General features: G+C 67.5%; 58 protein-coding genes and 3 tRNA genes (2 of these 61 cut by a window edge). 29 read left to right on the top strand and 32 right to left on the bottom strand.

Translation table 11 applies throughout. The features are described 5' to 3' along the window. Positions 1-1267: the 3' portion of an acyltransferase family protein gene (locus DD542_RS10355; RefSeq protein ID WP_127805573.1), read on the top strand. The gene continues 629 nt to the left of window position 1, outside the view; 1267 of the gene's 1896 nt are visible here — the last part of the coding sequence; the start codon falls outside the window, past its left edge; the stop codon is at positions 1265-1267. Positions 1268-1273: 6 nt separating this feature from the next. Here DD542_RS10355 and DD542_RS10350 read toward each other — a convergent pair whose 3' ends face one another. Next, entirely contained in the window at positions 1274-2998 is a 1725-nt protein-coding gene (locus DD542_RS10350) for a DEAD/DEAH box helicase (protein ID WP_127805571.1), read from the bottom strand. A 436-nt stretch (positions 2999-3434) separates the two neighbouring features. On the opposite strand from DD542_RS10350, the gene DD542_RS10345 reads away from it, so the two are divergent. Both DD542_RS10345 and DD542_RS10340 read left to right on the top strand, forming a co-directional pair. Continuing rightward, on the top strand, positions 3435-4082 hold the full coding sequence (locus tag DD542_RS10345; protein ID WP_066158130.1) for a DUF47 domain-containing protein: 648 nt from the start codon (positions 3435-3437) through the stop codon (positions 4080-4082). Positions 4083-4098: 16 nt separating this feature from the next. Beyond that, a complete protein-coding gene (locus DD542_RS10340) occupies positions 4099-5109 on the top strand; it encodes an inorganic phosphate transporter (protein WP_066158128.1) in 1011 nt (336 codons plus the stop codon). Positions 5110-5177: 68 nt separating this feature from the next. On the opposite strand, the gene orn is transcribed toward DD542_RS10340, so the two are convergent. Next, positions 5178-5783 (bottom strand): oligoribonuclease, encoded by a 606-nt coding sequence (orn, locus tag DD542_RS10335; protein ID WP_127805569.1) that lies wholly within the window; start codon positions 5781-5783, stop codon positions 5178-5180. A 71-nt stretch (positions 5784-5854) separates the two neighbouring features. Between orn and DD542_RS10330 the strand changes: the two genes are divergently transcribed. Then, positions 5855-7123, top strand: coding sequence for a M48 family metallopeptidase (locus tag DD542_RS10330; RefSeq protein ID WP_127805567.1), 1269 nt, complete (start codon positions 5855-5857; stop codon positions 7121-7123). Then, positions 7120-8103, top strand: a complete 984-nt coding sequence (rsgA, locus tag DD542_RS10325) for a ribosome small subunit-dependent GTPase A (RefSeq protein ID WP_127805565.1) — start codon at positions 7120-7122, stop codon at positions 8101-8103. Before DD542_RS10330 ends, rsgA begins: the two co-directional genes overlap by 4 nt. 2 nt (positions 8104-8105) lie before the next feature. Here rsgA and DD542_RS10320 read toward each other — a convergent pair whose 3' ends face one another. The 6 genes from DD542_RS10320 to rpsP all read right to left on the bottom strand — a co-directional run bounded on the left by DD542_RS10320 (position 8106) and on the right by rpsP (position 11989). Continuing rightward, the gene (locus DD542_RS10320; protein ID WP_127805563.1) at positions 8106-9035 is read right to left on the bottom strand and encodes a CobD/CbiB family protein; all 930 of its coding nucleotides are present in this window, start codon (positions 9033-9035) and stop codon (positions 8106-8108) included. 37 nt (positions 9036-9072) lie between these two features. Continuing rightward, a complete protein-coding gene (locus tag DD542_RS10315) occupies positions 9073-9765 on the bottom strand; it encodes a CoA pyrophosphatase (protein WP_066158122.1) in 693 nt (230 codons plus the stop codon). 98 nt (positions 9766-9863) lie between these two features. Beyond that, positions 9864-10220, bottom strand: a complete 357-nt coding sequence (gene rplS / locus DD542_RS10310; RefSeq protein ID WP_066158120.1) for a 50S ribosomal protein L19 — start codon at positions 10218-10220, stop codon at positions 9864-9866. 112 nt (positions 10221-10332) lie between these two features. Beyond that, the gene (trmD, locus tag DD542_RS10305) at positions 10333-11109 is read right to left on the bottom strand and encodes a tRNA (guanosine(37)-N1)-methyltransferase TrmD (RefSeq protein WP_066158118.1); all 777 of its coding nucleotides are present in this window, start codon (positions 11107-11109) and stop codon (positions 10333-10335) included. A 12-nt stretch (positions 11110-11121) separates the two neighbouring features. Next, positions 11122-11718, bottom strand: coding sequence for a ribosome maturation factor RimM (gene rimM, locus DD542_RS10300; protein WP_066158116.1), 597 nt, complete (start codon positions 11716-11718; stop codon positions 11122-11124). Positions 11719-11734: 16 nt separating this feature from the next. Continuing rightward, on the bottom strand, positions 11735-11989 hold the full coding sequence (gene rpsP, locus DD542_RS10295) for a 30S ribosomal protein S16 (RefSeq protein ID WP_066158114.1): 255 nt from the start codon (positions 11987-11989) through the stop codon (positions 11735-11737). A 162-nt stretch (positions 11990-12151) separates the two neighbouring features. On the opposite strand from rpsP, the gene DD542_RS10290 reads away from it, so the two are divergent. Together DD542_RS10290 and DD542_RS10285 are read left to right on the top strand one after the other, a co-directional pair. Continuing rightward, the gene (locus DD542_RS10290) at positions 12152-12682 is read left to right on the top strand and encodes a GNAT family N-acetyltransferase (RefSeq protein ID WP_066158112.1); all 531 of its coding nucleotides are present in this window, start codon (positions 12152-12154) and stop codon (positions 12680-12682) included. Beyond that, complete coding sequence (locus DD542_RS10285) at positions 12679-13134, top strand: TM2 domain-containing protein (protein ID WP_066158110.1); 456 nt, start codon at positions 12679-12681, stop codon at positions 13132-13134. The genes DD542_RS10290 and DD542_RS10285 overlap by 4 nt, the downstream gene beginning before the upstream one ends. Positions 13135-13141: 7 nt before the next feature. Here the strand turns inward: DD542_RS10285 and DD542_RS10280 are convergent, their stop codons facing one another. The 6 genes from DD542_RS10280 to DD542_RS10255 all read right to left on the bottom strand — a co-directional run bounded on the left by DD542_RS10280 (position 13142) and on the right by DD542_RS10255 (position 17405). Beyond that, entirely contained in the window at positions 13142-14098 is a 957-nt protein-coding gene (locus DD542_RS10280; protein ID WP_127805561.1) for an AEC family transporter, read from the bottom strand. 22 nt (positions 14099-14120) lie between these two features. Continuing rightward, entirely contained in the window at positions 14121-14552 is a 432-nt protein-coding gene (locus tag DD542_RS10275; protein ID WP_241559744.1) for a DUF3299 domain-containing protein, read from the bottom strand. Positions 14553-14786: 234 nt separating this feature from the next. Next, entirely contained in the window at positions 14787-15029 is a 243-nt protein-coding gene (locus tag DD542_RS10270; RefSeq protein WP_066158104.1) for a hypothetical protein, read from the bottom strand. Between the two features lie 5 nt (positions 15030-15034). Next, positions 15035-16246, bottom strand: coding sequence for an ABC transporter permease (locus DD542_RS10265; protein WP_127805559.1), 1212 nt, complete (start codon positions 16244-16246; stop codon positions 15035-15037). Then, the gene (locus tag DD542_RS10260; protein WP_127805557.1) at positions 16243-16893 is read right to left on the bottom strand and encodes an ATP-binding cassette domain-containing protein; all 651 of its coding nucleotides are present in this window, start codon (positions 16891-16893) and stop codon (positions 16243-16245) included. Before DD542_RS10260 ends, DD542_RS10265 begins: the two co-directional genes overlap by 4 nt. After that, on the bottom strand, positions 16890-17405 hold the full coding sequence (locus DD542_RS10255) for a Fur family transcriptional regulator (protein ID WP_127805554.1): 516 nt from the start codon (positions 17403-17405) through the stop codon (positions 16890-16892). Before DD542_RS10255 ends, DD542_RS10260 begins: the two co-directional genes overlap by 4 nt. Positions 17406-17491: 86 nt before the next feature. On the opposite strand from DD542_RS10255, the gene aztA reads away from it, so the two are divergent. The 4 genes from aztA to DD542_RS10235 all read left to right on the top strand — a co-directional run bounded on the left by aztA (position 17492) and on the right by DD542_RS10235 (position 21136). Beyond that, positions 17492-18301, top strand: coding sequence for a zinc ABC transporter ATP-binding protein AztA (aztA, locus tag DD542_RS10250; protein WP_127805552.1), 810 nt, complete (start codon positions 17492-17494; stop codon positions 18299-18301). Beyond that, positions 18298-19170 carry a metal ABC transporter permease gene (locus DD542_RS10245; RefSeq protein ID WP_127805550.1) on the top strand — a complete coding sequence of 291 codons (873 nt, stop codon included), beginning with the start codon at positions 18298-18300 and terminating at the stop codon, positions 19168-19170. The genes aztA and DD542_RS10245 overlap by 4 nt, the downstream gene beginning before the upstream one ends. 37 nt (positions 19171-19207) lie before the next feature. Next, a complete protein-coding gene (locus DD542_RS10240; protein WP_127805548.1) occupies positions 19208-20158 on the top strand; it encodes a metal ABC transporter substrate-binding protein in 951 nt (316 codons plus the stop codon). A gap of 99 nt (positions 20159-20257) precedes the next feature. After that, positions 20258-21136, top strand: coding sequence for an EamA family transporter (locus DD542_RS10235; RefSeq protein WP_206610793.1), 879 nt, complete (start codon positions 20258-20260; stop codon positions 21134-21136). Between the two features lie 3 nt (positions 21137-21139). Here the strand turns inward: DD542_RS10235 and msrA are convergent, their stop codons facing one another. Both msrA and DD542_RS10225 read right to left on the bottom strand, forming a co-directional pair. After that, complete coding sequence (msrA, locus tag DD542_RS10230; RefSeq protein ID WP_127805544.1) at positions 21140-21667, bottom strand: peptide-methionine (S)-S-oxide reductase MsrA; 528 nt, start codon at positions 21665-21667, stop codon at positions 21140-21142. Positions 21668-21761: 94 nt separating this feature from the next. Then, the gene (locus tag DD542_RS10225; RefSeq protein WP_127805542.1) at positions 21762-22649 is read right to left on the bottom strand and encodes a LysR family transcriptional regulator; all 888 of its coding nucleotides are present in this window, start codon (positions 22647-22649) and stop codon (positions 21762-21764) included. Positions 22650-22762: 113 nt separating this feature from the next. Between DD542_RS10225 and DD542_RS10220 the strand changes: the two genes are divergently transcribed. Next, entirely contained in the window at positions 22763-23950 is a 1188-nt protein-coding gene (locus tag DD542_RS10220) for an acyl-CoA dehydrogenase (RefSeq protein WP_127805540.1), read from the top strand. Positions 23951-24031: 81 nt separating this feature from the next. On the opposite strand, the gene DD542_RS10215 is transcribed toward DD542_RS10220, so the two are convergent. Continuing rightward, positions 24032-24697, bottom strand: coding sequence for a hypothetical protein (locus DD542_RS10215; RefSeq protein WP_127805538.1), 666 nt, complete (start codon positions 24695-24697; stop codon positions 24032-24034). A 281-nt stretch (positions 24698-24978) separates the two neighbouring features. Next, positions 24979-25209 (bottom strand): hypothetical protein, encoded by a 231-nt coding sequence (locus DD542_RS10210; RefSeq protein WP_127805536.1) that lies wholly within the window; start codon positions 25207-25209, stop codon positions 24979-24981. A 271-nt stretch (positions 25210-25480) separates the two neighbouring features. Here DD542_RS10210 and DD542_RS10205 point away from each other — a divergent pair, with 271 nt between their 5' ends. Together DD542_RS10205 and DD542_RS10200 are read left to right on the top strand one after the other, a co-directional pair. Then, positions 25481-25732 (top strand): type II toxin-antitoxin system Phd/YefM family antitoxin, encoded by a 252-nt coding sequence (locus DD542_RS10205; protein WP_127805534.1) that lies wholly within the window; start codon positions 25481-25483, stop codon positions 25730-25732. Continuing rightward, entirely contained in the window at positions 25722-26162 is a 441-nt protein-coding gene (locus DD542_RS10200; protein ID WP_127805532.1) for a putative toxin-antitoxin system toxin component, PIN family, read from the top strand. Before DD542_RS10205 ends, DD542_RS10200 begins: the two co-directional genes overlap by 11 nt. Positions 26163-26216: 54 nt before the next feature. Here the strand turns inward: DD542_RS10200 and DD542_RS10195 are convergent, their stop codons facing one another. From DD542_RS10195 to DD542_RS10185, 3 genes are read right to left on the bottom strand one after another with little or no spacing between them, the layout of a single operon-like run. Further along, positions 26217-26723: a GNAT family N-acetyltransferase gene (locus tag DD542_RS10195; RefSeq protein WP_127805530.1), complete on the bottom strand. Its 507-nt coding sequence runs from the start codon at positions 26721-26723 to the stop codon at positions 26217-26219. Next, positions 26720-27151 (bottom strand): DUF2267 domain-containing protein, encoded by a 432-nt coding sequence (locus tag DD542_RS10190; protein WP_127805528.1) that lies wholly within the window; start codon positions 27149-27151, stop codon positions 26720-26722. Before DD542_RS10190 ends, DD542_RS10195 begins: the two co-directional genes overlap by 4 nt. Then, positions 27148-27936 carry a class I SAM-dependent methyltransferase gene (locus DD542_RS10185; protein WP_127805526.1) on the bottom strand — a complete coding sequence of 263 codons (789 nt, stop codon included), beginning with the start codon at positions 27934-27936 and terminating at the stop codon, positions 27148-27150. Before DD542_RS10185 ends, DD542_RS10190 begins: the two co-directional genes overlap by 4 nt. A gap of 153 nt (positions 27937-28089) precedes the next feature. On the opposite strand from DD542_RS10185, the gene DD542_RS10180 reads away from it, so the two are divergent. Beyond that, positions 28090-28473 carry a VOC family protein gene (locus DD542_RS10180; RefSeq protein ID WP_127805524.1) on the top strand — a complete coding sequence of 128 codons (384 nt, stop codon included), beginning with the start codon at positions 28090-28092 and terminating at the stop codon, positions 28471-28473. 42 nt (positions 28474-28515) lie between these two features. On the opposite strand, the gene DD542_RS10175 is transcribed toward DD542_RS10180, so the two are convergent. Then, positions 28516-28923: an MAPEG family protein gene (locus DD542_RS10175; protein ID WP_127805522.1), complete on the bottom strand. Its 408-nt coding sequence runs from the start codon at positions 28921-28923 to the stop codon at positions 28516-28518. A gap of 112 nt (positions 28924-29035) precedes the next feature. On the opposite strand from DD542_RS10175, the gene DD542_RS10170 reads away from it, so the two are divergent. Continuing rightward, entirely contained in the window at positions 29036-30517 is a 1482-nt protein-coding gene (locus tag DD542_RS10170) for a potassium/proton antiporter (protein WP_079365379.1), read from the top strand. 19 nt (positions 30518-30536) lie between these two features. On the opposite strand, the gene DD542_RS10165 is transcribed toward DD542_RS10170, so the two are convergent. Further along, the gene (locus DD542_RS10165) at positions 30537-31019 is read right to left on the bottom strand and encodes an Lrp/AsnC family transcriptional regulator (protein ID WP_127805520.1); all 483 of its coding nucleotides are present in this window, start codon (positions 31017-31019) and stop codon (positions 30537-30539) included. A gap of 101 nt (positions 31020-31120) precedes the next feature. Between DD542_RS10165 and mdeB the strand changes: the two genes are divergently transcribed. From mdeB to DD542_RS10115, 10 genes are all read left to right on the top strand, one after another. After that, positions 31121-33700, top strand: coding sequence for an alpha-ketoglutarate dehydrogenase (gene mdeB, locus DD542_RS10160; protein WP_127807357.1), 2580 nt, complete (start codon positions 31121-31123; stop codon positions 33698-33700). A 75-nt stretch (positions 33701-33775) separates the two neighbouring features. Beyond that, the gene (locus DD542_RS10155; protein ID WP_127805518.1) at positions 33776-34387 is read left to right on the top strand and encodes a DUF2239 family protein; all 612 of its coding nucleotides are present in this window, start codon (positions 33776-33778) and stop codon (positions 34385-34387) included. A 26-nt stretch (positions 34388-34413) separates the two neighbouring features. Continuing rightward, positions 34414-35055, top strand: coding sequence for a TetR/AcrR family transcriptional regulator (locus tag DD542_RS10150; protein ID WP_066158054.1), 642 nt, complete (start codon positions 34414-34416; stop codon positions 35053-35055). 25 nt (positions 35056-35080) lie between these two features. Beyond that, positions 35081-36268 (top strand): efflux RND transporter periplasmic adaptor subunit, encoded by a 1188-nt coding sequence (locus tag DD542_RS10145; protein WP_127805516.1) that lies wholly within the window; start codon positions 35081-35083, stop codon positions 36266-36268. Between the two features lie 10 nt (positions 36269-36278). Beyond that, positions 36279-39446, top strand: a complete 3168-nt coding sequence (locus DD542_RS10140; RefSeq protein ID WP_127805514.1) for an efflux RND transporter permease subunit — start codon at positions 36279-36281, stop codon at positions 39444-39446. Positions 39447-39502: 56 nt separating this feature from the next. Beyond that, positions 39503-40192, top strand: coding sequence for a protein-L-isoaspartate O-methyltransferase (locus DD542_RS10135; RefSeq protein WP_127805512.1), 690 nt, complete (start codon positions 39503-39505; stop codon positions 40190-40192). Between the two features lie 11 nt (positions 40193-40203). After that, complete coding sequence (locus DD542_RS10130; protein ID WP_066158042.1) at positions 40204-40551, top strand: rhodanese-like domain-containing protein; 348 nt, start codon at positions 40204-40206, stop codon at positions 40549-40551. Positions 40552-40583: 32 nt separating this feature from the next. After that, positions 40584-41930, top strand: coding sequence for a TolC family outer membrane protein (locus DD542_RS10125; protein WP_127805510.1), 1347 nt, complete (start codon positions 40584-40586; stop codon positions 41928-41930). Positions 41931-42018: 88 nt separating this feature from the next. Continuing rightward, entirely contained in the window at positions 42019-42759 is a 741-nt protein-coding gene (locus tag DD542_RS10120; RefSeq protein WP_127805508.1) for a glycosyltransferase, read from the top strand. Continuing rightward, positions 42750-44753 carry a 3-deoxy-D-manno-octulosonic acid kinase gene (locus DD542_RS10115; protein WP_127805506.1) on the top strand — a complete coding sequence of 668 codons (2004 nt, stop codon included), beginning with the start codon at positions 42750-42752 and terminating at the stop codon, positions 44751-44753. The genes DD542_RS10120 and DD542_RS10115 overlap by 10 nt, the downstream gene beginning before the upstream one ends. Here DD542_RS10115 and DD542_RS10110 read toward each other — a convergent pair. From DD542_RS10110 to DD542_RS10095, 4 genes are read right to left on the bottom strand one after another with little or no spacing between them, the layout of a single operon-like run. Continuing rightward, the gene (locus DD542_RS10110; RefSeq protein WP_127805504.1) at positions 44735-45982 is read right to left on the bottom strand and encodes an O-antigen ligase family protein; all 1248 of its coding nucleotides are present in this window, start codon (positions 45980-45982) and stop codon (positions 44735-44737) included. The two genes, DD542_RS10115 and DD542_RS10110, sit on opposite strands and share 19 nt — an antisense overlap. Positions 45983-46030: 48 nt before the next feature. Continuing rightward, positions 46031-46825 (bottom strand): glycosyltransferase family 2 protein, encoded by a 795-nt coding sequence (locus tag DD542_RS10105; RefSeq protein WP_127805502.1) that lies wholly within the window; start codon positions 46823-46825, stop codon positions 46031-46033. Continuing rightward, on the bottom strand, positions 46818-47720 hold the full coding sequence (locus DD542_RS10100; protein ID WP_241559743.1) for a glycosyltransferase family 2 protein: 903 nt from the start codon (positions 47718-47720) through the stop codon (positions 46818-46820). The genes DD542_RS10105 and DD542_RS10100 overlap by 8 nt, the downstream gene beginning before the upstream one ends. Positions 47721-47730: 10 nt before the next feature. After that, positions 47731-49113, bottom strand: a complete 1383-nt coding sequence (locus tag DD542_RS10095; protein ID WP_127805500.1) for a phosphomannomutase/phosphoglucomutase — start codon at positions 49111-49113, stop codon at positions 47731-47733. A 107-nt stretch (positions 49114-49220) separates the two neighbouring features. On the opposite strand from DD542_RS10095, the gene DD542_RS10090 reads away from it, so the two are divergent. The 3 genes from DD542_RS10090 (at position 49221) to DD542_RS10080 (ending at position 52252) form a co-directional block, all read left to right on the top strand. Next, the gene (locus tag DD542_RS10090) at positions 49221-50774 is read left to right on the top strand and encodes a DNA-3-methyladenine glycosylase 2 family protein (RefSeq protein WP_127805498.1); all 1554 of its coding nucleotides are present in this window, start codon (positions 49221-49223) and stop codon (positions 50772-50774) included. Then, positions 50758-51285, top strand: a complete 528-nt coding sequence (locus DD542_RS10085; RefSeq protein WP_127805496.1) for a methylated-DNA--[protein]-cysteine S-methyltransferase — start codon at positions 50758-50760, stop codon at positions 51283-51285. The genes DD542_RS10090 and DD542_RS10085 overlap by 17 nt, the downstream gene beginning before the upstream one ends. Positions 51286-51346: 61 nt before the next feature. Next, positions 51347-52252 (top strand): DMT family transporter, encoded by a 906-nt coding sequence (locus DD542_RS10080; protein WP_127805494.1) that lies wholly within the window; start codon positions 51347-51349, stop codon positions 52250-52252. A 76-nt stretch (positions 52253-52328) separates the two neighbouring features. On the opposite strand, the gene DD542_RS10075 is transcribed toward DD542_RS10080, so the two are convergent. From DD542_RS10075 to DD542_RS10055, 5 genes are all read right to left on the bottom strand, one after another. After that, a tRNA-Asp gene (locus tag DD542_RS10075) sits at positions 52329-52405 on the bottom strand. Positions 52406-52459: 54 nt separating this feature from the next. Then, a tRNA-Glu gene (locus DD542_RS10070) sits at positions 52460-52535 on the bottom strand. 60 nt (positions 52536-52595) lie between these two features. Then, positions 52596-52671 (bottom strand) — tRNA-Ala (locus DD542_RS10065). Positions 52672-52756: 85 nt separating this feature from the next. Next, positions 52757-54139 (bottom strand): glutamate--tRNA ligase, encoded by a 1383-nt coding sequence (gene gltX / locus DD542_RS10060; protein WP_066158017.1) that lies wholly within the window; start codon positions 54137-54139, stop codon positions 52757-52759. 17 nt (positions 54140-54156) lie between these two features. Next, positions 54157-54655, bottom strand: the 3' end of a protein-coding gene (locus tag DD542_RS10055; RefSeq protein ID WP_127805492.1) for an O-succinylhomoserine sulfhydrylase. Its footprint extends 716 nt past the window's final position; only the last 499 of its 1215 coding nucleotides appear in the window; its start codon lies beyond the right edge, outside the window; the stop codon is at positions 54157-54159.

The raw sequence follows: 54655 nt of genomic DNA, 5'->3' as shown, positions 1-54655 counted from the left end.
GCATGCAAACGTGGCTGTCGGGCACCCGAATGCGCTCGCCTGGATCGGAGCGACCCTGCTGACGCTGGCGCTGATGAACATCGCGCCAGAGACGGCACCTGCCGGCTGGCGGGCGCTGCTGCCCACCCTCGGAACAGCACTGCTGATCGCAGCGGGCCCCTCGGGCTGGCTCAACCGGGTCGTGCTGTCGAGCAAGCCCTTGGTGGGGATCGGCCTCATCAGCTACCCGCTATACCTGTGGCACTGGCCGCTGCAGTCCTTTTCCCACCTCAAATCCATGGGCGAGCCAGGCTGGGAGCGGCCGCTGGCGTGGATGGCGCTGGCCTTTGTCCTGGCGTGGGCGACCCACCGGTTCATCGAGAAGCCGACCCGCATCGGGCGCATGAATGGAACGGTGGTCATCACCGCCCTCTGCGTGGGCCTGTGCCTGGTTGCGGTCGCCGGCTTCGCCATCCACCGCAACAACGGGTTCGAGCAGCGCATTCCCGAGCTGGTGCGCCACCTCATGTCCACAGGCGGCCGGTCGGCCGTGGTCGATGGATGGCGGGACAAGGACTGCATGCTGGACTACCGCCTGCCTCCGTCTCACTACAAGCCTTTCTGCATCGAACAGAAACGGCCGCTGGTCTTCCTCTGGGGGGATTCACACGCGGGATCACTGTACCCGGGCTTCAAGGCGCTGAAGGAATCAGGTCGCTACGAATTCGGTCTGGCGGAACGCACCGCCGCCATCTGTCCGTCGGTGCTGGGCATCGAGCCCCGGCCGCTGTGCAGAAGCATCAACGATGCCAACATCCAGGCGATCCGGGACACCAAGCCCGACATCGTGATCCTCTACTCGTGGTGGCACAACAAGCGCTACGACCTGCGCAACCTCGAAGCCACAGTGGAGCAGATTCAACAGGCGGGTGTGCCCCGCATCATCTTGCTGGGCGCCGTCCCCTACTGGAGGAAGCACCTGCCTCAGATCCTGCTGGAGGAATGGAAAAAAGGACTTGTGCAAGCCCGTCCACCCCTGCGACTGGATGAGGCCTTTCTGGACCCGGAGGTGCGCAGGGCGACCGAGATCATGCGCGAGCGTGCCCGAAAGATGGGCATCGAATTCATCTCGGGAATGGACTTCTTCTGCAACGCCCAGGGATGCCTGACCCGTCTGTCAGAAGACGCCACGCAGCCACTCTCCTACGACTACGGACACCTGTCCACAGGTGCCGCAGCGTTCTACATCGAGCGGCTGGCGCCGCTGATGTTCAAGAAGACGCACTGACCGAGCTCAGCGCGGCTGGCGGCGCGGGCCGGCCGGACGGGACGCACCGGCGTCACCGCGCCCCCAGTTGCCTGCTCCACCCTGGGGCTTGCCGAAGCCGCGCGCGGGCGCGTGATCGCGGCGCTGGTCCGGACGGCTGTCGAAACGCACATCGCCGCGCGGCGCGGTGTCGCGGCCTTCGAAGCGCGGCGCGTCGAAGCGCCCTTCGACGCGGGGGCCACGCGGCGCCGGACGGCGGTCGCCGCCGAAACGGTCACCACCAAAGCGGTCGCCGGAGGGGCGCTGGAAACGGTCGTTGCCCGGACGGCCACCACCTGGGCGACCGCGGCCATTGAACTCGGGTTGCGGCGGGCGCTGGCGCGGCTCCAAACCGGGCACCACCTCCACAGCGATGCGCTGGCGGGTGTAGGCCTCGATGTCGCCGATCTTGCGGCGGTCGCGGAATTCGGCGAACGTCACGGCCAGACCATCGCGCCCGGCGCGGCCGGTACGGCCGATGCGGTGGGTGTAGTCCTCTGCCTTCATGGGCAGGCCGAAGTTGAAGACGTGCGTGATGGTCGGCACATCGATGCCGCGAGCGGCGACGTCGGTTGCCACCAGGATCTGGACCTGTCCGCTGCGCAGCGCCATCAGGCGCCGGTTGCGCAGCCCCTGGCTCAGGGCACCGTGCAGGGCCACGGCATGGAAGCCGGTCTGCTGGAGGTCGGTGGCCAGGCCATCGCACTCCACCTGGGTGCTGCAGAACACCACAGCCTGGTTGATCGATGCGTCGCGCAGCCAGTGGTCCAGCAGCTTGCGCTTGTGCTCGGCGTTGTCGGCCCAGAACAGAACCTGCTTGATGTTGGCGTGCTTTTCCTGCGGGCTGTCGATCTGCACCTTCTGCACGTGCTTGCCGCCATCGTGCATCACACGCAGCGCCAGCTGCTGGATGCGCGGCGCGAAGGTGGCCGAGAACATCATGGTCTGGTCGCGCTGGCTGGTGAGCTGGTTGACTTCGGCCAGGTCGTCCGAGAAACCCAGGTCCAGCATGCGGTCGGCTTCGTCGACCACCAGGAACTGCACCTGGTCCAGCTTGAGCTGCTGCGATCGCTGCAGGTCCAGCAGACGGCCCGGCGTGGCGACCACGAGGTCGGCGTTCTGCAGCCTGGCGATCTGAAGCTGGTACGGCATGCCGCCGACCACGTTGGCGATGCGCAGGCCACGGCAGTGGCGCACCAGGTCGATGGCATCGTGCGCCACCTGCTGCGCGAGCTCGCGGGTCGGGCACAGCACGAGCGCGCCGGGCGTGGCGGCCTTGAAGTTGCGGGGGTTGGTCGGGTCCTTGCGTTTGGCGCGCTTGGGGGCCGGTTTGCCGGCGGCCAGCGCCTCGGCGGTTTCCTTCTCGAAAGCCAGGCGCTCGGCCTCGGCCCGCGCGTCCTGCTGCTTGAGCAGGGTGTGCAGCACCGGCAGCAGGAAGGCTGCCGTCTTGCCGCTGCCCGTCTGGCTGGACACCATCAGGTCGGCATAACGTTCGTCGGCCTGGTGCTCCTGACGGATGGCCTTGGGAATGACCATCGACTGCACCTGGGTGGGCTGGGTGTAGCCCAGATCGGCCACCGCGCGCACCAGTTCCGGAGCCAGCCCCAGCAGCTCGAAAGCATTGGGTTCCGTGGCCACGGGCGCATCGGCCAGCAGTTCGTTGGAGGAAATTTCGGGCGTGAATTCGCCGCGATCTTCAAAAGCGTCGCTCATGTTCGTCCTGGCGCCACAAGGGGCGTCATTGAACAGAACAGGCCATCGGAAATGCCGGCCATTGGCCGGAACCCGCAGGTGTCTGATCCGTTCGTGGTTACAAAACATCAACCACAAACGGTACCGCGCGGGACAGGCCGGAGGGTCTCCGGCGAGCTCAGCGAGTGGCCTCGTCCGTGTCCGGCCTTGGCGTCGTTTGACGATGCCGGCGGGCATTCGGGAGGCCTCTTGTGTGAGGCAGATGCACAAATCCGCCCTTCTCGTAGAAGGGCAGCCTGTGATTATGGCACGAATCGGGGTTTTCCCCAAGTTATTGGGACGCGCCGGTGCTGCGCGGGCCCCACGCGTGTCCTTTGGCAAAAGTGCCGGCGGCTAAAATCCTCCGATTCGACGCCTGTGCGTCACATCTCTTTCACATTCCACCACCGGAGACGCCATGTTTTTTGGCAAGCTGTTGCCCAAAGAGGGCAATTTTTTTGAGCTGTTCAACCAGCACGCCGAACAGATCGTCAAGGCCGCGCATGCGTTTTCGCAGCTGGTGGCCCACTACAGCGACCCGCTCCTGAGGGACAAATACAACCAGGAGGTGGACCACGCCGAACGCGCGGCCGACCGCATCACCCACGAGGTCAACCGCCTGCTGCACACCACCTTCATCACGCCGATCGACCGCGAGCAGATTCACTCGCTGATCAACACCATGGACGACGTGGCCGACCTGATCCAGGACTCGGCAGAAACCATGGCGCTGTACGACGTGCGGCACATGACCGACGAGATCTCGCGGCTGACCGACCTGAGCGTCAAGTGCTGCGAACGGCTCAAGCACGCCATCAGCCTGCTCAAGGACGTCAACGAGCCCAAGACAGCCGAAGCCGCCGTCAAGACCTGCGAAGAAATCGACCGCCTCGAATCGGACGCCGACCGCGTCATGCGCTCGGCCATGAGCAAGCTGTTCCGAGAGGAGCCGGAAGTGCGCGAGGTGATCAAGCTCAAGGCGATCTACGAGTTGCTGGAAACCATCACCGACAAGTGCGAGGACGTCGCCAACCTCATCGAGGGCATCGTCCTCGAAAACTCCTGATCGGAAGGGTCCTGCCATGACGACCGTTCAGGCGGCCCTCTGGGTCGTGGTCATGCTGGTGGCGCTGGCGCTGATCTTCGACTTCATGAACGGGTTTCATGACGCCGCCAACTCGATCGCGACCATCGTTTCCACCGGCGTGCTCAAACCCGGGCAAGCGGTGGTGTTCGCCGCCTTTTTCAACTTCGTTGCCATCTTCATCTTCAAGCTCAGCGTGGCAGCCACCGTGGGCAAGGGCATCGCCGACCCCTCGGTGATCGACACGCACGTGGTGTTCGGCGCCCTCAGCGGGGCGATCACCTGGAACCTGATCACCTGGTACTACGGCATCCCCAGCAGCTCCTCTCACGCGCTCATCGGCGGCATCGTTGGCGCCGTGATTGCCAAGGCCGGCGCTGGTGCGCTGATCGCCACCGGCGTGCTGCGCACCGTGGCGTTCATCTTCGTCTCGCCCCTGCTGGGTTTCATCCTGGGCTCGCTGATGATGGTCCTGGTGGCCTGGGTATTCCGCCGCACGCGGCCGCTCAAGGTCGATGGCTGGTTCCGGCGGTTGCAGCTGGTTTCGGCCGGCGCCTACAGCCTCGGCCACGGCGGCAACGATGCGCAGAAGACGATCGGCATCATCTGGATGCTTCTTATAGCCACCGGCTACGCGTCATCGGCCGACAAGTCGCCGCCGACCTGGACCATCGTGTCGTGCTACGCGGCCATCGGCCTGGGCACCATGTTCGGTGGCTGGCGCATTGTGCGCACCATGGGCCAGAAGATCACCAAGCTCAAGCCGGTGGGCGGCTTCTGTGCCGAAACCGGGGGCGCAATGACGCTTTTCCTGGCCACGGCGCTGGGCATCCCCGTGTCGACCACCCACACCATCACCGGCGCGATCGTTGGCGTGGGTTCGGTGCAGCGCGCCAGCGCGGTGCGCTGGGGGGTCGCGGGCAACATCGTCTGGGCCTGGGTGCTGACCATCCCGGCGTCGGCCTTCGTGGCTGCGGTGGCCTACTGGTTCAGCCTCACGGTGTTCTGAGCCAGTTCGGAGTCTTCCGGCAGACAACAAAAAAGGGCCGGAGGCCCTTTTTTGTTGTCTGCCGCTGATCAGTCCACCCGGAGGAAGTGCTCGCGGTAGTGGGCCAGCTCGTCGATGGACTCGTGCACATCGGCCAGCGCCGTGTGCCTCTGGTGTTTCTTGAAGCTGTCGTAGACCGCAGGCTTCCAGCGCTTGGCCAGTTCTTTGACAGTGCTCACGTCCAGGTTGCGGTAGTGGAAGTACGCCTCCAGCTTGGGCATGTACTTCACCAGAAAACGCCGGTCCTGTCCGATGCTGTTGCCGCACATGGGAGAACCATTTTTCGGCACGTACTGGCCGATGAAGGCCAGGAGCTCGGCCTGGGCCTGCTCCTCGTCGACGGTGCTGGCCTTGACCTTGTCGATCAGGCCGCTCTTGCCGTGGGTGCCCTTGTTCCAGGCGTCCATGCCATTGAGGACCGCGTCGCTCTGGTGGATGGCAAACACCGGGCCTTCCACCCGGGGCTCCAGGTTGGGGCCCGTGACCACCACAGCGATCTCCAGCAGGCGTTCCTTTTCAGGGTCAAGCCCACTCATCTCGCAATCGAGCCAGACCAGGTTCTGGTCGCTCTTGCTCAGGGTAGGCACAGGGGTGTCGGCGGCCACGGCGGCCGTGTTGAGGTGGTCTTGGCTCATGCGCCGATTTTCACCCATGACCGCCATGCCCCTGCGCGGCAGCCGTGGCGCGGCTTCGATAGACTCTCGCCATGGACAGCAGCGCCCTCGCCTTCACCTACCTTTTCTGTGCCTTGCTCGTGGGCGGACTGATCGTCCGCACGGTGCTCGCCAGCCGGCAGATCCGCCACGTGGTCCGCCACCGCGACCGGGTCCCCGATCCGTTCGCTGCCAACATCGGACTGGATGCCCACCGCAAGGCCGCCGACTACACCGTCGCCAAGGCCCGCTTTGGCATGCTCGAATCAGGCGTTGAAGCCGCCCTGCTGCTGGGCTGGACCTTGCTGGGTGGACTGCATGCGCTCAACCAGCTGCTGCTGCAGTGGATGGCGCCTGGCATGTGGCAGCAGCTCGCCTTGCTGGGCGCGTTCACGCTCATCGGCGCGGCGCTGACCCTGCCCCTGGGCTGGTGGTCCACGTTCCGGCTGGAAGAGCGTTTCGGATTCAACAAGATGAGTCTGGGTCTGTGGCTCGGCGATCTGCTCAAGGGTGCCGTGGTCGGCGGGCTGATCGGACTGCCCATTGCGGCGCTGGTGCTGTGGCTCATGGGCGCTGCCGGCCCCAACTGGTGGCTCTGGGCCTGGGGCGCCTGGATGGTGTTCAACCTGCTGCTGCTGGTGCTCTACCCCACGCTGATTGCCCCTCTGTTCAACAAGTTCGAACCGCTGCAGGACGAGACGCTCAAGGCGCGCGTGAACGACCTGATGAAGCGCTGCGGCTTCGCGGCCAAGGGCCTGTTCGTGATGGACGGCAGCAAGCGCAGCGCCCACGCCAACGCCTACTTCACCGGTTTCGGTGCCGCCAAGCGCGTGGTGTTCTTTGACACCCTGCTCAAGCAGCTCGCGCCGCCGGAGATCGACGCGGTGCTGGCGCATGAGCTGGGCCATTACAAGCGGCGCCACATCCTGCAGCGCACCGTGCTGATGTTCGCGCTCAGCCTGGTGGGCTTTGCGGTGCTGGGCTGGGTGTCAAGGCAGGCCTGGTTCTACACCGGGCTGGGCGTGGTGCCGTCGCTGGAAGCCCCCAACGACGCGCTGGCGCTGCTGCTGTTCCTGATGGTGGTGCCGCTGTTCACCTACTTCCTCTCGCCGCTGCTGGCGCAGCTCTCGCGCCGCCACGAGTTCGAGGCCGACGCATACGCCTGCGCCCACACCGACGGCCACGACCTGGCCAGCGCGCTGCTCAAGCTCTACAAGGACAACGCCAGCACCCTCACCCCCGACCCGGTGTTCGCCCGCTTCTACTACTCGCACCCGCCCGCCAGCGAGCGCATCGCGCGCCTGCAGGGTGCGGCCGCATGAACCACTCGCCCCACTCCCGCTCGCGTGCGGATGCCGCGGGCCGGGCGCCGGAGTCCGAGGGCTCCATCGACATCGGACTGGTGGTTGCCGCCCACGGACGGCACTGCCTGGTCGAGAGCCCGGACGGGCAACGCCGCATCTGCCATCCCCGAGGCAAAAAGAGCCAGGCCGTGGTGGGCGACCGGGTGCGCTGGATGCCCACCGGGGACGAAGGCAGCATCGAGCGGGTCGAGCCACGGATCAACCTCTTCTACCGCCAGGACGAGCTGCGCACCAAGTCGTTCGCCGCCAACCTCGATCAGGTGCTGGTGCTGCTGGCGGCCGAGCCGGAGTTCTCCGAACATCAGCTGGCGCGCGCACTGGTCGCCGCCGAAGCCGAGGGCATCGCACCTCTGATCGTGCTCAACAAGGCCGATCTCGGCACCCTGTTCGAGCGCGCCTGGGACCGGCTGGCACCGTACCGGGCCATGGGCCTGACCGTGCTGCCGCTGCGGCTCAAGGGTGAAGACGATGCCTCGTCTGGCCTGGACGCGCTCGTGCAGCGGCTGGAGGGCAAGACGACCCTGGTGCTCGGTCCGTCCGGTGTCGGCAAGAGCACCCTCGTCAACCGCCTGGTGCCCCAGGCCCAGGCACAGACGGGGGAGATCTCGCGCGCCCTGAACTCGGGCAAACACACGACCACCAGCACCACCTGGTATTGGGTCGACACGTCGCGCACCACCGCACTGATCGATTCGCCCGGCTTCCAGGAATTCGGTCTGAACCACATCGAGGCGACCCGGTTGGCCAGCCTCATGCCCGATCTGCGCGCCGCGCTTGGCGCATGCAGGTTCTACAACTGCACCCACCTGCACGAACCCGGCTGCGGCGTGCGCGCCAAGGTGCAGGGCCAGGGCACCTGGGACGACACCATCGCCCCCAACCGGTACCGCATCTACGGGGACCTGTTCGCGGAACTCTCCGCCAAGCGGAACTACTGAGCTCAGCCGAGCAGGCGGGCCAGCGTCAACAGGGCCAGCAGGAGCATCCAGAGCACCACGCTGCGCCACACCAGCCCCACCGCGCTGGCCAGATGGGCAAGCTGGGGCTCAGGCCGGGTCGCGACTCCTTCGGCCTCTTCCGGTTTTCCTTCGCGGGCGTTCAGACGCACGTTGATCGCGCCGGACGTGGCGGCCAGGACCACGCCATCGGTGCCCGGACCGAACTGTTCGGCCTCACCCCGCCAGCTCGCCACAGCCTCCTCGAAGTTGCCCACCACCGCGAAACCCAGCGCCGTCGCACGGGCAGGCAGGTGGTCCACCCACTGCCACCCGGTGACCGCCGCCTGCTGGGTGGCCTGGCTGGGCGTGCCATCGGGGCGCCCCCGCCAGTTGCGCGAAAGGTACTCGGCCATCCGGTAGAACACAGCCCCCGCTGGCCCCAGTCCGAGCAGCCAGCACACGACAAACGCCGCCAGCACACCAAAGACATGGCGGTGCGCGGCCAGCACCGACTGTTCGATCACCTGCCGCAGCACCTCGGCCCGGGGCAGGCTGCTGGTTTCCACATGCAGCCACTGCGCCAGCTTCTCGCGGGCGAGCAGGTCGTCGCCCACCTCCAGCGCCTGACGGATGTCGGTGAAGTGGTGGCTGAACTGGCGAAAGCCCAGTGTCACGTAGAGCACCAGCACCAGCCAGACGAACGACAGCACGTTGCTGAACTGCCAGAGCCCCCAGTACACCAGGGTCGCCAGCAGGGCCGGCACCATGGTGGCCAGGCCCCAGGCCAGCCATCCGTGCACCGCCTGGCCGGTGTCCAGGTTGCGGCGCACCAGCCGGGCCCAGCTCCGCAGACCAGCAAACACAGGGTTGTCGATCGACAGAGGACGCGCCTGTTCGATCAGGAAAGCCAGCAGGATGGCAAAAAAGATCATGGCCCGATGATAGCGAGCGCCCCGCGGGACCGGCGCCTCAGGCGGTGAGGAAACGATACAGGTTACGCAGCATGCCGGCGGTGGCGCCCCAGATGAAGCGCTCTGTCGCGCCCTCCTGGTACGGCATCGAGTACCACTCCCGCATCTCGCCGTTCCACTCGAAACCATGGCGGCGGTGGTTGACCGGATCCATGAGAAAGTCCAGCGGCACCTCGAACACGTCGTCCACCTCACCGGGGTTGGGCAGAAGCGTGAAACCGGGCTGCACCAGCGCCACCACCGGTGTAATGTGGAACTGCGTGCCCGTCACGTATTCCGGCAGGCGGCCCAGCACCTCCACATGCGCCGGTTCGAGACCGATTTCCTCCTGGGCCTCTCGCAACGCCGCTGCAGTGGCATCCCGGTCCTCGGCATCGACCTTGCCCCCCGGAAACGCGATCTGCCCCGAGTGGGTGGACAGGTGGGCCGTGCGCTGCGTCAGCAACAGCCCCAAGCGCTCACGCACCACCAGCGGGATCAGCACGGCCGCCGGCGCTGGCGCCCGGTCGGTGAAACGGCGCTCGCGCACCAGCTCCGGGGTCCAGACCGGGGGACGCGCAAAACGCTCCCGCAGCCCTTCTGGAGTGAGGCGTCCGGCCGGCGCTGCTGCCAGCCCCTCGGCACCGTGCAGCACGGGCACCTGGCGTGGATCAAAGGTGGGTGGATAGCGCGTTGGCGCAGAGGAAGACATGGGGACGAGTATGGAACAGGCACAAAAAAGCCGCTCGGGTGAGCGGCTTTTCGAGGTGGGCCATCAGGCGCCCGGCTTCTGACCGAAGCTGTGCGCTTTTACGCGCCCAGCTTTTCCTTGATGCGGGCCGACTTGCCGCTGCGCTGGCGCAGGTAGTACAGCTTGGCACGGCGCACGTCACCGCGGCGCTTGACTTCGATCGAAGCGATCAGCGGGCTGTACAGAGGGAAAGTGCGCTCGACGCCTTCGCCGTTGGAGATCTTGCGCACGATGAAGCTGGAGTTCAGACCGCGGTTGCGACGGGCCACCACCACGCCTTCGTAGGCCTGCACGCGCTTGCGGGTACCTTCGATCACGTTCACGCTGACGATCACGGTGTCGCCAGGGGCAAACGCGGGGATGGTCTTGCCAAGGCGAGCAATTTCTTCCTGCTCAAGGGTCTGGATGAGGTTCATGGTTTCCTGTTTACCGATCATGGCCGCGCTACACAAGAGGCTGCAATTCCCTGACCTCCGCAGTGGAGGTCACCGGTCACAACGGCCGGCCAGAGGATCGAAAAGCCTTGGATTATAGCTTTTTCAAGGAGCGCAGGAAAACTTCGTCGACCGGCGTGAGCCGCCCAGCCTCCCGCGCCTGCGCCAGCAGGTCCGGCCGCTGGCGTGCAGTGAGCGCCAGACTTTGCTCCCGGCGGTAGCGCGCGATGCGCTCGTGGTGCCCGCCCATGAGCACTTCAGGGGCCGCCACGGGGCCTTGTGGCCCTTCCCACACCTCGGGTCGCGTGTGGTGCGGACTGTCCAGCAGGCCGTCCAGCGCCGGATTGAAGCTGTCCTGCTGGTGGCTGCCCTCGTCGCCCAGCACGCCCGGCATAAGGCGCGCCACCGAGTCCAGCAAGGCCATGGCGGCGATCTCGCCGCCCGAAAGCACGAAATCGCCCAGGCTGATCTGTCGGTCCACGCAGGCGTCTATGAAGCGCTGATCGACGCCTTCGTAGCGCCCGCAGACCAGCACCGCGCCCGCGCTTTGCGAATAGTCGACCGCCAAGGCGTGATCCAGCCGCTGGCCGATGGGCGAGAACAGCACCACCGGCGCACGGGCGCCCTCTGGTTCGGCGCGGTCGGCGCGGATGGCCTGCAAGCAGCGCCACAGGGGCTCGGCCATCATGACCATGCCGGGCCCGCCGCCGAAAGGCCGGTCGTCCACACGGCGGTAGTTGCCCTCTGCAAAGTCACGCGGGTTCCAGAGGCGCACGTCGACCTGCTTCGATTCAAACGCCCGGCGGTTGATGCCGCTGCGGAAGAAGGGCTCGAAGAGTTCGGGGAAAAGCGTGATGACGTCAAAGCGCATGGCGCGCTCCGGTCAGTAGTCGGTCTGCCAGTCGGCGGTGATGCGGCGGGCGTTCAGGTCCACATCGTCGATGTAGGCCGCCACAAAGGGCACCATGCGCTCGGCCGTCTTCTCGACACCGTCCACAGTCTCGGTGTATTCCATCACCAGCACCGAGGTCGGGCCGGTGGGCATGAGGTCGCGCACCACACCCAGGTGCACGCCCTCGCGGTTGACCACGTCAAGACCGATCAGATCGACCCAGTAGTACTCACCGTCGGCGGCGGCGGGAAAGGCGCTGCGCGGCACATGGATGCGCGCCCCCTTGAGCGCTTCGGCACCACTGCGATCCACCACACCCTCCAGGCGGGCGACGATGCCATCGGAATGCACCTTGATCTCGGCCACGTGCACACGCACCGGGCCCGGAAACGCCGAAAAGCCGCGCGCGAAACGGGCTTCGGGCGGCAGCAGGAACCAGTCGGGTGATTCGAACAGCGCACGGGTGTCGGCGCTGTGCGGCTGGATGTGGACCCAGCCTTTGACGCCCCAGGCGTCAAGAAAACGGCCCAGTTCGACCGCATCCGCCGGCAGGGGCGATGCTTCGAACGGGCCGCTCGAGGGGATCACTGCGAACGCAGGGAGATCAGGCAGCGGCCTTGGCGGCGGCTTGCTTGACCAGACGGGCCACGGTGTCCGACGGCTCGGCGCCGACGCCGGTCCAGTAGGTCAGACGGTCCTGGGCGATGCGCAGGGGCTCTTCGCCACCCCTGGCCAGAGGGTTGTAGAAGCCGATGCGCTCGATGAAGCGGCCGTCGCGGCGGTTGCGCTTGTCGGCGACCACGATGTTGTAGAACGGACGGGCCTTGGAGCCGCCGCGGGAGAGTCGAATGACGACCATGATTTATCCTTCGGGTGGTGGTGAACACCGGCACAAAGCGTGACAGTGTTTTCTCGCAGCGCTTGAGACACACGACTGACCACCCGGCCAGCGAAACGCTGCAAAGCCTGCCATTATAACCAGCCGGCTCAAGAACCCAAGCCCTCATTTCCTGCCCCTTCCATGCCCCTGATCCGCCCCAGCACCGAGCACGACCTGCCCGCCATCACCCGCATCTACGCACACCACGTGCTGCACGGCACAGGCACCTTTGAGACCACGCCCCCCACCCTGGAAGAGATGACCGCCCGCCGGGCCGACGTTCTGTCCAAGGGGCTGCCCTGGCTGGTGGCCGAAGAGGCTGGCGAGGTGCTGGGCTATGCCTACGGCAACTGGTTCAAGCCGCGGCCGGCCTACCGCTTTTCGGTGGAGGATTCGATCTATCTCGCCCCCGAAGCCGCCGGCAAGGGCCTGGGCCGCGCGCTGCTGGCCGAACTGCTGGCCACGCTGGAGCGCAGCGGCATCCGCAAGGTGATGGCGGTGATCGGTGATTCGGCCAACGCAGGCTCCATCGGCGTGCACAAGGCCCTGGGCTTCGAGCAGGTCGGTGTGGTCCCGGCGTGCGGCTGGAAGTTCGGGCGCTGGCTGGACATCGTGATGATGCAGCGCGCCATCGGCGAAGGCGACCGCACACCGCCCGAGGGCGAGGCATGAGCGGTCCGAAAAACAAAACCCTGACCGTCTGGCTGGCCGTGCTGGGCGGCCACCTGGGTCTGCACCGCTTCTACCTGCGCGGCCTGGGCGACTGGATCGGCTGGCTGCACCCCATCGCGTCGGCGCTGGGCTGGTGGGGTGTCGAACGGGTCCGCGCCTTCGGGCAGGACGACGTGCTGTCGTGGCTGCTGATCCCGTTTCTGGGCATGAGCATCGCCACCAGCTGCCTGGCCGGCATCGTCTACGCGCTGAGCGACCGGCCGCGCTGGAACGGCTGGTTCAACCCGCAGGCACAGCCCGAAGACAGCGCGGGCGCCACCAACTGGCTGACCATCGGCGCGCTCGTCCTGAGCCTGCTGGTGGGCACCATCGCCTTCATGGGCAGCCTGGCCTTCGGCATCCAGCGCTACTTCGAATACCAGGTCGAAGAGGCCCGCAAGATCAGCCAGTGAACCCGTCTCAGTTCAGCCACGACATGACGAGCATGACGATGGTGAGCGTGAACAGCGCCAGCACGGTCGAAAGGCCCATGGCGGCGGTCGTGAGGCCCTGGGCGACCTCGTAGCGCTGCGCGAACAAGAACACGTTGGCGCCCATGGGCAGTGCGGCGGCCACCACCATCACCGTGAGCGGCAGGCCGGTGATGCCCCAGGCCCAGGCCGACACGCCGACCAGCAGCGGCAGCAGCAGGTTCTTGGACGCCGTGATCCACAGTGCGGGCTTAAGGTGTCCGCCCAGCGGGGTGCGCGCCAGCGTGACGCCCACCAGCACCAGCGCCAGCGGACCGAAGGCGCTGCCCAGCAGCTGCAGCGGCTTGTCGACCACGGCCGGCAGGCTCCAGCCGGACTGCGCGAACAGCAGGCCGCTGATGATGGGCAGCGGGATCGGGTGGATCAGCGCCCCCTTGAAAGCCGACCAGGCGGTCTCCAGCACATGCGGCGCGCGCTCGCCGCCTTCGCGCGCCTCGCGGGCGACCACCAGCTCCAGCACCACCGAGCCCACGGTGAGCAGGATCAGCGCATGCACCGACACCAGGGTCAGCAGCGTCACCAGCGCCGCCTTGCCATAGGCCAGCTCGACCAGGGTGATGCCGATCATCACCATGTTGGAGAACACCCCACCCAGGGCCATGACGACGCTGGAGCGGTTGAAGCCCCGCCAGGCGATGGACACGATGAGCAGCAGCAGCGCGGCCGGGAAATACGCGGCGAGTGGCCGCAGGTCCAGCGTCTCCACGTGCACGCCGCTCATGGTGCGGAACAGCAGCGCCGGAATCAGCAGCAGGAAGACCAGGTTGGAGAGGTCCCTCACCGCGGACTCGCGGATCCAGTCGCGCCGCCCGGCGAAGTAGCCCAGGGCGATCAGCAGGAAGACGGGGGTGAGGGAGGCGACGACGGGGTGGCTGGCGAGGTTCACCCGGGCGATCGTACCCCGCCCGTCATTTCACGCCGACCGCCTCGGTCATGCGGTAGTACAGGCCGTAGGGGTCGTTCTGCAACACGTGGAACGTGCCCTCGACCACCACCGCGTTGAGGCTGTATTTGACCGGCGCCTTGGTGCGGACCTCGATCATGCTTTCCGGCCCACCAGGCGTGCAGAACGAGCAGGTCGGCGGCACCGAGGCCAGCAGGAAGTGGCGCTGCTGCTCGCCCGGTCCCAGCGGCAGCATGAAGCCCTGCACCTTCTGCGTCTTCTGGTTCAGCGCCTGCACACCCGGCGTGTAGACCGGCGTGATGCGCTTGTTCTTCACCTCGGTCTTGATGTCGGTCAGCAGCGACCAGGGCACCACATCCTCGCGCGGCTTGAGCGGCGCAAACGGCGACAGCGGGCTGTGCACACCCGCCCCCTGCCCCTGCACATGCGGCGGCACGGCGGGATCGGCTGCAGCCCCGGCAGCCGGCGCCGCAGGCGTGCCAATCGGCGACGTCAGCTGCGCAAACGCCAGCCCAGACCCACAGACGAGCGGCAACAAGAGACAACGAAAAAGAAGATTCATGACAAGAGAAGTGACTGCTTCCAGAACGCGGCGGAACCGGCTCCGCCGGGCCGCACGCGTTGCCCCCTTGAGGGGGTGACGCGCGAAGCGCGGCGCGGGGGTGGGCCATCAATGTGCGTGTTTCATCCCGCAGTATTTGCCAATCGCCAGACCCCGGCACGCGGCCTGAAGTTCCGCCATGCAGACCTTCTCGTCCTTCTTGGTCTCTAGGCACTTGGCCGCGCCTTCGTGGGCCGCGGCCATGGCGCGGTGGCGCTGGACGTCCTGCTGCAACTCCTTGTCGGAATGCTGCGCCAGTGCAGCCGTGGTCATGCAGGCGGACAGGGCCAGCCAGAGCGCGATCTTCTTCATCGGTTTCACCTTGTGTTCAACAACGGGGTCACGTCGACCCGATAGGCGCTGATGGCCGGCACCAGCGCCGCCACCACCGCCACTCCGAATGCCAGCAGCGGCACCCAGCCTTCGGCCGGCACCCACTGCCAGCCCGCGATGGCCAGCGACTGCTGGTCCATCAGCATCTGTCCCGCCAGCGCGGTCAGCCCGTGCGCGGCCAGCAGGCCCAGCGCGCAGGCCATCAGCGCCAGCCACAGCGACTCGCACAGCACCAGCGCGCCCACGCGGGCCGGCGGTGCGCCGAGCATGCGCAGCATCGCCAGGTCGTGCCGGCGCTCGCGCACCGCGCCCCAGAGCGCGATGAACACCGACAGCCCGGCCACCGCCACCAGCACCGCGCCCAGGCCCTGCAGCACCCGCGTGCCAACGCCGACCATGCTCAGCAGCCGCGTGATCTCCACCGCTGGCGAGGCCGCCTGCATCGGCGTGCTGTCGTTGATGAAGCGAGGGAAGCTGGCCGCCGCCAGCGGCGTGCGGTAGCGGATCAGGGCCATCGTCACCTCGCGGTCGGCCTCGATGGCCGCGCGGTCTTCCTCGTCCATGTCGTCGGTGGCGTGCATGTCGTCGTGCACCTTCCACACCGATTCGGTGGCGGTGAGCACCAGGCGGTCGAGCACGCAGCCGCAGGGCGCGAGCACACCACTCACCGCGTAGAGCGCCTCGCCGTGCATGGCACCGCCGCTGCCCAGGCCGTGCGCGCCAACGAAGCTCTGGCCCAGGGCCAGCCCGGTGGCGCGCGCCACCTGCGTGCCCAGCACCGCCTGCATCGGCGCGGTCCAGAACGCGCCCTGCGCGAGGGCAACGCCGTAGTGCGCCGCGTAGTCCGGCGTGGTGCCGACGATGCGGAAACCCGCGAGGTTGTCGCCCAGGCTCAGCGGAATCAGCTGCGCCACCTGCGGGTGCGCCTGCAGCTTCTTCACCTCGTCCAGCGGGATGTTGCCGGGCGGCACGTCGATGTGGAACACGCCCGCCAGGATCAGCTGCATCGGGCTGCCCTTGGCGCCGACCACCGCGTCGATGCCCTGCAGGTCGCTCTCGAAGGCGCGGTCCACCTGGTGCTGCGCGATCAGCACGAAGGCCATCGACGCCAGGCCCAGTGTGAGCAGCAGCAGGTTGAGCGCCGTGGACAGCGGGCGCGACCAGAGGTAGCGCCACGAAAGGGTCAGCACGTTCACGCCATGCCCTCCCGCGCCAGCCGCAGCGTCTGCGCGTCTGGCAGCGCCTGCACCACGCGCGCGTCGTGGGTCGAGACCACCAGCGTTGCCCCGGCCCCGGCGGCGCCGCGCTGCAGCAGGTCCAGCGCGGCCCCGCAGGCCTCGTCGTCCAGGCTCGCGGTGGGCTCGTCGACCAGCAGCACCCGGGGTTGCAGCAGCAGCGCCCGCGCCAGCGCCACCCGCTGCGCCTGGCCGCCCGAGAGCTGCGAGGGCTTGCGACCGGCCAGCGCCGCGAGGTCCAGCCCGGCCAACGCACGATGAATGGCTCCGCGGTCCACCGGCAGGCCGGCGGCGAAGAACACCAGCGCCAGGTTGTCGGCCACCGACAGCGCCTCGCTCAGGAACAGCTTCTGCGGCAGAAAACCCAGGGTGCGCGCGCGCCAGCGGTCGCGCGGCGCGCCGGCCAGCGCCTGCACCGCCTGCCCGGCCACCACCACCTCGCCCGACGAAGGCGTGAGCAGACCGGCCACCAGGGCCAGCCAGGTCGACTTGCCGCTGCCCGAGGGCCCGCGCAGCAGCAGCGCGCCGCCCTGCGGCACCGCCACATCGGGGAAGCGCAGGACGGGCGCCTGCGGGTAGGCAAAGCCCAGGCCTCGGGTCTCGATCACCGTGACGGCTCCCTCGCCGCGCCGTCCGAGGGGTCGGCGCAATCGGCGCAGGTGCCGTGCACCGCCATGTCCAGCCGCAGGCCGCGGTGGCCCATGCCGGCCAGCGTGCGCATGAGCTCGTCGGCCACCGCCCGCGCCGGCTCGCTGGCCCCGGTCAGGCGGAACTGGCGGTGGCAGGCGTCGCATTCGAAGCGCGGCGCCGCGCCATCGTCGCCCAGGTCGGCCAGGCGGAAGCGCCAGGTGCGCGCGTCGTCGTCGGTCTGGCGCTGCAGCACGCCGCAGGCGGCCAGGCGTTCCAGCAGCCGGTAGAGCGTGACGCGGTTGATGTCCAGCCCGCGCGTCTGCAGCGAGGCCAGGGCCTGGGCGTGGCTGAGCGTGCCCTGCGGGTTCGCCAGGAACAGGCCCAGCACCGCGCGCGTGGCCAGGGTGCGGCGCAGGCCTGCGGCTTCCAGACGGGTCTGGATCTCGGCCGGCACGGTCACCGGTTCTTTGGGGCTGGATCGGGTCGCCATGGCAGGCCTCTATTATTGCAACAATGTTGCGTTAACATCGCCGCTATCGCAATTGAGTTGCAACAGTGTACACAGCACCCCACCCCATGCCCGGCCCCCAAGCCCCCACCATCACCCTGCGCGACCTGACGCTGGGCTACGAGCGCCACCCGGCCGTGCACCACCTGAGCCTGCAGATCGAACCCGGCGCGCTGGTGGCCGTGGTCGGCCCCAACGGCGCCGGCAAGAGCAGCCTCATCAAGGCCCTGGCCGGTGTGCTGGCGCCGCTGTCGGGCCACATCGAAGGCCTGCGGCGCGGGCACATCGCCTGGCTGCCCCAGCACAGCGAGCTCGACGCCAGCTTTCCCATCGACGTGCGCGGCATGGTCGCCTGCGGCCTGTGGCGCCGCGTCGGCGCGCTCGGACGCTTCAACGCGGAACACCGGCGGCAGTGCGACGCGGCGCTGGCCGCGGTCGGCCTCTCAGGCTTCGAATCGCGCGGGCTGGACACACTCTCGGGCGGGCAGCTGCAGCGCGCGCGGTTCGCGCGGTTGATCCTGCAGGACGCGCCAGTGGTGCTGCTGGACGAGCCCTTTGCCGCGGTGGACCAGCGCACCACCGCCGACCTGCTGGCCCTGTTGCACCAATGGCAGCGCCAGGGCCGCACGGTGATCGCCGTGCTGCACGACACCGCCCAGGTGCGCGCACACTTTCCGCAGACCCTGCTGCTGGCGCGCGAGCCGGTGGCCTGGGGCGCCACCGCCGAGGTGCTGACCGACGCGAACTGGGCGCGTGCGCAGTTGCTGCGCGAACCCTTCGACGATCGGGCCGATGAATGCGAGACCGGCTCGCGCGACGCCGACTCACAGGCAGTGAACCGCCACGCCCACAGGCCGGCGCTGGAGGCCACACCATGAGCGACGACCTCCTCGTCTTCGGCCCCTTCGTCGAGTTCGCCTTCATGCGCCAGGCCCTGCTGGGCTGCATCGCGCTGGCGCTGTCGGCGGCGCCGGTGGGCGTCTTCCTGATGCTGCGGCGCATGAGCCTGACCGGCGACGCCATGGCCCATGCCATCCTGCCGGGCGCGGCCATCGGCTACCTGCTGTTCGGCCTGTCGCTGACGGCGATGACGGTGGGCGGCATCGTCGCCGGCCTGACGGTGGCCATCGGCTCCGGCCTGGTGGCGCGCCACACGCTGATCCGCGAGGACACCAGCCTGGCGGCCTTCTACCTGATCTCGCTCTCGCTGGGCGTGCTCATCGTCTCGGTGCGCGGCAACAACGTGGACCTGCTGCACGTGCTCTTCGGCAGCGTGCTGGCACTGGACGGCGCGGCGCTGGCGCTGCTGTGGGGCATCACCGGCGCGACGCTGGCAACGCTGCTGCTGATCCGCCGGCCGCTGATCCTGGACTGCCTGGACCCGGGCTTTCTGCGCCAGGTCAGCGGGCTGGGCAGCGTCGCGCATGTCGGCTTCCTGGCCCTGCTGGTGATCAACCTGGTGGCCGGCTTCCATGCGTTGGGCACGCTGATGGCCGTGGGCATCATGGTGCTGCCGGCCGCCAGCGCGCGCTTCTGGGTGCGGCGCGTCGGCCCGCTGGTGGCCGTGGCCACCGCCATCGCGCTGTTCACATCCGTCGCCGGCCTGCTGCTGTCCTACCACGCCGACTGGCCCACCAGCCCGGTCATCGTGCTTGGCCTGGGCGCGGTCTACCTGCTGTCCATGGCCTGTGCGCCGCGCGGCCTGCTGCGCCAGCGCCGTCCCCATCCGCGCCACCTGCGCGCCTGACCCCTTCCCCTGTCTCACCCATTCAAGGACTACCGCCATGAACCTGCGCCGTCGCCACCACCTCCTCGCTGCTGCCGCCACCGTCGGCGCCCTGAGCTTCGGCCTGCCCGGCCACGCCCAGACCACCGCCACACCGGTCAAGGCGGTGGCCAGCTTCAGCATCCTGGGCGACCTGGTGCGCCAGGTCGGTGGCGAGCGCGTGCAGGTGGACGTGCTGGTCGGCCCGGGTGCCGACGCCCACGTGTTCCAGCCCTCGCCCTCGCACGCGAAACAGGTGGCACAGGCGCAGGTGGTGTTCGCCAACGGCCTGGGCTTCGAGGGCTGGATGCAGCGCCTGCTGAAGACCGCCGGCTACAAGGGCCAGGCGGTGGTGGTGAGCCAGGGCATCCAGCCCATACAAGCCGAAGAGGACGGGCACGACCACAAGGCGGAAAAACACGGTCACCACGACCACGGCGAGGCCGACCCGCACGCCTGGCAATCGGTTCCCAACGTGATCACCTACGTCGCCAACATCGCCAAGGGCCTGTGCGCCGCCGATACCGCCGGCTGCGACAGCTACAGGAAGAACGCCGAGGCCTACACCGGCCAGCTCCAGGCGCTGGACGCCGAAATCAGGGCCGCCTGGGCCGCGATTCCGGCCGCGCAGCGCAAGCTCATCACCTCGCACGACGCCTTCGGCTACTACGCCCAGTCCTACGGCGTGCAGTTCCTGGCGCCGCAGGGCGTGAGCACGAACAGCGAAGCCTCGGCCAAGGGGGTGGCACAGCTGGTGCGCCAAATCAAACAGGAGCGCATCAAGGCGCTGTTCGTCGAGAGCATTTCCGACCCGCGCCTGATCGAGCAGATCGGCCGCGAGACGGGCGTCAAGCCGGCCGGCGCGCTGTTCTCCGACTCGCTGTCGGACGCCAGCGGCCCGGCCAGCACCTATGTGGCCCTGATGCGCGCCAACACCCAGACCATGACCCGGGCCGTGCTCGGGCACTGATCGCCAGCCCGCCTCAGGCGCGGACGGCGGCGCGCTCCAGAACTCGGGACACCGGAGCCGCCAGATACACTGCCCTCCCCACCGTCCGCGGAGCTCCGATTGCCCCCCTCCCACCTTCTGCTCGCCCTCGCAGTCGTCTTTGTCTGGGGCACGAATTTCGTCGTCATCCGCTGGGGACTGGACGGGCTGCCGCCCTTCCTGTTCGCCACGCTGCGTTTTGCCCTGTCGGCCCTGCCCTGGCTGCTGTTCATACCGCGCCCCACCGCGCCGTGGCGCAAGCTGGCCGCGTTCGGTGTGCTGCTGGGCGTGGGCCAGTTCGGTCTGCTGTTCCTGGCCATCCAGGGCCGCATCTCGCCCGGGCTGGCCTCGCTGGTGGTGCAGATCCAGGTGTTCTTCACCATCGGCATGTCCCTGGTGCTGATGCGCGAGCGGGTGCGCGGTTTCCAGGTCATGGGCCTGCTGCTGGCGCTGGCGGGGCTGGCTGTCATCGCCGCGCATCTGGACGCCACCGTCACCCTGTTGGGTCTGATGCTGGTGATCGGTGCGGCCTTCTTCTGGGCCTGCGCCAACCTGGTCGTGAAGTCGCTCGGGCCGGTCAACATGCTGCACTTCATGGTCTGGAGCAGCGCGTTCGCGGTGCCGCCGCTGCTGGTCATCTCCGTGCTGACCGAAGGGGTGCCAGCCATCACGGCGGCCCTGCAAGGCGCCGACGCGGTGGTGTGGGGCAGCGTGCTGTGGCAGGCGCTGGGCAACACCCTGTTCGGCTACGGCGTCTGGAACTGGCTGCTCGCCCGGCACCCCGCCGCCACTGTCACGCCCCTGGCCCTGCTGGTGCCCGTGTTCGGCATGGGCGCCTCGGCGCTGTCGCTGGGCGAGGCCCTGCCGGGCTGGAAGCTGGGTGCGGGTGCGCTGGTGCTTGGCGGACTGGCCGTGATCGTGCTCTGGCCGAGATTGCAGTCGAAGCTCGCCCGCGGCTGAGACTCAACGGGCAAGACTAGCAAACGTCTTGCGGAACTTCGCCACCTTGGGCGCCGCCACCGCCATGCAGTAACCCTGGTGCGGGTTGCGCTCGAAGAAGTCCTGGTGGTAGTCCTCGGCGGGCCAGTAGTTCGCCAGCGGCAGCACTTCCGTCACGATGGGGCGGCCGAAGGCGTTCTCGGCCGTCAGCTCGTCGATCAGCGCCTGCGCGGTGGCGCGCTGCTCGTCGGTGGTGAAGTAGATGCCGCTGCGGTACTGCGTGCCCACGTCGTTGCCCTGGCGGTTCAGGGTGGTCGGGTCGTGCACCACGAAGAAGATTTCCAGCAACTCGCGGGTGCTCACCTGCTCGGGGTCGTATTCGAGTTTGACCACCTCGTTGCAACCGGTGAGGCCGGTGCACACGTCCTCGTAGCTGGGCCGCGGTGCCTGGCCGTTGCTGTAGCCCGACTCGACGTCGGTCACGCCGCGCACTTCCTTGTAAACGCTCTCGGTGCACCAGAAGCAGCCACCGCCCAGTACCAGCGTTTCCATCAATGTGTCCTTTCCGTGGATTCGTTGCAGCGACGACGAGTGTCGCACCCGTCTTGGTCGCGCGCAGGCGGCGGGTCTTACACCCTCTCGACCCTCACGCGGGTGCGGCCGCGCGCTGGACCGCCGCCAGGAACGCGCCCAGCGCCGACTGGTCGCGCCCGGTGCGCCAGAGGCAGTGCGTGTCGTAGGGGGCCAGCGGCTGCTCCAGAGGCAGGAACACCACGCCCGGCAGCCCGGCCTGCTGCAGAGCCGCAGGCACCAGGCCCACGCCCAGACCCTGCGCGATGACCGACACCACGCTCAGCCAGTGCCGCAGCTCGAAACCCAGCGCGGGCTCGAACCCCGCGTCGGCACAGGCGGCGAGGATGCGGTCGTGGTAGTCGGGCGAGACCACGCGCATGACGATGGCGAAGGACTCTTCTTTCAGCGCCTGCAAGGGCAGCTTGCGTTTCTTCGCCAGCGGGTGGCCGGCGGGCAGGCAGGCCATGAAAGGCTGGCTGGACACCAGGATCTGCGAGAAGCCCGCCGGCACCCGCGTGGTGTGCACGAAGCCCAGGTCCAGCCGGTCGTGCACCAGCTCCACCAGTTGCTCGCTGCTGCTGAGTTCGCGCAGCGCCAGCCGCAGCTTCGGGTGCGCGGCGGTGAAGTCGCGCAGCACCTGCGGCAGGCCGCGGTAGAGCACGGTGCCGGCAAAGCCAATCTGCAGTTGCCCCGCCAGCCCCTGCCCCACGTCGCGCGCCTCGCGTGCGGCCAGCGCCGCCTGCTCCAGCAGCGCCTGCGCGCGCGGCAGAAAGGCCAGCCCGGCCGCGGTGAGCGCCACGCCGCGGCTGTTGCGCTCGAACAGGCGCGCGCCCACGTCGGCTTCGAGCTGCTGGATGGTCATGGACAGCGGCGGCTGCGTCATGGCCAGCCGCTGGGCTGCGCGGCCGAAATGCAGCTCCTCGGCGAGCACGGTGAAACAGCGCAGGTGGCGGAATTCCATGAATCTGCTTTGTGTATTGATCAATCGGCAATCAATATTAGACAGCTATTCATGGTCGCCCGACAATCTCGCACAACCAAGACCTTCCACCCTTTCCACCGGAGACCCGCACCATGGCCACGAGCAAGAACACCTTCAGCTGGGAAGACCCCTTCCACCTCAGCGCCCAGCTCACCGACGACGAGCGCCAGGTGCAGGACGCCGCCCGCGCCTACTGCCAGGAAAAGCTGCTGCCCCGCGTGCAGCTGGCCTTCCGCAACGAGACCACCGACGCGTCCATCTTCCGCGAGATGGGCGAGCTGGGCCTGCTGGGCCCGACGATCCCCGAGCAGTACGGCGGTGCTGGCCTGAACTACGTCTGCTATGGCCTGGTGGCGCGCGAAGTGGAGCGCGTGGATTCGGGCTACCGCAGCATGATGAGCGTGCAGAGCTCGCTGGTGATGGTGCCCATCAACGAATTCGGCAGCGAAGCGCAGAAGCAGAAGTACCTGCCCAAGCTGGCCACCGGCGAATGGATCGGCTGCTTCGGCCTGACCGAACCCAACCACGGCAGCGACCCCGGCAGCATGATCACCCGCGCCCGCAAGGTCGACGGCGGCTACAAGCTCAGCGGCGCCAAGATGTGGATCACCAACAGCCCGATCGCCGACGTGTTCGTGGTCTGGGCCAAGGACGACGGCGGCCAGATCCGCGGCTTCATCCTGGAAAAGGGCTGGAAGGGCCTCTCCGCCCCGGCCGTGCACGGCAAGGTCGGCCTGCGCGCCAGCATCACCGGTGAAATCGTCATGGACGAGGTGTTCGTGCCGGAAGAGAACGCCTTCCCGGACGTGCGCGGCTTGAAGGGCCCGTTCACCTGCTTGAACAGCGCGCGCTACGGCATCGCCTGGGGCGCGCTGGGCGCGGCCGAAGACTGCTACTTCCGCGCCCGCCAGTACGTGCTGGACCGCCAGCAGTTCGGCCGCCCACTGGCCGCCAACCAGCTGATCCAGAAAAAGCTGGCCGACATGCTGACCGAGATCAGCCTGGGCCTGCAGGGCTGCCTGCGTCTGGGCCGCATGAAGGACGAAGGTACCGCCGCCGTCGAGATCACCAGCATCCTCAAGCGCAACAGCTGCGGCAAGGCACTGGACATCGCCCGCATGAGCCGCGACATGATGGGCGGCAACGGCATCAGCGACGAATACGGCGTGGCCCGCCACCTGGTGAACCTGGAGGTGGTGAACACCTACGAAGGCACGCACGACGTGCATGCGCTGATCCTGGGCCGCGCGATCACCGGGATTGCAGCGTTCGCGAACTGACCGGGTCGCATGCCGTAACAAGAAGGGCTGCCAGTGGCAGCCCTTTTTTTCAGCCTCATTCACCGCAAGACACAAATCGACTCAAAGCGACCTCGCCGAACCTTTCATAGGCGGCCAGCCTTGCAAGCTCATTCCAAACGAGAGCCCAAAAACAGAAAGTGCCTTTCTAATTTCAATTACCGAATCAATACTCAGACCTGCCACCTTCGCCAACTCCAATCCATCAAACTGAACAAGATCACCCAATCTAGAAACACCTAGATCTCGCACGGAGTCAATCACTTCGCAAGCAAGCCCTTCAAGGCACTCAATCGACAAAATCAAAGCCGAATCATATTCATGACGAACAGGTTCACCAGTTCTATCAAGCAACGTACTTCCCTGAATCACTCCATCTTTCACCTCCAGTAAAATTTCGCGCTCATAGATTGGCCATATATCACTTCGACTAAGCAGCTTCCCACCCAGAAGTTTGAGCTTCCCAGAGTACCAACTAGCAAAAACAGGCTCTTGGACATCAGGAAAAACAAGCCCAAGCCCCTTACCGGTCTTTCCTGGCACATAGCCACGAAGCGAAACGACAAAAAAACGATCAGCAACAAACACCCATACGGAAAAATACCCTTTGATATTTCCTGTACTCAAATCCATAAACTCCGGCAACTCTCCAAGTGAAGAAAGTGGCTCGTCAAAAGTAACGTACTCTTCGCCTTCATATAGAACCTTATCTGGAAGTTGTGCGGTCATGAGTTACACCTAAAAATTCCGAATCAATAGCTAAGTATAGACACCACTTCGTTTCGGTCATCGCCGTTTGCCGTTCCCGTAAGATCCCGGCAATCGGGACCAATGATCCAATGCATCGACATCACTCTTCCCCCCATTTCTTGCCAGCCCCTTGTCCGCAACGCGAGCTAACGAAGAAGATCCCTTACGAATCGAAAGTTCAACTGAGGTCTTTGTTTTTGCGCGCGTCGATGAGACAAACTTAAAACCACCCAATTCACGACTCACAAGAAGCCCCGATCTCAATTGAATTTTTGAGGCAACATCCTCCAAGAACTTAGAGTGATCAAAAAAATTAAAACTTCTTGCAGCCTTCCCGTATCCCCTGTGATCACTGCGTGCGCACAGATTATCTCCAATAATTCATCAAATTCTTTGGATCGATAAAATTTTGGAACATCAACAAACCTCCTTACCTCAGGCTTTTTTATATTTTTAAAGAGAGCCAGCAAGCTTTTTTTATCTGAATCCAAGTCAATCTCCTTTTAAAGCAGAGTCCCCAATAAACTTCCTAAATGACATAGGTTCTAGGGGGTGACGGGGTTAAGCCTTGCCTTTCCCCAAACAAAGTCCCTATGCTGCGAATAGCCCCAGAGTTGTCAGCGTAACCGATCAAACGCTGATAGCGCCTGTGGCTGCAGCAGTGGGACTACCCAAAACGCAGCTAGCCTAAAATCGATCAAAGCACACGAATCGAACGATTCGTGTGAAAATTTGTCCTGTTTCCACCACCGGCGCCCGCCCATGCTCTCCTACACCGCCAACCAGGCCAAGACCCACTTTGGCGAATTCCTCGACCAAGTCCAGCGCGAGCCCGTGCAGGTGCTCAAGCGCGACCGCGTGGTGGGTGTGATGGTCAGTGCGCAAGACTACGAGGCCATGCGCAATTTCTACGCGAACCGTCTGCAGGGCACGCTGGCGCAGAACGCCGCTGGCGCCGCCGCGCAAGGTCTGACGGAAGACGAACTGCAGCGCCTGCTGGCCGATGAGAGTTGAGCGCCAGCGGCTGCTCGTGGTGCTGGATACCAATATCTGGCTCAGCGCAGCGCTTTCGCCCAGCGGAACACCAACCCAGGTGGTGCGTGCGGCGCTGTTGCAGGGGACAGCGGTGTTTTCCGAGGCCACGTTCGCTGAACTGGAAACCCGCATCTGGAAACCCAAGTTCGACCGCTACATCAGCCTGGAGGCGCGCAAGAGCATCCTGCGCGATGCAAGTGCGGCTGCGCTGTGGGTTGAGATTCCGCCCGAGCTGGCGGAACTGCGCTGGAGCCGCGACCCGGACGACGATGTATTCATCCGGACAGCGCTCGCGGCGCAAGCCCCCTGGCTTGTGACGGGGGACGACGACCTGCTGTCGGTCCCGGCCATCACCGGTTTGCAGATCCTGACACCTGCGCAGGCGATGCAGGCCTGGACCCCAGCCTGACGCCGCCTCGCCTGTGTCTGCGCAATGATGGTCGTGCCAGATTGAGCGAGCGCTTCAAGAAACCTTTGCCAACAGCATCGACAGATACCGCACCAACCCAATCCGCCCCGCCTTGGGTTCCGCGTACTCCGTGAACCCGGCCACTTCATAAGCACGCCGGGCGGCGAGGTTCTGGTCGTCCACACACAGCGCGAGCGTCCTGCAGGACGCCCAGTGTTCCGACACCCACGCAGCCACCAGTGCCAGCGAAGCGCGTCCGTGGCCTTTGCCCTGCTCGCGGCTGTCGATGCGCATGGCCCTGAGCGCAGCAGAACCCGCTGGGGCCCAGTCCGGCAACCGGGCACCCCGGCTGAGAAGCACAAAGCCGATGGGCGTTTCCGATTCCAGAATGGCCAGGCCGGCCACCTCGTCCGGCGAGGCGCCTTCGCACACAGAAACGGCCTGCGCGGTGGTGCCGGCGAACTCGATCTGCTCGGGCGAGATGTGCAGGGCCAGCACGCGCTCGCGCTGATCTCCGGTGAGCGACTGCCAGCGCTGGAGTTGAAGCCGGGTGGGTGTCATGGGGCAGGTCTCGCCTGCCAGTACCGGCGAGCCTCAGGTGGCAGCTGCGCCAGCACCCTCTCAAATGCCACCACATCCACATGCCGCCGCAATGCCGTTGCCACGGACACCACCGAGTCGGCGGGCGAGAAGTTGTGCTCCGTGCGCACGGCGCGCACGTCTGCCAGCCACTCGTCCGGCCCGCCAAAGGGCACCGGCGCCTGGTCAAAGGGCCAGTCTTCGATGAAGATCGCCCGGATCACAGGCGGCAGCACGGCCGCAAAAGCGAGGGCCTGCGGCACGGTCAGTCGCCGGCGGAACGCGTGCAGCACACCCACCACCATGTTCCAGGCCATGTTGGTGGTGGGCAGCCCGGCGCAGTTGCGGGCGTCGACCATGAAGCGCTCGAACTGGAGCGTGGGGTTCTGGTATTCGAAGGGCAGCGTCATGGGAACAGGTGGGATGTCTGCGGAAATGTGATCCGCCTGGCGACGTACACGCCATAGCCGAAGTACATCGAGTTTGCTTCGTACAGCGCAATCTCCTGCTCGTGTTCCGCCACCACCGCCCGTGCGGCCTCGCTGTTTCCGTGGCGGCAAAGGAAGTCATTGAAGCCCGCCTGCAGCGGGCGGTAGTAGGCGTCGCGCCAGCAGGTCTCGGGCAGCACGAAATAGCCCAGTGGCGAATAGCCGTGCCGCTCCAGCACGCGGATCTTGTCCGCGGCGGTGGCGACTTCGGAGTAGGCGGCGTCCCAGAAGGCCTGCAGTTCGGCCGGGCGGGTATTCGTGCTCCAGGTGAGTTCGGAGGCGACGAGCACACCACCGGGCTTGAGAAAGCGCCGCCAGTTTTTCACGCCGTTCTCGAAGCCCATGTTGTAGATCGCGCCCTCGGACCAGAGCAGGTCGAACTGCGCGTCGGCAAACGGCAGTTCGCTCATGGACGCCGCCAGTGGTGTGACTTGATCGGCCACCCCGGCGGCTTTGCTGCGCTGCTGCAACGTCGTCAGGAACGGTGGCAGAAAGTCCACCGCGGTGATCTGCGCCTGCGGCAGCAGCCGGGCCAGCGCGAGCGTGGCGGCACCGGTGCCGCAGCCGATGTCGGCCACAGTCAGCAGCGCCGCCGGGTCAAGCCCGGTCAGGCGCAGCGCCAGTTCGGTCTGTGCGTCGCCGCCCGGCCCCTGGCGGGGGTTGGGCTGGTGCAGGTCGATGAGGAGGTCGAGCTTGTCCTGGGTCATGGATGAGCATGGTAGTTCCAGCCATGCCCACACCACCCGGTGGGGGCCACTGGCGCCGGGGTCGCCTCAGGCCTATGCTGGTGCGCCGGCCCGGTGTGGCCTGGCGGGCGCCAGGCGGCGCAAACGCGGCCGGATCGAGCGAAAGGACCGGCCATGTTGTCCACTGCTTCTGTCACCACCATGCTGCCCGTGAAAGACATCGACCGCGCGCGGGCGTTCTACGAAGGCTGTCTCGGCCTGACACCGGGCGGGTTCAAACCCGACGGCAAGTTCGTCTATTCGGTCGGTGGCACCACGCTGGCCCTGTTCCCCAAACCCGACGGCACCAAGGCCGATCACACCGCCATCAGCTTCCAGGTGAACGACATCGCCGCCAGCATCGCGCAGTTGAAACGCGCGGGCGTGGTGTTCGAGGACTACGACTTTCCCGGGCTGAAGACGGTGAACCACGTCTGCGTGCTCGGGGCCGAGAAGGCCGCCTGGTTCAAGGACACCGAAGGCAACTACCTCTGCCTGCACGAAGACCTGCCGGTGTAGCGCTCCGGGTTCATGGCACGGGGCGACACCACAACCAGGGCGTCAGGCCGCAGACAGTCCGAACACCCAGTACACCGCGATCGCCACCTGCACCGCGAACGCGGTGAACCGCGCAGTAACGGCGGCGGGCGAAGTCGAGACCAGGTGGATCAGAGACTGCACGATGCGCGCACCGAGCAGCACCCAGGCCAGCGGGTCGGTGACGGTCGCCCGCCCGGCCACCACGGCGACCAGCATGAGCCCGCCAAAGAGGGGCAACCCCTCCAGGCAGTTCGCGTGCGCCCGGGCCAGGCGCTGCATGAAGGGCGAGAGGTTGGCGTTGTCGGGGGTGAAGCCATTGGCGGGCACGGTGCCCGAGAGGACGAGCCAGGACCGGATGGCTTCCATGAGGACCAGCAGGCACAGGGTCCAGGCGATGAATCCGAGAAGCGCTTGCAGCGTGGCGGTCATGGTGCGGACTCCCGGCTGCAGGCGTGGGCGACCTGCCACGGGTTGACCATGCAGCCAGACGTAATGTAGTCCTCAGCCCCACCGCCGGCACACATTCTGTTAGCTTGCGGCCATGGCCCTGTCGCTGGACTTTCTCGCCCTGCCCCTGCTCGTCGCCGCCGCGCTGGTGTTCGTCAGCGTGCTCGCGGGCGTGGTCTCGACGCGGGTGGGGTTTTCCTTCCTGCTGGTGTTCCTGCTGGCGGGCATCCTGGCCGGCCAGGACGGGCCCGGCGGGCTGGTGTTCAACGACTTCCGGCTGAGCTTCTGGGTCGGCAACATCGCGCTGGCGGTGATCCTGCTCGACGGCGGGTTGCGCACCGACTTCGACACCTTCCGCACCGGCCTGAAGCCCTCGCTGCTGCTGGCCACGCTGGGCGTGGTGCTCAGTGCGGGCATCACCGGCGCGGCGGCGCGCTGGCTGCTGGACCTGTCCTGGCCGATGGCGCTGCTGGTGGGCGCCATCGTCGGTTCGACCGACGCGGCCGCGGTGTTCGCACTGCTCAAGTCCTCGGGCGTGCGGCTGAACGAGCGTGTGGCTGCGACGCTGGAGATCGAGTCGGGCATGAACGACCCGATGGCGGTGTACCTGACGCTGGCGCTCATCGGCGTGGTGCTGGCGGCGTCCACCGCAGGGTCTGGCGCCGGGCTGTCGGCGCTGGAGGTGCTGCGCTCGCTGGCCCTGCAGTTCGGCTGGGGCGGGGCACTGGGGCTGGGCGCCGGCTTCGCGATGGCCGAACTGCTCAAGCGGCTGGGGCGCGGCGAGGACGGTGGCGGCGGCATCCGCGCGCTGCTGCTGGTCTCGGGCGGGCTGACGGTGTTCGCGGCCACCACTTGGCTGGGCGGCTCGGGCTTTCTGGCGGTGTACGCCATGGGCGTGATCGCGGGCAACCGGGCGCGGCGGCAGGTGCGGTCCACGCTCTCGGCCATGGACGGCTACGCCTGGCTGTCGCAGGCGGGCATGTTCCTGCTGCTGGGCCTGCTGGCGACGCCGTCGCAGCTGCTGCCCACCCTGCTGCCCGGGCTGGGGGTGTCGCTGGTGCTGATGCTGGTGGCGCGGCCGCTGGCGGTGGCGCTGTGCCTGGTGCCGCTGCGCTTTCCGCCGCGCGAGATCGCGTTCATTTCCTGGGTGGGTCTGCGCGGCGCGGTGCCCATCGTGCTGGCCATGTTCCCGCTGATGGCCGGTGTGCCCGGCGCGCAGACCTTCTTCAACGTGGCCTTCGTCGTGGTGCTCACCTCGCTGCTGCTGCAGGGCTCGACCATCGCCTGGAGCGCGCGGCGGCTGGGCCTGGCGCTGCCCGAGCCCAATGACCTGCAGGCCAGCCGCCTCGTGTTCGGCGATTTCGTGATCGACGGCGCGACGCCGATGGACACGCTGTGCGCCTTCTATGGCCTGCCCGTGCCGCCCGATGCGCCGACCGACGTGGCCACCTGGATGCGTGAGGAACTGCGGCGCCCGGCCGTCGAAGGCGACAGCGCCATGCTGGGCGCGGCGGAACTGAGCGTGCGCGCGCTGGAGGGCGGGCGCATCACGCGCGTGGGCATCCGGCTGGGCTGAGGGCGGCGCCCCACAGGCATCAGGTCGGCGCCAGCGGCAGCGCCGTCTTGTAGCGCACCTGCTTGAGCGCAAACGAAGATCGGATCTTCTCGACCTGGGCGATGGGCGAGAGCTGCTCCAGGATGAAGCGCTCCAGCGCCGGCATGTCGGGCACGGCCACGCGCAGCAGGTAGTCGGCGTCGCCGGACATCAGGTAACACTCCATCACCTCCTCGCGCAGCGTGATGCGCTCCTCGAAGGCCTGCAGCGCCTTGCGGCTCTGCTGCCTGAGGCTGATGGAGACAAACACGTTCAGGTGCAGCCCGAGCTGGCCGGCGTCCAGCAGGGCCACGTACTGGCGGATCAGCCCGCTGGCTTCCATGGCGCGCACCCGGGCCAGGCAAGGGGAGGGAGAGAGGTGCACACGGCGCGCGAGTTCGACGTTGGACAGGCTGGCGTCCCGCTGGAGTTCTTCCAGAATCCGGCGGTCGGTGGCGTCGAGGTGGTTTGTGCTGCTTTTCATTGGTTTGGCGGTGCATCGTGCTGCAGAGGCGCCCATTGTTCAGCAAGTCCGGCAACAAATGCGCGTGCGCCCTGCCTACAGTCCTGCGCTCACCCGGAGAAATTCCCTTGAACACCAGCCCCGACCTCGACCCGGCCGAAACGCAGGAGTGGCGCGACGCCCTGCGCTCGCTCATTGACACCCAGGGGCCGGCGCGCGCCCGCGCCGTGCTGGACGAACTGGCCCGCCTGGCGCACGAACACCACGTGGGCTGGCAGCCCGAGCGCAACACGCCGTACGTCAACACCATCGCGGTCGACGACCAGCCGCCGTTCCCGGGTGACCTCGCCATCGAGGAGCGGCTGGCCTCGCTGATGCGCTGGAACGCCCTGGCCATGGTGGTGCGCGCCAACAAGGCCTATGGCGAACTGGGCGGCCACATCGCCAGCTACGCCAGCGCGGCCGACCTGTTCGAGGCCGGCTTCAACCACTTCTTCCACGCGCGGAGCCACGGCCATGGCGGCGATCTCGTGTTCTTCCAGCCCCACAGCGCGCCCGGCGTCTACGCCCGCGCGTTCCTCGAAGGTCGCCTGAGCGAGGCCGACCTGGCGCACTACCGGCAGGAAATCGTGGCGCCCGAACACGGCGCGCGCGGCCTCTCCAGCTACCCGCACCCCTGGCTGATGCCCGACTTCTGGCAGTTCCCCACCGGCTCCATGGGCCTGGGGCCGATCAGCTCGATCTACCACGCGCGCTTCATGCACTACCTGAGCGACCGGAACCTGCTCGACTGCGCCGGCCGCAAGGTCTGGGGCGTGTTCGGCGACGGCGAGATGGACGAGCCCGAGAGCATGAGCGCGCTCACCCTGGCCGCGCGCGAGCGGCTGGACAACCTGGTCTGGGTGGTCAACTGCAACCTGCAGCGGCTGGACGGCCCGGTGCGCGGCAACGGCCGCATCATCGACGAGCTCGAACGCCTGTTCGCCGGCGCCGGCTGGAACGTGATCAAGCTGGTCTGGGGCAGCGACTGGGACGGCCTGTTCGCTCGCGACCGCAGCGGCGCCCTGGTGCGCGCGCTCCAGGGCACGGTGGACGGCCAGATGCAGACCTTTGCGGCCAAGAACGGCCGCTTCAACCGAGAACATTTCTTCGGTCAGAACCCCGAGCTGGCCGCCCTGGCCCAGGGCATGACCGACGAGCAGATCGACCGCCTCAAACGGGGCGGACACGATCTCGTCAAGATTCACGCCGCCTACGCCGCTGCTGCCGCCCACAAGGGGCAGCCGACGGTGATCCTGGCCCACACCAAAAAGGGCTATGGCATGGGACAAGCGGGGCAGGGCAAGATGACGACGCACAGCCAGAAAAAACTGGACGACGCCGACCTCATCGAGTTCCGCAACCGCTTCAACCTGCCGCTGACGGATGAGCAGGCCACAAGCCTCAGCTTCTACAAACCCGCGGCCGACAGCCCCGAGATGCAGTACCTGCACGCGCGCCGCGCCGCGCTGGGCGGCCACCTGCCGCGCCGCGACACCAGCTGCGAACCGGTGGCCGTGCCATCGCTGGCGGGCTACGGCCAGTTCGCCCTCGCCGCCGGCGGCAAGGAGATGAGCACCACCATGGCCTTCGTGCGCATGCTGGGCAATTTGCTCAAGGACGGACAACTGGGACCTCGCATCGTGCCCATCGTGGCCGATGAGGCGCGCACCTTCGGCATGGCCAACCTGTTCAAGCAAGTCGGCATTTACAGCAGCGTGGGCCAGCGTTACGCGCCGGAAGACATCGGCTCGGTGCTGAGCTACCGCGAGGCCAAGGACGGGCAGATCCTGGAAGAAGGCATCAGCGAGGCCGGCGCCATCGCCAGCTGGACGGCGGCGGCCACCAGCTACAGCGTGCACGGCCTGGCCATGCTGCCCTTCTATATCTACTACTCGATGTTCGGCTTCCAGCGCGTCGGCGACGCCATCTGGGCCGCCGCCGACCAGCGCGCCCGCGGCTTCCTGCTGGGCGCGACCTCGGGCCGCACCACGCTGGGCGGCGAAGGCCTGCAGCACCAGGACGGCAGCAGCCACCTGGTGGCCGCCACCATCCCCAACTGCAGGGCCTACGACCCGGCCTACGCGGGCGAACTGGCCGTCATCCTCGACCACGGCATGCGCGAGATGCTGGAGCGGCAGCAGGACGTCTTCTATTACGTCACGCTGATGAACGAGAACTACGCCCAGCCCGACCTGCCCGAGGGCGCGGCGGCCGGCGTGATCGCCGGGGCCTACCTGTTCGAGCGCCTGGGCCCGGCCAGCGGCCCCGGCGTCACGCTGATGGGCTCGGGCGCCATCCTGGGCGAGGTGCGGCAAGCCGCGCAGCAACTGGCCGCACAGGGTCTGGGCGTCGACGTGGTCAGCGTCACCAGCTGGAGCGAACTGGCGCGCGAAGGCGCCGCCGCAGGCGCAGCCGAGCCCTACATCGCGCGCCTGCTGGGCCAGACCCGCGGGCCCATCGTGGCCGCCTCCGACTACGTGCGCGCCGTGCCCGACAGCGTGCGCGCCTACCTGCCCGCCGACCGCGCCTGCGCCACCCTGGGCACCGACGGCTTCGGCCGCAGCGACACGCGCGCCGCGCTGCGGCGCTTCTTCGCGGTCGACGCCGCCAGCATCGTGGAGCGGGCGCGGGCGCTGACTCTGCGTGCGGCAAGCGCTTGACGGCGGTGGTCCGTTTTATTACCCGGGTAAAAATGAGCTATACTTTTACCCGGGTAATATTCGAACGCCGCTCACATGCCATCGCTTTCTCCACACTGGATCGCTTTTGAACACCACCGCCGGCTCGCCCGCGGCGAGCCGGCCGGCGTGATCGCCGCCGTGCAGCAGCACCTGGCGGCACAGCCCGAGGCGCTGCCGCTCGTGCTCGACGCCGTCACCAGCGAACGCATCGAACTGGACTGGCGAACACCCGCCGCCCAGCTGCTGGCGCAGCTGCCGCCCGCCCCGGCCACCGACGAACCGGACGAGGCGCCAGGCGGCGAGGTACCGCGCGGCCCCGGGCGGCCGAAGCTGGGCGTGACCGCTCGCGAGGTCACCCTGCTGCCGCGCCACTGGGACTGGCTCGCGCGCCAGCCCGGGGGCGCCTCGGTCGCGCTGCGCAAGCTGGTGCAGTCGGCCATGCGGGATGGCGGCTCCGCCGAGGCGCAGCGGCGCGCCACCGAGGCGGCCTACCGCTTCATGTCCATCGTGTGCGGCGACCTGCCGCAGTACGAAGAGGTCAGCCGCGCGCTGTTCGCGGGCGATCTGGCACGGGTGGAGGCGCTGGCGGCGGACTGGCCGACCGATGTGACAGCCCACCTGCGCACGCTGCTGTCGCAGATTGACGCTGCGGGGGTGCGGAACTAAACTACTGACCAGTCAGTCATTAGAAGATGAATTCCGCGCTCTCCCCCACCAAACGCGAACGCCGCAAGGAAGCCCGCCCGGGCGAACTGCTGGACGCCGCGCTCGCCCTGTTCGTTGAAAAAGGCTTCGCCGCCACCCGCGTCGAGGAGGTCGCCGCACGCGCGGGGGTCTCCAAAGGCACCCTCTTCCTCTACTTTCCCAGCAAGGAAGAACTCTTCAAGGCGGTGGTGCGCGAAACCATCGCCGGCCGCTTCGGCGAGTGGAACGACGAGCTGGACGCCTTCCAGGGCGACAGCGCCGAACTGCTGCGCTACACCATGAACGCCTGGTGGGAACGCATCGGCATGACGGCCGCCTCGGGCATCACCAAGCTGGTGATGAGCGAGGCCGGCACCTTCCCCGAGATCGCCAGCTTCTACCAGCACGAGGTGATCGACCCCGGCCGGGCCCTGCTCAAGCGGGTGCTGCAGCGCGGCATCGACCGTGGCGACTTCCGGCCGATGGACCTGGACAGCGCGGTCTACAGCCTGATCGCGCCCATGATCTTCCTGCTGATGTGGAAACACTCCATGGCACCCTGCTGTCCGCCCGCCGACCGGCTGGACCCGCAGGCCTTCCTGGGCACGCAGGTCGGCCTGCTGCTGGACGGCATGCGCGTGCGCCCCTGAACACCAGACCTCTTCCGAGAACCCCATGAACGCACCCGCTTCCCGTTCCGGCTGGATCAAATGGCTGCTGCTGGCCCTGCTCGTGATCGCCATCGCCCTCGGCGTGGCGCGCGCGCTGGGCAAGCGCAAAGCGCAGAACGAGGCCGCCACCGCGGCCGCCGTCGCCGCGCAGAAGGCGCCGGTGTACGAACTGCCGCCGCAGGACGTGGCGTCTGTCGAACGGTTGGACCTGGCGCAGTCGGTCGGCGTCTCGGGGTCGCTGCGGGCGCTGCAGACCGCGGCCATCAAGGCCCGCGTGGCGGGTGAGGTGCAGGGCATCACCAAGCGCGAGGGTGATGCCGTCCAGGCGGGCGAAGTGGTCGCGCGCATCGACAGCACCGAGGCCCAGGCCCGCGTGCGCCAGGCCGAGCAGCAGGCGAAATCGGCGCTGGCACAGGTGGCGATCGCCAGGCGCGCACAGGACAACAACCAGTCGCTGGTGCAGCAGGGCTTCATCTCGGCCACCGCGCTGGAGACCTCGACCAACAACCTCGCGGCCGCCGAGGCCAACCACCAGGCGGCTGTGGCGGCGCTGGACATCGCGCGCAAGGCGCTGGGCGACACCACGCTGCGCGCGCCGCTGTCGGGCCAGGTCTCGGCGCGGCTGGTGCAGAACGGCGAGCGCGTGGGCGTGGACGCCCGCATCCTGGAGGTGGTGGATCTCAGCGGCTTCGAGCTGGAAGCCGCGCTGGCCCCGGCCGACGCTGCGAGCGTGGCGGTGGGCCAGAAGGCGCGGCTCAAGATTGAAGGTCTGGACAAACCGGTGGACGCCACCGTGGCGCGCATCAACCCCAGCGTGCAGGCCGGCAGCCGCAGCGTGCTGGTCTACCTGCGCCTGCCCGCCGCGGCCGGCATGCGCCAGGGCCTGTTCGCACAGGGCGAGATCGTCACCGGCCAGATCCAGGCGCTGGCCGTGCCGCTCTCGGCGGTGCGCAACGACAAGCCCCAGCCCTACATCCAGGTGATCCAGAGCGGCAAGATCGCCCACGTGCCGGTCCCCCTGGGCCGACAGGGGCAGCACGGCGGTGAGGCCATGCTGGTGGTCGACGGCGTGACCGCCGCACCCGCGGGCACGCAGCTGCTGCGCGTGCAGGCCGGCCTGATCCGAGAGGGCACCGAGGTGAAGCTCGCGGCGCCCGCCGCCACGCCCCCGGTCACCGCCGCCACCAACTGAGCGCCGCACCATGTGGTTCACCCGCGTTTCGCTGCGCAACCCGGTCTTCGCGACCATGGTCATGCTGGCCCTGCTGGTGCTGGGGCTGTTCGCCTTCCAGCGCCTGAAGGTCGACCAGTTCCCCAACATCGACTTCCCGGTGGTCGTGGTCACCACCGAGTACCCCGGCGCCTCGCCCGAGATCGTCGAATCCGAGGTCACGAAGAAGGTTGAAGAAGCCGTCAACGCCATCGCCGGCGTCAACGCCCTCACCTCGCGCAGCTACGAAGGCCAGTCCGTCGTCATCATCGAGTTCCAGCTGCATATCGACGGCCGCAAGGCCGCCGACGACGTGCGCGAGAAGATCGCCATCCTCAAGCCGAGCTTCCGCACCGACGTGAAGGAACCGCGCGTGCTGCGCTTCGACCCCGCCAGCCGGGCGATCTGGTCGGTGGCGGTGCTCCCTGAAGCAGTCAACGGAAAGGCGCTCAGCGCGGTCGAGCTGACCACCTGGGCCGAGCAGACGCTCAAGAAGCGCCTCGAGAACGTGCGCGGCGTGGGTTCGGTCACCCTGGTGGGCGGCACCCGGCGCGCCGTCAACATCCACCTCGACCCGGCCGCGATGGAGGCGCTGGGCGTCACCGCCGACCAGGTCACTACGGCGGTGCGCAACGAGAACCAGGACCTGCCGGTGGGCACGCTCAAAACCAGCGAGCGCGACCGCGTGGTGCAGGTGCTCTCGCGCCTGAAGAACCCGCAGGACTTCGGCCAGATCATCGTGGCGCGGCGCGGCGGCAGCCCCGTGCACCTGTCGCAGGTCGCGCGCGTGAGCGACGGCACGCAGGAGGTCGAGAGCCTGGCGCTCTACAACGGCCAGCGCACCCTGCTGCTGCAGGTGCAGAAGGCGCAGGACGAGAACACCATCGCGGTCACCGATGGCCTGAAGGTCGCCGTCGAATCGCTCAAGGCCGAGCTGCCACCGGGCGTGAAGCTGGAGCCGATCGCCGACGGCTCGCGGCCGATCCGCGTCTCGGTCGAGAACGTGCGCCAGACGCTGATCGAGGGCGCGCTGCTCACCGTGCTGATCGTGTTCCTGTTCCTGAACTCGTGGCGCTCGACGGTGATCACCGGCCTGACGCTGCCGATCTCGGTGATCGGCACCTTCTTCTTCATGAACCTGCTCGGGTTCACCATCAACATGATCACGCTGATGGCGCTGACGCTGTCGGTGGGCCTGCTGATCGACGATGCCATCGTGGTGCGCGAGAACATCGTGCGCCACGTGCAGATGGGCAAGAAGCCGTTCGACGCCGCCATGGACGGCACCTCGGAGATCGGGCTGGCGGTGCTGGCGACCACGCTGTCCATCGTCGCCGTGTTCCTGCCCATCGGCTTCATGGGCGGCATCATCGGCAAGTTCTTCCACGAGTTCGGCATCACCATGGTCGCGGCCGTGCTGATCTCGATGTTCGTGAGCTTCACGCTCGACCCCATGCTGTCCTCGGTCTGGCACGACCCCGAGATCGAGAAGCACGGAAGACACCTCGCGCCCGTCAGCCTCTACGACAAGACCATCGGCCGCATCACCGGCTGGTTCGACCACATCCAGGACCGGCTGGCCGACACCTACCAGGGCGCGCTGCGCTGGTCGCTCTCGCACAAGCTGTCCACCATGGCGCTGGCGCTCGCGGTCTTCGTCGGCAGCGTGTTCATGCTGCCGCTGCTGGGCACCGAGTTCGTGCCCAAGGCCGACTTCTCCGAAACCTCGCTCTCCTTCCACACGCCGGTCGGCTCCTCGCTTCAGGCGACCGAGGCGAAGACGAAGCAGGTCGAGGCCATCCTGCGCGAGTTCCCCGAGGTCCAGTACACGCTCTCGACCATCAACACCGGCAACGCGCAGGGCACGATGTACGCCAGCGTCTACGTGCGCCTGGTCGACCGCCAGGCGCGCACGCTCAACGCCGACGCCATGGCGGCGAAGCTGCGCGACCGGCTGCGCACCGTGCCCGGCATCACCGTCACCCACGCGGGCCTGCTCGACCCGGTGGGCGGCAACAAGCAGATCGAGTTCTCGCTGCAGGGCGACGACCTGGCCGAGCTGGAGCGGCTGACCGCCCAGGTGACGGAGCGCGTGCGGCCCATCGTCGGCCTGGTCGATCTGGACGCCAGCATCAAGCCCAACAAACCCACGGTGGACATCGTGATGCGCCGCGAGATCGCCTCGGACGCGGGCCTCAACAGCGCAGCCGTGGCCAGCAGCCTGCGCACCTTCGTGGCCGGGCAGACCGTGGGCAACTGGCGTGCCGCCGACGGCGAGAGCTACGACGTGAACGTGCGCCTGGCGCCGGAGCAGCGCGCCCGCGCCGACGACCTGGAACAGCTGCCCTTCGTGGTCGGCAACAACGCCGACGGCAGCGCGCGCGTGGTGCGCCTGGGCCAGATCGCCGAGGTGGTCGAGTCCACCGGTCCGAACCAGATCAACCGCCGCAACCTCAACCGCGAGGTCGCGATCAGCGCCAACGTCTACGGCCGTTCGGCCGGCGAGGTCTCGGGCGAGATCCGCCAGGTGCTCGACCAGATGAGCTTCCCGCCGGGTTACCGCTACGAGTTCGGCGGCTCGACCAAGAACATGCAGGAATCCTTTGCCTACGCGGTCTCGGCGCTGGCGCTGGCGATCATCTTCATCTACATGATCCTGGCCAGCCAGTTCCAGAGCTTCCTGCAGCCGCTGGCGCTGATGACCTCGCTGCCGCTGACCCTGATCGGCGTGGTGCTGGCGCTGCTGATGTTCGGCTCGACCATGAGCATGTTCTCGGTCATCGGCATCGTGCTGCTGATGGGCCTGGTGACCAAGAACGCCATCCTGCTGGTGGATTTCGCGATCCGGGCGCGCGAGGGCTTCGAGGGCCAGCCGCCGCTGGACCGCGAGAACGCCCTGCTGCTGGCGGCCAAGGTGCGGCTGCGCCCGATCCTGATGACCACCCTGGCCATGGTGTTCGGCATGGTGCCGCTGGCCTTTGCGCTCAGCGAAGGCTCGGAGCAGCGCGCCCCCATGGGCCAGGCCGTGATCGGCGGTGTCATCACCTCTTCCATCCTGACCCTGGTCGTGGTGCCAGTCGTCTACTGCTACATGGACGATCTGGCAACCTGGGTGCGGCGCCGGCTGGGCTTCGCGCCCGCGGCGTCAGCGGCCCGATGAGCCCCGCTCGGTAAAATCGGAACAGATCGGCTAACATACCCACCGGAGTATCAAAAATGACCTCTTCGACGCCCCTGAGCCTCGACCGTGCCCGCTTCAACATGATCGAACAGCAAGTCCGCCCCTGGGAGGTGCTGGACCCGGCCGTGCTGGAGCTGCTCGACCGCGTCAGGCGCGACCAGTTCGTCCCGCCCGCGCAGAAGGCGCTGGCCTATGTCGACATGGAACTGCCCCTGGGCCACGGCGCCGACCAGGTCATGCTCGCCCCGCGTGTGCAGGCCCGCATGGTGCAGGACCTGGCACTGAAAGCCACCGACAAGGTGCTGGAGATCGGCACCGGCAGCGGGTACACCACCGCGCTGCTGGCCAGCCTGGCCCAGCGCGTGGTCTCGCTGGAAATCGACGACGCCATCGCCAGCGCCGCGCGCCAGAACCTGCAGCAGGCCGGCATCACCAACGCCGAGGTTCGGGTGGCCGACGCCGCGGCCAACGGCTTTGCCGCCTGCGCCGCCGAAGGCCCCTGGGACGCCATCCTGGTGGCCGGCTCGGTCGCCGAAGTGCCGGCCGGTCTGCTGGCCCTGCTGGCCAAGGGTGGCCGTCTGATCGCCATCGTCGGCCACGAGCCGGTGATGCGTGCCACCGTCGTCACCCGCGTGGACGACGCAGGTTTCAGCACCCAGCAGCCCTGGGACACGATCGCGCCCCGCTTGCGGAACTTTGCCGAGCCCTCGCGCTTCTCTTTCTGAGCTGCGACGCCATGCAAGCCATCCACCCCGCCCAACTCGACGACTGGCTGCAGCACGCCAGCGCACAGAAACCCGGCGCACTGCCGGTGGTGCTGGACGTGCGCGAGCCCTGGGAGCTGCAGACCGCCTCGGTGCGGCCCGACGGCTTCGAGCTGGTGGCCATGCCGATGCGCAGCGTCCCCGCCCGCTACCTCGAACTCGAACGCGACCGCCCCATCGCCTGCCTGTGCCACCACGGCGCACGCAGCGCCCAGGTGGCGCACTTCCTGATCCAGAACGGCTTCACCGCCGTCGTCAACGTCCACGGCGGCATCGACGCCTGGTCCCAGCAACGCGATCCCGGGGTTCCCACGTACTGACCCCGCCGGCGCCCTGTTCCCAAGGAAACCCCATGACCGCTCCGTCTTTCGCTCCCCGCCGTTCTGCCCTGACCCGCCTTTCCTTCGCGGTCGCCCTCGCGCTGGGTGCGGCGGGCGCCCAGGCCCAGAGCCTGGTGGAGCTGTACGAGGCGGCACGGGGCTACGACACCACGCTGCAGTCGGCGCGCGCCCAGTACGACGCCAGTCTCGCCAAGGCCGACCAGGCCAAGGCCGGCCTGCGTCCGCAGGCGGGGCTGGGTGCCGGTGCCAACTGGACCAACAGCCGCAACGACGTGACGGACACGGGCCGCACCAGCAACTCGCAAAACGTCACCCTCTCGGCCAGCCAGCCGCTGTACCGTCCGGTCAACCGTTACAACGATGAGCAAGGCCAGCTCTCGGTGGAGATTGCCCGTGCCCAGCTGGAAGCGGCCGAACAGGACCTGATGGTGCGCACCGCCCAGGCCTACTTCGACGTGCTGGCCGCGCAGGACACGCTGACCTTCGTGCAGGCACAGAAAACCGCCGTGGCCGAGCAGCTCGCCGCGGCCAAACGCAATTTCGAGGTCGGCACCTCCACCGTCACCGACTCGCGCGAAGCCCAGGCCCGCTACGACCTGGTGCTGGCCCAGGAGATCGCCGCCAGCAACGACCTGCTGGTCAAGAAGCTCGCCCTCGACCAGCTGGTGGGCCGCAGCGGTGCCAGCCCGAAGCCGCTGGCCGCCCCGGTGAACCTGCCCGCGGTGCAGCCCGCCAGCGCCGAGGCCTGGGTGGAACAGGCGCTGACGCAGCATCCCGCGGTGCGCCAGGCGGACAAGGCCTTCGAGATCGCCGAGGTCGAGGTGCAGAAGGCCCAGGCTGGCCACAAGCCGACACTGGACCTGGTCGGCCAGTACCAGGTGGCGCGCGGCCCCAACTCGAACTTCCCGACCGCCGGCAACGTGCGCACCAACAACGCCAGCGTCGGCCTGCAGTTCAACCTGCCGCTGTACGCCGGCAACGCCATCGAGAACCGGGTCCGTGAAGCGCTCGCGCTGGTCGAGAAGTCGCGCGCCGACCGCGAGACCGCGCTGCGCAACATATCGCAGGCCATCCGCAGCGCCTACTTCGGCGTGGTCTCGGGCACCAGCCAGGTCAAGGCCCTGGAAGCGGCCGAGGCGTCCAGCCAGAGCGCGCTGGACGCGAACAAGCTGGGCTACCAGGTGGGCGTGCGCATCAACATCGACGTGCTCAACGCCCAGAGCCAGCTGTTCCAGACCAAGCGCGACCTGGCTGTGGCACGCTACAACGTGTTGGTGGGCCAGCTGCGCCTGAAGCAGGCCGGCGGCGTGCTCAAGGCCGACGACCTGCAGCCGGTCAACACCCTGCTCGCCCGCTGACTTCCCTGGCAGCGGTGCTGCGATAAACTGCTGCACCTCCTGCGGCGGACATGTCGTCCGCCCGCGGGGTGAGAGCCAAAGGTGATTCATGCAAGCGGTCAATGTGCTGTGCATCAAGTGGGGCAAGAAGTACGGCCCCGAGTACGTCAACAAGTTGCACAGCATGGTCCGCCGCCACCTGCACCGGCCGTTCCGTTTTGTCTGCCTGACCGATGACGGCGCCGGCATCGACCCCGCCATCGAGGTCAAATCCATCCCCATGGTCGGCTTCGAAGAGTTCGACCAGCGCAAACCCTGGACCTTCGGCCACGGCTGGCTCAAGCTGACCTCGTTCGCCAACCCGCTGTACGACCTGCAAGGCCGCACCCTGTTCCTCGACCTGGACATCGTCATCCTCGACAGCCTGGACCCGTTCTTCGAGCAGCAGGGCGAGTTCATCGTGATCAAGGAATGGGACAAGAAGGACGGCACGGGCAACACCTCGTGCTACCTCTACACCATCGGCGCGCACGCCGACGCGCTGGAGCACCTCAGGAACGACTACCCCGCCTCGATCGCGCCGGTGCGCAACGAGCAGGAGTTCATCACGCTGTATCTCGCGCGCCAGGGCAAGCTCAGCTACTGGCCCGAGGAGTGGTGCCGCAGCTTCAAGCGACACTGCCTGCAGCCGGGCATCATGGGCTGGTTCAAGCCGCCCACCATCCCCAAGGGGGCCCGCCTCATCGCCTTCCACGGCAAACCCAATCCGCCCGACGCCATCGCTGGTGTCAGTGGCAAGTGGTACCGCCGCGTCCTGCCGACCCAGTGGGTCGCCGACCATTGGCGCTGAACAAGGCCAGCCTGGCCCAGCACGGCTACCGGCTGCTGCTGCGCGGTCTGACGCTGCCCCTGCTGGGCTGGCTGTGGCTGCGCGGCCGCAAGGACGCCGGCTACCGTGAACGGCTGCGCGAGCGGCTGGGCTTCGTCCGCATCGAACCCGCGTCCATGGGCGGCCTCTGGATCCATGCCGCGTCCGTGGGCGAGGTGCAGGCGGCGCGCCCGCTGATCGCGGCGCTGCGCGAGACCTGGCCCGACCATGCGATCACGGTCAGCACCCAGTCGCCCACGGGCGCACGCACGCTGCGCTCACATTGGGGCGATGACATCCGCCACGTCTTCGCGCCCATCGACACACCTGGTGCCACGCGCCGCTTCCTGGACCGGCTGCAACCTTCCCTGCTGGTGCTGATCGAGCGCGAGATCTGGCCGGAGATGCTCTGGCAATGCCGCCAGCGGCTCACGCCGGTGGCCCTGGTCAACGCCCGGCTGTCGGCCGACTCGGCCCAGTTCTACCAGCGCTGGCGCGCCCTGATGGCGCCCGTCTGGTCGCAGATGGCCGTGGTGGCCGCCGCCGACGCGCCCAGCGTGGAGCACTACGCGGCCCTGGGCGTGCCCGGCGACCGCCTGGTGCTCACCGGCAACCTCAAGTTCGACCAGCGCGACACGCCCGAGAGCCCGGACCGCCTGCCCTGGCTGGCGGGGCGGCCCATCGTGGTCGCTGGCAGCACGCACGACGGCGAAGAAGCGGCCCTGCTGCTGGCCTGGCCCGAACTGGCGCGCCAACACCCCGGCGCGCTGCTGATCCTCGTGCCGCGTCACCCGGAGCGCTTCGACGAGGTGGCCGAACAGATCACCGCGAGCGGCCTGAGCTTCGTGCGGCGCAGCCGTGGCGAAACGCCAGTGGCCGGCACCGCGGTGCTGCTGGCCGACACCATGGGCGAGCTGGGCACCTGGTACCTGCACGCCAGCGTGTGCTTCATCGGTGGCAGCCTGGTGCCCATCGGCGGTCACAACGCGCTGGAGGCCATGGCCTGTGCCCGGCCGGTGCTGTTCGGCCCGCACACCCACCACTTCCAGGAGTTGTACCAGGACGTCGAGGCCTGCGGCGCGGGCGAGCGCGTCGACTCGGCCCGCCTGATGCTGCACACCGCCGCGCAGTGGATGCGCGACAAGGGCCTGCTGCAGCGCAAGGGCCAGCAGGCGCGCGATTTCGTTCTGCGCCAGCAGGGCAGCAGCCAGCGCAGCCTGCAGGCACTGCGCCAGGTCTGGGCACCGATGCGGCCCGAACGCCTGGCGCCGGCCCGCGCATCGTCGCCGGCCGGTCAGACCATCTGGTTCGACCCCGCCCAGGTGGCCGAGGCTCTGCCGGCCCTGTTCACGCCGCCACCCGACGACAGCGCAGCGCTGGCGACGGGCAGCGGCCGTGGCCAGGCCCACCGCGTGGCGCTGGACCACGGCGAGGGCGTGCTGCGCCATTACCGGCGCGGTGGCCTGATGGCCCGGCTCAGCCCCGACCGCTACCTGGGCCGTTCGCCGCTGTCCAGCCGGGCCATGAACGAGTTCACCCTGCTGCGCCGCCTGCGCGCCTGGGACCTGCCGGTGCCGGCGCCCGTGGCGGCGCGACAGGTGCGCGGCCTGATCGGCCACACCGCCGACATCGTGGTCGCGATGATCCCGCAGACCCGCAACGTGGCCCAGGCGCTGTCCGAAGGACCGTTACCGGCCACGGACTGGATCGCACTCGGACGCGCCATCCGCCAGCTGCACGACCGCCAGGTGTTCCACTCCGACCTGAACTGCCACAACCTGTTGCTGGATGGGCAAGGCGCTGCCTGGATCGTGGACTTCGACAAATGCGGCGTGCGACCGGGCGAGGCCTGGAAGCAGGAGAACCTGGAGCGTCTGCGCCGTTCGCTGCGCAAGGAACAGGGTCGGCGCCACCCGTTCCACTGGGACGAGGCGCGCTGGGACGACCTGCTGAAGGGCTACGCCGGCGAGGCCTGAACCGCTGGCGGTGGGCGCCGGCCCGCCGAGGCCATCAACAGTGCGGTCATCAGGATGAAAAAGTGGCTCTCGGTCGACAGCCACAGCGAGCTGTGGGTCATGTTCGAGGTCAGCATGATGCTCACGAAGGCCAGCATCAGCGCCCGGTGCGTCGAACGGTAGCGCAACCCCTGCCGCACGATGGTGCCCATGAACCAGAGGATCAGCACGAAGCCCGGCAGCCCCTGCTCGAAATAGAACAGGATGAACTGGTTGTGCGGGTGCGGGCAGATGGCGTCGCAGAACTTCGGATCCTTGAAGTACGAACGCGCCAGCACCGGGTAGGACGCGGTTCCGGCGCCCATCAGCTTGGCGTTGTCAAAGTCGGTCTGGCGGACCATGAAGCGCCAGACCTCGATGCGCGCGCCGATCGAGGTCACGGTCCCCGCACTGTGGTTCTGCGCCTCCTGCCAGGCCAGGTTGGTGCGGTGCTGGAACTGCGGCGAGAGCGTGTAGGCCGACATCAGGGCCAGCGCGCCGGCCAGCACCACGCCCAGCAGCATCTGCGGGCGGCGCCAGAGCATCGCCAGTGAGAACACGACAGTGGCCAGCAACAGGCTGAGGTAACCGGTGCGGCCCTGCGTCAGCACCAGGATGCTCACTGCGGCCAGCCCGGCCACCAGCCAGCACAGGACCTTCTTCCAGTTCGATGTGGCCTTGATCGCCCAGTGCGCGCACAGGACGGTGAACAGCGACATCATGATGCCCTGCGAGATGTGGTCCTTGAACACGGTGTGGTCGGCACCGAAGCCCTGGTTGTAGGTGCGCGACCAGGGCAGCTGGAACCACACGTTCAGCCAGGTGGACACCAGCGTGAACAGCAGAGCCAGACCGAACGCCGTCCAGCAGTGGGCCCGGTCTTCGCGGCGCGCCAGCAGGAAGATGAACACCGGCAGCAGCAGGAACTTCACGTACTTCTTGTAGTAGCCGCCGATCTCCGCCCAGCTGGCCGGCGACCAGAACGAGGCTAGAACGATCAACAACGCCAGCGCCAGCGCCGGGCGCACCACCGGATTGGCCCAGGAACTGCGCAGGAACTCGCGCAGCGCCGTACCGTCAAGGCTCAGAGCCCACAGAAGGACAACGATCAGCATCAGGCTGTTGGCCAGCGCCACCGATATTGGAAAGCCACCGAACAGCAGCACCAGGCTGTAAATGGCGGCCCTGCGGGCATACGTACGGAAACTCATTGCAGGCTTGTCGTGGGAAGGGGTGCCAGGCACATGCGGGGGCGCCGGTCAGCGCTTGACCATGGTGTCGCCGGGCACAGGCCGGTCGTAGCGGATGATGGCGTAGCGGAAAAAACACTCCAGCGCCACCAACAGGCAGAACAGGAAGCCTTCCGCGCCGCACAGGAATCCGCGCCGGAAGATGTACAGACGGATGAAGTTGCTGGTGGCCGAGGCCAGGCCACGCAGCACGCCACCGCGGCGCCCGGCCTGTACGCGGCGCACCGCGCCGAGCTGGGCGTACTGCGCCATCTTGAGCAGGCCGCCATAGACCGACTCGCGCGAGTGGTGCAGCAGGCGGGTGCGAAAGGTCTTGACTGGTGTGGTCGGGTCTCGCAACACGGCGTGTTCGTGCACCACGCCCTCGTAGCGCAGCAGCTGGTCGGTGCGGAACAGCCGCCACACGCCACCTTCGGTCTTGGCCATGCGGTGCAGGGTGCGGCCGAAAGCCACCTGGTCCCAGTAGATCTTCCACACCGCGTTCTCACCGGAGGCCACCGCAGCCCTGATCTCGTCCTGCAGGCCGTGCGGAATCACCTCGTCGGCGTCCAGGAAGAAGATCCAGTCCGCCTTCACATGGGTCATGAGCCGGTTGCGCTGCTCGGCGAAACCACGCCAGTCCGGAAACAGGTGCACCTGGGCCCCCATCTCCTGGGCGATCTCACGCGTGCGGTCCTCGCTGCCGCTGTCAATCACCACCACCTGGTCGGCGAACGACGCGCTCTGGATGCAGCGCGCGATGCGGTGGGCTTCGTTGAGTGTGAGGATGCCGATGCACAGCGTCGGTTTGCGATGTTCAGCCACGGACCCTCCAGCCGATGAGCCCGCGCCAGCGGCCGAACATGCGGGCCAGCAGCTTGGGTGAAAACACGATGGCCCGCAGGGGCAGTCCCAGGGTGGTGGTCACCAGCAGCCATCGGCGCAGGCGCTGCGCCTCCTCGCGCGAGCGGTACTTGGTGGCGAACTGCAGCTTGGACTGCGCGTGGTGGAAGCCCCGTGCGTACTCGTGGCGCCAGGGCGACGCGCCGCGCACCGAGCCGCGCGAGTGGTGGATGGCCTGCACCGCAGGCACCACGACGATGTTCTGTTTCGCGTTGAACAGGCGCAGGCACAGGTCGTCGTCCTCGTAGTAGAGGAAGAACTGCTCATCGAAGAACCCGACCTCGCGGAACGAGGCCATGCGCAGCAGCATCGCCGCGCCACAGACAAAGCCGACGCAGGTGGGACCCGATGCGCCCGGACCGCGCGGCGCCCACCAGGTCTGCGGAAAGCGGTAGTTGATCTCGGGTTTGCCGGAGGCGCTGACCAGCTGTGGGGCCAGCACCGCGGCCTGGGGCATGGCGGCCGCCATCGCGAGCAGTGCTTCCAGACCCGGGCCGTCGATCTCGCAGTCCGGGTTGAGCAGGAAGGCGAACGGGGTCTGCACCCGGGCCAGCGCGCGGTTGTTGGCAGCGCCAAACCCCAGGTTGCGACCATGGTCCAGCACGATCGCATGCGGCCAGAGCCGGCGCGCCGAGGCGGCCGTTCCATCGGCGCTGCCGTTGTCCGACACGATGACGTTCGGACAGTGCGACAGCAGCGTGTTCAGGGCAGGCAGGCAGTGCGCGCTCTCGCGCGTGACCACGATGATGGTGACCGCTGCCAGGGCATCACCGCTCAGGCGCGCTGGATCCAGGGGCACGTCGTGGCTGCTCGGCACCAGGGGATCCTCAGTGCGCACTCGCGCCCACCACTGCGTCGGGTTTGGCCTGGCGCAGCAGATCCAGCATCGCGTGTTCGATGCGGTGCAGGGCCTCGGCCGTGTGGCCCTCGAAGCGCAGCACCAGGACGGGCGTCGTGTTGGAGGCGCGGATCAGGCCGAAACCGTCGGGCCAGTCGACCCGCAGGCCGTCGATGGTCGAGACCTTGGCCGGCGCCTCGAAGCGCGCCAGGGTCAGCAACTGTTCCACCACCGCGTGTGGCTCGCCTTCGGCGCAGGCCACGTTCAGCTCGGGCGTGCTGTGCGAGGTGGGCAGCGCGTTGAGCACCGCGTTGGCGTCGGGGCTGCGGCTGAGGATCTCCAGCAGGCGCGCACCGGCGTAGCTGCCGTCGTCGAAGCCGAACCAGCGCTCCTTAAAAAAGATGTGGCCGCTCATCTCACCGCCCAGCGGGCTGTCCAGCTCCTTCATGCGCGCCTTGATCAGCGAGTGGCCGGTCTTGTAGATGTTGGCCACACCGCCGGCCGCCTCGATGGCCGGCGCCAGGCGCTGCGAGCACTTGACGTCAAAGATGATCTGGCCGCCCGGCACGCGCGACAGCACGTCCTGCGAGAACAGGATCATCTGGCGGTCGGGGAAGATGTTCTGACCGTCCTTGGTCACGATGCCCAGGCGGTCGCCATCGCCATCAAACGCCATGCCCAGCTCGGCATCGGTCTCGCGCAGCACGCGGATCACGTCCTGCAAGTTCTCAGGCTTGCTCGGGTCCGGGTGGTGGTTCGGAAACTCGCCATCGACCTCGCTGAACAGCTCGATCACCTCGCAGCCCAGCGCGCGGAGCAACGCCGGGGCCGAGGCGCCAGCGACGCCGTTGCCGCAGTCGACCACGACCTTCATCGGGCGCGAGAGCTTCACGTCGCCGACGATGCGGTCGGTATAGGGTTTCAGCACATTGACATGCCGCACCCGACCGCCGTCCTGGCGCACATGGGTTTCGGTCTCCATCATCCGGCGCAGGGCCTGGATGTCCTCGCCATAGATCGCCCGGCCGCCCATGACCATCTTGAAGCCGTTGTAGTCTTTGGGATTGTGGCTGCCGGTGACCTGGATGCCGCTGCTGCACAGCGTGCTGGCCGCAAAGTACAGCATGGGGGTGGTCGCCATGCCGATGTCGATCACGTCGATGCCTGCGGCCACCAGGCCCCGGATCAGCGCCGCCGACAGGCCGGGGCCGCTGAGCCGCCCGTCGCGGCCCACGGCCACCGAGCGCTCGCCCTGCTGCAGGGCCACCGTGCCGAAGGCAAGCCCCAAAGCTTCCGCCACCGTCTCGTTGAGGGCGCCGGGAACGATGCCCCGGATGTCGTAGGCCTTGAAGATGGAGGCGGTCACTTGCATGGTCGTCGCTCGGGGGAACAAACCCGCGATTGTAGGTGGCCGGGCCATGCTTCCCGGCCCGGGACATGTCCGGAAATGGCCAGTCTCAACTCGGAATAACACCTACCATGCCAGCCATGAACCGCCCTGCCCCGCTCGACGCCGACGCCCTCTACCGGGCGCTGGGCGCGCGCGACGCCCGTTTTGACGGGCGCTTCTTCACCGGCGTCACCTCCACCGGCATCTACTGCCGCCCGATCTGCCGGGTCCGCACACCCAAGCGAGACAACTGCCAGTTCTTTGAACACGCCGCCCAGGCCGAACAGGCCGGCTTCCGCCCCTGCCTGCGCTGCCGGCCGGAGCTGGCGCCGCGCGACCGCCACTGGTCGACCGAGGACGCCGGGGACATCCTGATCCGCCAGGCCACCGCCCTGCTCGACACGCCGGAGACCTGGAACACAGGCGCGAATGAACCACCGCTGGAGCAGCTGGCGGCTCGGCTGGGGGTGAGCGGACGTCACATCCGCCGGCTGTTCGAAAGCCGACTGGGCGTCTCGCCCCTGCAGTACCTGCAGACGCGGCGCCTGCTCGCCGCCAAACAGATGCTGGCCGACACCGACCTGCCGGTGGCCCAGGTGGCCCTTGCCGCGGGGTTCAGCAGCCTGCGCCGCTTCAACGACGCGTTCGTGGGCCGCTACGGCCTCAATCCGACCCAGTTGCGGCGCAGCCGGTCCACCGACTCGCCCAACGCCCCGCGGGCGCCGGCCGAGGTGCGGCTCTCCTGGCGGCCGCCCTACCGGGTGCAGGACGTGCTGCGCTTCTTCGCCGACCGTGCCCTGCCGGGACTCGAGGCCGTCGACACGGTGCAAGAGACCATGGTGCGAACGCTGCGCCTCTCGGTGCGCGGCACGGTTGCGTGCGGCTGGATGCTCATCCGATTCCTTCCGGACGAGCACCGCATCGGTCTGCGGGTCAGCGAGGGCCTGCTGCCGGCACTGCCCGCGGTCATCGACCGCGTACGGGCGGCCCTGGACCTCGACGCCGACCCGCAGGCCATCGACGCCGTGCTGCACCCCGATTTCCCGGACGGCGACGGCGTGCGCGTGCCCGGCGCGTTCGACGGCTTCGAACTGGCGGTGAGGGCTGTGCTGGGTCAGCAGGTGACGGTGGCTGCGGCACGCACCCTGTGTGGCCGCCTGGTGGACCGGCTGGGCACACCGTTGCCCGACGGTCCACCGGGTCTGCAGCGCCTGTTCCCCACGCCCGAGGCGCTCGCCGAGGTCGAAGGGCAGGTGCTGGGCGAGATCGGGATCGTGCGCCAGCGCCAGCAGGCGATCCTCGCGCTGGCGCGCGCAGTGGCGGACGGCCACCTGGTGCTCGACGGTCGTGCCGACCCGGCATCGACCCTGAAGAGCCTCGAGACCCTGCCCGGCATCGGCCCCTGGACGGCCCAGTACATCGCGATGCGGGCCCTGCGCTGGCCCGACGCCTGGCCCAGCGGCGACGCCGTGCTCCTGCAGGCGCTGGGTCTGCGGGGCCTGCCCGCCGCCGCGGCACGCCGGGAAGCCGATCGCATCGCCCGGCGCTGGCAGCCCTGGCGCAGCTACGCCGTGATACGCGCCTGGGCGACACCCCCATGTTTCCAAGCTCCTGAGGAGATCCCCCATGAACACCGCCCCTGACCACCGTGTCCAGACCATCGTGGGCAGCCCGCTGGGCGATCTGCGTCTGGTAGCCAGCACCAACGGACTGGCCGGCCTCTGGTTCGTGCAGCGGCAACGCCACGAACCGCCCGCTGAACGCCTGGCGAGCTGGTCCACCGTGGCGGCGCACCCGGTGCTCGACGCCGCGAAGCGGCAACTGGACGAGTACTTCTGCGGGCGCCGCCAGCGCTTCGATTTGCCCCTGGATCTTGAGCAAGGCACCTCTTTCCAGCGCGCCGTCTGGCAGGCCCTGCTGGAGATTCCGGCCGGCGCCACCACGAGTTACGGCGCTCTGGCCTCCGGCCTGGGCAAGCCCCAGGCGGTGCGCGCGGTGGGCGCTGCTGTCGGTCGCAATCCACTGAGCATCGTGGTGCCCTGCCACCGGGTGGTTGGCGGCAACGGTTCACTGACGGGGTACGCCGGCGGTCTGGACCGCAAGCAGGCTCTGCTGCAGCTCGAGGGCGCATTGATCGACAAACCGCATCAATGACCAGAGCGAACATCATCAACGCTTCAGCCCGCCACACGGCCTTTGCCGGCACACTGAATCCATGTCGCCCATACTCGCTCTCGAATTTTTCCTGCTCGCCGCCCTCTGGGGCTCGTCTTTTCTCTTCATGCGACTGGGGGCGGCAGAGTTCGGCGCCCTGCCCACTGCAGGCATGCGGGTGGCGCTGGCGGCGCTGTTCCTGCTGCCGGTGTTTCTGCTCAAAGGCGTCTGGGCCGACTTCCGCCAGCGCGCCCGGTTCATCCTCTTTGTGGGCCTGCTCAACTCGGGCATCCCGTTCGCCCTGTTCGCGTATGCGGTCATGCACATCAGCACCGGCCTGACCTCGATCCTGAACGCCACGGTGCCGCTGACGGGGGCCCTGGTGGCCTGGGCATGGCTCAAGGACCGGCCCGATGCCTGGCGCGCCACCGGCCTGGCCATCGGCTTTGTGGGCGTCTGCCTGCTGGTGATCGGCAAGTCGGGTTTCAGCCTGGCACCGGGAGCCGCCTCCGCTGGACAAGCCCTGCTGGCCATGCTGGCCTGTCTCGTGGCCACGTTCTGCTACGGGCTGGCGGCCAGCTTCACCAAACGCCACCTCACCGGCGTCCACCCGCTGGCCACCGCTTCGGGTAGCCAGATCGGCGCTGCCCTGGGGCTGGCCCTGCCCACGCTGTGGCTGTGGCCTGACCAGCCAGTCAGCACCGGCGCCTGGGGCGCGCTGGTCGCCGTGGCCCTGCTGTGTACATCGCTCGCTTACGTCCTGTTCTTTCGCATCATTGCCCAGGCAGGCCCCAGCAAGGCGCTCACCGTGACCTTCCTGGTACCCGTGTTCGCGCTGATCTACGGGCGCATCTTTCTCGACGAAGCCATCACCCCGTGGATGATCGGCTGCGGCCTCGTCATCATGGCGGGCACGGCCCTGTCGACGGGCCTGGTGAGGCGACGCCCACAGGTCGGCAGCGCATAAAAGCAGACACGCCGGCGTGCGTGTTGCGGAAATGAAAAAGCCGTTCAGACCAGAGATCTGAACGGCTTATCAAAACTGGCGGAGTGGACGGGGCTCGAACCCGCGACCCCCGGCGTGACAGGCCGGTATTCTAACCAACTGAACTACCACTCCGCAGTGGTGCAGCTTCTGCCTTCTGCTCTCGCATCAGGCCAAGTGCCACAAACTTGGCGACCCTACGGGGATTCGAACCCCGGTACTCACCGTGAAAGGGTGATGTCCTAGGCCTCTAGACGATAGGGTCAAAACCTAAGAACCGAACTGTGCATTGTAGCAAAACCACGCTGCCCAATTCTTCAATTTTTGGTGGAGGTAAGCGGGATCGAACCGCTGACCTCTTGCATGCCATGCAAGCGCTCTCCCAGCTGAGCTATACCCCCACGAAATCCATTTCTGGGATGCCGACCCTGCTTTGTTGCGAGCAACTCAGTGTGAATCAGCAAGACTCAAATTATAGACCATTTTTCAGGCTTTCTGCAACCTCGTCAAAACTGTTTGTCGATTTTGCAGTTCCAGCACCGCATCAAGCGACGGTGTCTGTGCTGTGCCCATCACGAGCACGCGCACCGGCATGGCCAGTTGCGGCATCTTCAGACCATGCGCCGTGATGGTCTCCTTGATCGCTGCTGAAAGGCTGGCCTTGTCCCAGGCACAGTCGACCAGTTTGCTGGCCAGGGTCTGCAGCGCGGGACGGACGACGTCGGTGATGTGTTGCGTGCGCTCGGCGTCTGACGGTGTCACGTCGGTGTAGAAGGCCGCTGCCCAGTCGGCCAGCGCCACGGTGGTGTCGCAGCGGTCCTTGAAAAGACCACAGATGCGCGGCAGGCGCTCGTCGGCGGCGATGCCACGCTTGGCCAGTTGCTCAGCCACCAGCACCGACAGTGCAGCGTCGTCCATGGCCTTGAGGTGTTGCGCGTTGACCCAGCGCAGCTTGGCTTCGTCGAAGCGGCCTGCGCTGCTGCCCAGATGGTCGAGGTTGAACCACTGCAGGAACTGCTCGCGGCTGAAGATCTCGTCATCACCGTGGCTCCAGCCCAGGCGGGCGAGGTAGTTCACCATCGCGTCGGGCAGGTAGCCTTCGTCGCGGTACTGCGTCACCGGCTTGGCGCCATTGCGCTTGCTCATCTTCTCGCCCTGCTCGTTGAGCACGGTGGGCAGATGGGCGTAGACCGGCGGTTCCTTGCCCAGGGCACGGAAGATGTTGATCTGGCGCGGCGTGTTGTTGACATGGTCGTCGCCACGGATCACGTGCGTGATGGCCATGTCGATATCGTCCACCACCACGCAGAAGTTGTAGGTGGGTGTGCCATCGGGGCGCGCGATCACCAGATCATCGAGTTCGTCGTTGCTGAACTCGACACGGCCTTTGACCTTGTCCTCCCAGACCACCGAACCGCCCTGCGGGTTCCTGAAGCGCAGCACAGGCTTCACACCTTCCGGGATGGGCGGCAGGGTCTTGCCAGGCTCCGGGCGCCAGGTGCCGTCGTAGCGCGGCTTCTCCTTGTTGGCCATCTGGCGCTCGCGCAGCGCATCCAGCTCTGCCACGCTCATGTAGCAGGGGTAGACAAGCCCTTTTTCAACCATCTCGGCCAGCACCGCCTTGTAGCGGTCCATGCGCTGCATCTGGTAGAACGGCCCTTCGTCGTGGTCCAGGCCCAGCCACTTCATGCCTTCGATGATCACGTCCACCGCGGCCTGGCTAGAGCGCTCCAGATCGGTGTCTTCGATGCGCAGGATGAAGGTGCCGCCGGTGGCGCGGGCAAAGGCCCACGGGTACAGCGCCGAGCGGATGTTGCCCAGGTGGATGAAGCCGGTGGGCGATGGTGCGAAGCGGGTGCGAACGGTCATGTGAGGGAAAAGAAGATTCAAAGACTGGAGAGGCCGCGATCCAGGTCGCTGCGGATGTCGTCCAGATGTTCAAGGCCCACGGCCACGCGGATCAGGCCCTGGCCGATACCGGCGGCCTGGCGCTGCGCTTCGGACAGCTTGCCGTGCGAGGTGCTGGCCGGGTGGGTGCACAGGGTCTTGGTGTCGCCGAGATTCGTGCACAGCGACAGCACTTGCAGCGCATCAAGCACATGAAAGGCGCGTTGGCGCGCCTGCTCGGGGCTGGCTGCTTTCACATCGAAGGACAGCACGGCACCACCGATGCCGTTCATCTGGCGCATGGCCAGTTCGTGCTGCGGATGGCTCGCCAGGCCGGGGTAGTACACGCGGCCCACGGCGGGGTGTGCCTCCAGCCAGTGGGCCAGTGCCAAGGTCTGCGCGCTCTGGGCTTTCATGCGAAGGTCCAGCGTTTCCAGGCCCTTGAGCACCACCCAGGCGTTGAACGGCGAAAGCACCATGCCGGAGTTCTTCTGCACC

This window comes from Hydrogenophaga sp. NH-16 (genome assembly GCF_004006415.1).
In the GTDB taxonomy this organism is placed as follows: domain Bacteria; phylum Pseudomonadota; class Gammaproteobacteria; order Burkholderiales; family Burkholderiaceae_C; genus Hydrogenophaga; species Hydrogenophaga pseudoflava.
The sequence above is the reverse complement of the archived record's forward strand: the minus strand, read 5'-3'. Positions and strand labels throughout refer to the sequence as shown.

What these genes read in the sequence shown, in the direction of transcription:
- DD542_RS10270 (WP_066158104.1), bottom strand. Translation starts at nt 15,029, where the DNA reads ATGAAGAAGATCGCGCTCTGGCTGGCCCTGTCCGCCTGCATGACCACG.
- rplS (WP_066158120.1), bottom strand. Translation starts at nt 10,220, where the DNA reads ATGAACCTCATCCAGACCCTTGAGCAGGAAGAAATTGCTCGCCTTGGC.
- aztA (WP_127805552.1), top strand. Translation starts at nt 17,492, where the DNA reads ATGCCCGGCCCCCAAGCCCCCACCATCACCCTGCGCGACCTGACGCTG.
- rsgA (WP_127805565.1), top strand. Translation starts at nt 7,120, where the DNA reads ATGAACCACTCGCCCCACTCCCGCTCGCGTGCGGATGCCGCGGGCCGG.
- DD542_RS10350 (WP_127805571.1), bottom strand. Translation starts at nt 2,998, where the DNA reads ATGAGCGACGCTTTTGAAGATCGCGGCGAATTCACGCCCGAAATTTCC.
- trmD (WP_066158118.1), bottom strand. Translation starts at nt 11,109, where the DNA reads ATGCGCTTTGACGTCATCACGCTTTTCCCCGAACTCTTCGAGCCCTTC.
- DD542_RS10165 (WP_127805520.1), bottom strand. Translation starts at nt 31,019, where the DNA reads ATGAAAAGCAGCACAAACCACCTCGACGCCACCGACCGCCGGATTCTG.
- DD542_RS10345 (WP_066158130.1), top strand. Translation starts at nt 3,435, where the DNA reads ATGTTTTTTGGCAAGCTGTTGCCCAAAGAGGGCAATTTTTTTGAGCTG.
- DD542_RS10080 (WP_127805494.1), top strand. Translation starts at nt 51,347, where the DNA reads ATGTCGCCCATACTCGCTCTCGAATTTTTCCTGCTCGCCGCCCTCTGG.
- DD542_RS10200 (WP_127805532.1), top strand. Translation starts at nt 25,722, where the DNA reads ATGAGAGTTGAGCGCCAGCGGCTGCTCGTGGTGCTGGATACCAATATC.
- msrA (WP_127805544.1), bottom strand. Translation starts at nt 21,667, where the DNA reads ATGGAAACGCTGGTACTGGGCGGTGGCTGCTTCTGGTGCACCGAGAGC.
- orn (WP_127805569.1), bottom strand. Translation starts at nt 5,783, where the DNA reads ATGAGCCAAGACCACCTCAACACGGCCGCCGTGGCCGCCGACACCCCT.
- DD542_RS10180 (WP_127805524.1), top strand. Translation starts at nt 28,090, where the DNA reads ATGTTGTCCACTGCTTCTGTCACCACCATGCTGCCCGTGAAAGACATC.
- rpsP (WP_066158114.1), bottom strand. Translation starts at nt 11,989, where the DNA reads ATGGTCGTCATTCGACTCTCCCGCGGCGGCTCCAAGGCCCGTCCGTTC.
- DD542_RS10185 (WP_127805526.1), bottom strand. Translation starts at nt 27,936, where the DNA reads ATGACCCAGGACAAGCTCGACCTCCTCATCGACCTGCACCAGCCCAAC.
- DD542_RS10255 (WP_127805554.1), bottom strand. Translation starts at nt 17,405, where the DNA reads ATGGCGACCCGATCCAGCCCCAAAGAACCGGTGACCGTGCCGGCCGAG.
- DD542_RS10120 (WP_127805508.1), top strand. Translation starts at nt 42,019, where the DNA reads ATGCAAGCGGTCAATGTGCTGTGCATCAAGTGGGGCAAGAAGTACGGC.
- DD542_RS10170 (WP_079365379.1), top strand. Translation starts at nt 29,036, where the DNA reads ATGGCCCTGTCGCTGGACTTTCTCGCCCTGCCCCTGCTCGTCGCCGCC.
- DD542_RS10090 (WP_127805498.1), top strand. Translation starts at nt 49,221, where the DNA reads ATGCCAGCCATGAACCGCCCTGCCCCGCTCGACGCCGACGCCCTCTAC.
- DD542_RS10110 (WP_127805504.1), bottom strand. Translation starts at nt 45,982, where the DNA reads ATGAGTTTCCGTACGTATGCCCGCAGGGCCGCCATTTACAGCCTGGTG.
- DD542_RS10220 (WP_127805540.1), top strand. Translation starts at nt 22,763, where the DNA reads ATGGCCACGAGCAAGAACACCTTCAGCTGGGAAGACCCCTTCCACCTC.
- DD542_RS10130 (WP_066158042.1), top strand. Translation starts at nt 40,204, where the DNA reads ATGCAAGCCATCCACCCCGCCCAACTCGACGACTGGCTGCAGCACGCC.
- DD542_RS10085 (WP_127805496.1), top strand. Translation starts at nt 50,758, where the DNA reads ATGAACACCGCCCCTGACCACCGTGTCCAGACCATCGTGGGCAGCCCG.
- DD542_RS10195 (WP_127805530.1), bottom strand. Translation starts at nt 26,723, where the DNA reads ATGACACCCACCCGGCTTCAACTCCAGCGCTGGCAGTCGCTCACCGGA.
- DD542_RS10095 (WP_127805500.1), bottom strand. Translation starts at nt 49,113, where the DNA reads ATGCAAGTGACCGCCTCCATCTTCAAGGCCTACGACATCCGGGGCATC.
- DD542_RS10315 (WP_066158122.1), bottom strand. Translation starts at nt 9,765, where the DNA reads ATGTCTTCCTCTGCGCCAACGCGCTATCCACCCACCTTTGATCCACGC.
- DD542_RS10145 (WP_127805516.1), top strand. Translation starts at nt 35,081, where the DNA reads ATGAACGCACCCGCTTCCCGTTCCGGCTGGATCAAATGGCTGCTGCTG.
- DD542_RS10215 (WP_127805538.1), bottom strand. Translation starts at nt 24,697, where the DNA reads ATGACCGCACAACTTCCAGATAAGGTTCTATATGAAGGCGAAGAGTAC.
- DD542_RS10320 (WP_127805563.1), bottom strand. Translation starts at nt 9,035, where the DNA reads ATGATCTTTTTTGCCATCCTGCTGGCTTTCCTGATCGAACAGGCGCGT.
- DD542_RS10125 (WP_127805510.1), top strand. Translation starts at nt 40,584, where the DNA reads ATGACCGCTCCGTCTTTCGCTCCCCGCCGTTCTGCCCTGACCCGCCTT.
- DD542_RS10340 (WP_066158128.1), top strand. Translation starts at nt 4,099, where the DNA reads ATGACGACCGTTCAGGCGGCCCTCTGGGTCGTGGTCATGCTGGTGGCG.
- DD542_RS10285 (WP_066158110.1), top strand. Translation starts at nt 12,679, where the DNA reads ATGAGCGGTCCGAAAAACAAAACCCTGACCGTCTGGCTGGCCGTGCTG.
- DD542_RS10135 (WP_127805512.1), top strand. Translation starts at nt 39,503, where the DNA reads ATGACCTCTTCGACGCCCCTGAGCCTCGACCGTGCCCGCTTCAACATG.
- DD542_RS10330 (WP_127805567.1), top strand. Translation starts at nt 5,855, where the DNA reads ATGGACAGCAGCGCCCTCGCCTTCACCTACCTTTTCTGTGCCTTGCTC.
- DD542_RS10190 (WP_127805528.1), bottom strand. Translation starts at nt 27,151, where the DNA reads ATGACGCTGCCCTTCGAATACCAGAACCCCACGCTCCAGTTCGAGCGC.
- DD542_RS10225 (WP_127805542.1), bottom strand. Translation starts at nt 22,649, where the DNA reads ATGGAATTCCGCCACCTGCGCTGTTTCACCGTGCTCGCCGAGGAGCTG.
- DD542_RS10205 (WP_127805534.1), top strand. Translation starts at nt 25,481, where the DNA reads ATGCTCTCCTACACCGCCAACCAGGCCAAGACCCACTTTGGCGAATTC.
- DD542_RS10140 (WP_127805514.1), top strand. Translation starts at nt 36,279, where the DNA reads ATGTGGTTCACCCGCGTTTCGCTGCGCAACCCGGTCTTCGCGACCATG.
- DD542_RS10155 (WP_127805518.1), top strand. Translation starts at nt 33,776, where the DNA reads ATGCCATCGCTTTCTCCACACTGGATCGCTTTTGAACACCACCGCCGG.
- DD542_RS10290 (WP_066158112.1), top strand. Translation starts at nt 12,152, where the DNA reads ATGCCCCTGATCCGCCCCAGCACCGAGCACGACCTGCCCGCCATCACC.
- gltX (WP_066158017.1), bottom strand. Translation starts at nt 54,139, where the DNA reads ATGACCGTTCGCACCCGCTTCGCACCATCGCCCACCGGCTTCATCCAC.
- DD542_RS10175 (WP_127805522.1), bottom strand. Translation starts at nt 28,923, where the DNA reads ATGACCGCCACGCTGCAAGCGCTTCTCGGATTCATCGCCTGGACCCTG.
- DD542_RS10150 (WP_066158054.1), top strand. Translation starts at nt 34,414, where the DNA reads ATGAATTCCGCGCTCTCCCCCACCAAACGCGAACGCCGCAAGGAAGCC.
- DD542_RS10245 (WP_127805550.1), top strand. Translation starts at nt 18,298, where the DNA reads ATGAGCGACGACCTCCTCGTCTTCGGCCCCTTCGTCGAGTTCGCCTTC.
- DD542_RS10240 (WP_127805548.1), top strand. Translation starts at nt 19,208, where the DNA reads ATGAACCTGCGCCGTCGCCACCACCTCCTCGCTGCTGCCGCCACCGTC.